At 68.1% G+C, this 57,671-nt stretch carries 46 protein-coding genes and 1 other RNA gene (2 of these 47 only partly in view); 37 read left to right on the top strand and 10 right to left on the bottom strand.

From position 1 onward, the window contains the following. The 4 genes from CDA09_RS04590 to CDA09_RS04605 form a co-directional block, all read left to right on the top strand. A protein-coding gene (locus CDA09_RS04590) for an AMP-binding protein (protein ID WP_121427537.1) crosses the window boundary here: on the top strand, positions 1–938 show its 3' portion. Its footprint begins 751 nt before the window's first position; the window shows 938 of its 1,689 coding nt (coding positions 752–1,689); its start codon lies beyond the left edge, outside the window; its stop codon occupies positions 936–938. Positions 939–1,083: 145 nt separating this feature from the next. After that, positions 1,084–1,644 carry a DUF2889 domain-containing protein gene (locus CDA09_RS04595; RefSeq protein WP_121427538.1) on the top strand — a complete coding sequence of 187 codons (561 nt, stop codon included), beginning with the start codon at positions 1,084–1,086 and terminating at the stop codon, positions 1,642–1,644. A 107-nt stretch (positions 1,645–1,751) separates the two neighbouring features. Continuing rightward, positions 1,752–1,850: signal recognition particle sRNA small type (gene ffs / locus CDA09_RS04600), an RNA gene on the top strand. A 148-nt stretch (positions 1,851–1,998) separates the two neighbouring features. Next, complete coding sequence (locus CDA09_RS04605) at positions 1,999–4,215, top strand: patatin-like phospholipase family protein (RefSeq protein WP_121427539.1); 2,217 nt, start codon at positions 1,999–2,001, stop codon at positions 4,213–4,215. Between the two features lie 13 nt (positions 4,216–4,228). Here the strand turns inward: CDA09_RS04605 and cfa are convergent, their stop codons facing one another. Then, positions 4,229–5,413: a cyclopropane fatty acyl phospholipid synthase gene (gene cfa, locus CDA09_RS04610; RefSeq protein ID WP_121427540.1), complete on the bottom strand. Its 1,185-nt coding sequence runs from the start codon at positions 5,411–5,413 to the stop codon at positions 4,229–4,231. Positions 5,414–5,619: 206 nt separating this feature from the next. On the opposite strand from cfa, the gene dnaX reads away from it, so the two are divergent. The 8 genes from dnaX to CDA09_RS04650 all read left to right on the top strand — a co-directional run bounded on the left by dnaX (position 5,620) and on the right by CDA09_RS04650 (position 12,573). Then, positions 5,620–7,653 (top strand): DNA polymerase III subunit gamma/tau, encoded by a 2,034-nt coding sequence (gene dnaX, locus CDA09_RS04615; protein ID WP_121427541.1) that lies wholly within the window; start codon positions 5,620–5,622, stop codon positions 7,651–7,653. 25 nt (positions 7,654–7,678) lie between these two features. Further along, positions 7,679–8,002 (top strand): YbaB/EbfC family nucleoid-associated protein, encoded by a 324-nt coding sequence (locus CDA09_RS04620; RefSeq protein ID WP_121427542.1) that lies wholly within the window; start codon positions 7,679–7,681, stop codon positions 8,000–8,002. Beyond that, positions 8,002–8,598 (top strand): recombination mediator RecR, encoded by a 597-nt coding sequence (recR, locus tag CDA09_RS04625; protein ID WP_121427543.1) that lies wholly within the window; start codon positions 8,002–8,004, stop codon positions 8,596–8,598. The genes CDA09_RS04620 and recR overlap by 1 nt, the downstream gene beginning before the upstream one ends. A gap of 181 nt (positions 8,599–8,779) precedes the next feature. Continuing rightward, a complete protein-coding gene (gene petA, locus CDA09_RS04630; protein WP_121427544.1) occupies positions 8,780–9,373 on the top strand; it encodes a ubiquinol-cytochrome c reductase iron-sulfur subunit in 594 nt (197 codons plus the stop codon). Positions 9,374–9,376: 3 nt separating this feature from the next. Then, positions 9,377–10,645: a cytochrome b gene (locus tag CDA09_RS04635; RefSeq protein ID WP_121427545.1), complete on the top strand. Its 1,269-nt coding sequence runs from the start codon at positions 9,377–9,379 to the stop codon at positions 10,643–10,645. Continuing rightward, the gene (locus CDA09_RS04640) at positions 10,642–11,394 is read left to right on the top strand and encodes a cytochrome c1 (RefSeq protein ID WP_121427546.1); all 753 of its coding nucleotides are present in this window, start codon (positions 10,642–10,644) and stop codon (positions 11,392–11,394) included. Before CDA09_RS04635 ends, CDA09_RS04640 begins: the two co-directional genes overlap by 4 nt. Positions 11,395–11,488: 94 nt before the next feature. Then, positions 11,489–12,088 (top strand): glutathione S-transferase N-terminal domain-containing protein, encoded by a 600-nt coding sequence (locus CDA09_RS04645; RefSeq protein ID WP_121427547.1) that lies wholly within the window; start codon positions 11,489–11,491, stop codon positions 12,086–12,088. 23 nt (positions 12,089–12,111) lie between these two features. Continuing rightward, entirely contained in the window at positions 12,112–12,573 is a 462-nt protein-coding gene (locus CDA09_RS04650) for a ClpXP protease specificity-enhancing factor (RefSeq protein ID WP_121427548.1), read from the top strand. Between the two features lie 22 nt (positions 12,574–12,595). Here the strand turns inward: CDA09_RS04650 and CDA09_RS04655 are convergent, their stop codons facing one another. Beyond that, the gene (locus CDA09_RS04655) at positions 12,596–13,792 is read right to left on the bottom strand and encodes a glycosyltransferase (protein ID WP_121427549.1); all 1,197 of its coding nucleotides are present in this window, start codon (positions 13,790–13,792) and stop codon (positions 12,596–12,598) included. A 90-nt stretch (positions 13,793–13,882) separates the two neighbouring features. Continuing rightward, complete coding sequence (locus CDA09_RS04660) at positions 13,883–15,145, bottom strand: D-amino acid dehydrogenase (protein ID WP_121430734.1); 1,263 nt, start codon at positions 15,143–15,145, stop codon at positions 13,883–13,885. Between the two features lie 190 nt (positions 15,146–15,335). Here CDA09_RS04660 and CDA09_RS04665 point away from each other — a divergent pair, with 190 nt between their 5' ends. Beyond that, positions 15,336–16,337: a class 1 fructose-bisphosphatase gene (locus CDA09_RS04665; RefSeq protein ID WP_121427550.1), complete on the top strand. Its 1,002-nt coding sequence runs from the start codon at positions 15,336–15,338 to the stop codon at positions 16,335–16,337. Between the two features lie 599 nt (positions 16,338–16,936). Here CDA09_RS04665 and CDA09_RS04670 read toward each other — a convergent pair. Beyond that, positions 16,937–17,416: an Lrp/AsnC ligand binding domain-containing protein gene (locus tag CDA09_RS04670; RefSeq protein ID WP_121427551.1), complete on the bottom strand. Its 480-nt coding sequence runs from the start codon at positions 17,414–17,416 to the stop codon at positions 16,937–16,939. 186 nt (positions 17,417–17,602) lie between these two features. On the opposite strand from CDA09_RS04670, the gene putA reads away from it, so the two are divergent. The 3 genes from putA (at position 17,603) to CDA09_RS04685 (ending at position 24,538) form a co-directional block, all read left to right on the top strand. Continuing rightward, the gene (gene putA, locus CDA09_RS04675; RefSeq protein WP_121427552.1) at positions 17,603–21,262 is read left to right on the top strand and encodes a trifunctional transcriptional regulator/proline dehydrogenase/L-glutamate gamma-semialdehyde dehydrogenase; all 3,660 of its coding nucleotides are present in this window, start codon (positions 17,603–17,605) and stop codon (positions 21,260–21,262) included. Between the two features lie 98 nt (positions 21,263–21,360). Then, complete coding sequence (locus CDA09_RS04680) at positions 21,361–23,130, top strand: autotransporter assembly complex protein TamA (RefSeq protein WP_121427553.1); 1,770 nt, start codon at positions 21,361–21,363, stop codon at positions 23,128–23,130. A gap of 85 nt (positions 23,131–23,215) precedes the next feature. Further along, entirely contained in the window at positions 23,216–24,538 is a 1,323-nt protein-coding gene (locus CDA09_RS04685) for an IS1182 family transposase (protein ID WP_121427554.1), read from the top strand. Between the two features lie 158 nt (positions 24,539–24,696). On the opposite strand, the gene CDA09_RS04690 is transcribed toward CDA09_RS04685, so the two are convergent. The 4 genes from CDA09_RS04690 to CDA09_RS23255 form a co-directional block, all read right to left on the bottom strand. Then, a complete protein-coding gene (locus CDA09_RS04690) occupies positions 24,697–26,364 on the bottom strand; it encodes a putative bifunctional diguanylate cyclase/phosphodiesterase (protein ID WP_286164380.1) in 1,668 nt (555 codons plus the stop codon). 80 nt (positions 26,365–26,444) lie between these two features. Continuing rightward, complete coding sequence (locus CDA09_RS04695; RefSeq protein ID WP_286164381.1) at positions 26,445–27,842, bottom strand: cyclic di-GMP phosphodiesterase; 1,398 nt, start codon at positions 27,840–27,842, stop codon at positions 26,445–26,447. A gap of 6 nt (positions 27,843–27,848) precedes the next feature. Continuing rightward, a complete protein-coding gene (locus CDA09_RS04700; RefSeq protein ID WP_164844366.1) occupies positions 27,849–30,431 on the bottom strand; it encodes an EAL domain-containing protein in 2,583 nt (860 codons plus the stop codon). After that, positions 30,428–30,652 carry a hypothetical protein gene (locus tag CDA09_RS23255; protein ID WP_164844367.1) on the bottom strand — a complete coding sequence of 75 codons (225 nt, stop codon included), beginning with the start codon at positions 30,650–30,652 and terminating at the stop codon, positions 30,428–30,430. Before CDA09_RS23255 ends, CDA09_RS04700 begins: the two co-directional genes overlap by 4 nt. 277 nt (positions 30,653–30,929) lie before the next feature. On the opposite strand from CDA09_RS23255, the gene CDA09_RS04705 reads away from it, so the two are divergent. The 8 genes from CDA09_RS04705 to CDA09_RS04740 all read left to right on the top strand — a co-directional run bounded on the left by CDA09_RS04705 (position 30,930) and on the right by CDA09_RS04740 (position 39,630). Then, the gene (locus CDA09_RS04705; RefSeq protein ID WP_121427556.1) at positions 30,930–32,126 is read left to right on the top strand and encodes an amino acid aminotransferase; all 1,197 of its coding nucleotides are present in this window, start codon (positions 30,930–30,932) and stop codon (positions 32,124–32,126) included. 401 nt (positions 32,127–32,527) lie between these two features. Beyond that, a complete protein-coding gene (locus tag CDA09_RS04710; RefSeq protein WP_121427557.1) occupies positions 32,528–33,556 on the top strand; it encodes a TRAP transporter substrate-binding protein in 1,029 nt (342 codons plus the stop codon). Between the two features lie 15 nt (positions 33,557–33,571). Then, positions 33,572–35,473, top strand: a complete 1,902-nt coding sequence (locus tag CDA09_RS04715; RefSeq protein WP_121427558.1) for a TRAP transporter large permease — start codon at positions 33,572–33,574, stop codon at positions 35,471–35,473. Positions 35,474–35,513: 40 nt separating this feature from the next. Then, positions 35,514–36,707 carry an acyl-CoA dehydrogenase family protein gene (locus CDA09_RS04720; protein WP_121427559.1) on the top strand — a complete coding sequence of 398 codons (1,194 nt, stop codon included), beginning with the start codon at positions 35,514–35,516 and terminating at the stop codon, positions 36,705–36,707. Beyond that, complete coding sequence (locus CDA09_RS04725) at positions 36,707–37,489, top strand: SDR family NAD(P)-dependent oxidoreductase (RefSeq protein ID WP_121427560.1); 783 nt, start codon at positions 36,707–36,709, stop codon at positions 37,487–37,489. Before CDA09_RS04720 ends, CDA09_RS04725 begins: the two co-directional genes overlap by 1 nt. 76 nt (positions 37,490–37,565) lie before the next feature. Beyond that, positions 37,566–38,582, top strand: a complete 1,017-nt coding sequence (locus tag CDA09_RS04730; RefSeq protein ID WP_121427561.1) for a phosphotransferase family protein — start codon at positions 37,566–37,568, stop codon at positions 38,580–38,582. Beyond that, positions 38,582–38,956, top strand: coding sequence for a DUF6285 domain-containing protein (locus tag CDA09_RS04735; RefSeq protein ID WP_121427562.1), 375 nt, complete (start codon positions 38,582–38,584; stop codon positions 38,954–38,956). The genes CDA09_RS04730 and CDA09_RS04735 overlap by 1 nt, the downstream gene beginning before the upstream one ends. Then, entirely contained in the window at positions 38,953–39,630 is a 678-nt protein-coding gene (locus CDA09_RS04740; protein ID WP_121427563.1) for a histidine phosphatase family protein, read from the top strand. Before CDA09_RS04735 ends, CDA09_RS04740 begins: the two co-directional genes overlap by 4 nt. A gap of 84 nt (positions 39,631–39,714) precedes the next feature. Here the strand turns inward: CDA09_RS04740 and CDA09_RS04745 are convergent, their stop codons facing one another. Continuing rightward, positions 39,715–40,404: a GntR family transcriptional regulator gene (locus CDA09_RS04745; protein ID WP_121427564.1), complete on the bottom strand. Its 690-nt coding sequence runs from the start codon at positions 40,402–40,404 to the stop codon at positions 39,715–39,717. A 57-nt stretch (positions 40,405–40,461) separates the two neighbouring features. Next, positions 40,462–42,186, bottom strand: a complete 1,725-nt coding sequence (locus CDA09_RS04750) for a 2-hydroxyacyl-CoA lyase (RefSeq protein ID WP_121427565.1) — start codon at positions 42,184–42,186, stop codon at positions 40,462–40,464. 199 nt (positions 42,187–42,385) lie between these two features. Here CDA09_RS04750 and CDA09_RS04755 point away from each other — a divergent pair, with 199 nt between their 5' ends. From CDA09_RS04755 to CDA09_RS04815, 13 genes are all read left to right on the top strand, one after another. Continuing rightward, complete coding sequence (locus tag CDA09_RS04755; protein ID WP_121427566.1) at positions 42,386–43,954, top strand: class I adenylate-forming enzyme family protein; 1,569 nt, start codon at positions 42,386–42,388, stop codon at positions 43,952–43,954. Positions 43,955–43,967: 13 nt separating this feature from the next. Further along, the gene (locus CDA09_RS04760; RefSeq protein ID WP_121427567.1) at positions 43,968–44,948 is read left to right on the top strand and encodes an AEC family transporter; all 981 of its coding nucleotides are present in this window, start codon (positions 43,968–43,970) and stop codon (positions 44,946–44,948) included. 208 nt (positions 44,949–45,156) lie between these two features. Beyond that, positions 45,157–45,768, top strand: coding sequence for a QcrA and Rieske domain-containing protein (locus tag CDA09_RS04765; protein WP_121427568.1), 612 nt, complete (start codon positions 45,157–45,159; stop codon positions 45,766–45,768). Between the two features lie 77 nt (positions 45,769–45,845). Beyond that, a complete protein-coding gene (locus tag CDA09_RS04770; RefSeq protein WP_121427569.1) occupies positions 45,846–47,582 on the top strand; it encodes a PQQ-dependent dehydrogenase, methanol/ethanol family in 1,737 nt (578 codons plus the stop codon). A gap of 110 nt (positions 47,583–47,692) precedes the next feature. After that, complete coding sequence (gene aldA / locus CDA09_RS04775; RefSeq protein ID WP_121427570.1) at positions 47,693–49,126, top strand: aldehyde dehydrogenase; 1,434 nt, start codon at positions 47,693–47,695, stop codon at positions 49,124–49,126. A gap of 132 nt (positions 49,127–49,258) precedes the next feature. Next, positions 49,259–50,125, top strand: a complete 867-nt coding sequence (locus CDA09_RS04780) for a transporter (protein ID WP_121427571.1) — start codon at positions 49,259–49,261, stop codon at positions 50,123–50,125. A gap of 120 nt (positions 50,126–50,245) precedes the next feature. After that, positions 50,246–51,247 (top strand): quinone oxidoreductase family protein, encoded by a 1,002-nt coding sequence (locus CDA09_RS04785; protein ID WP_121427572.1) that lies wholly within the window; start codon positions 50,246–50,248, stop codon positions 51,245–51,247. A gap of 28 nt (positions 51,248–51,275) precedes the next feature. Then, the gene (locus CDA09_RS04790) at positions 51,276–51,923 is read left to right on the top strand and encodes a response regulator (protein ID WP_121427573.1); all 648 of its coding nucleotides are present in this window, start codon (positions 51,276–51,278) and stop codon (positions 51,921–51,923) included. 74 nt (positions 51,924–51,997) lie between these two features. After that, entirely contained in the window at positions 51,998–53,320 is a 1,323-nt protein-coding gene (locus tag CDA09_RS04795) for an IS1182 family transposase (protein WP_121427574.1), read from the top strand. Between the two features lie 348 nt (positions 53,321–53,668). After that, positions 53,669–54,517, top strand: a complete 849-nt coding sequence (locus tag CDA09_RS04800) for a hypothetical protein (RefSeq protein WP_286164382.1) — start codon at positions 53,669–53,671, stop codon at positions 54,515–54,517. Between the two features lie 390 nt (positions 54,518–54,907). Continuing rightward, entirely contained in the window at positions 54,908–55,198 is a 291-nt protein-coding gene (groES, locus tag CDA09_RS04805; protein WP_004311482.1) for a co-chaperone GroES, read from the top strand. A 42-nt stretch (positions 55,199–55,240) separates the two neighbouring features. Further along, positions 55,241–56,905 (top strand): chaperonin GroEL, encoded by a 1,665-nt coding sequence (gene groL / locus CDA09_RS04810; RefSeq protein ID WP_121427576.1) that lies wholly within the window; start codon positions 55,241–55,243, stop codon positions 56,903–56,905. Between the two features lie 304 nt (positions 56,906–57,209). Then, on the top strand, positions 57,210–57,671 hold the 5' portion of the coding sequence (locus CDA09_RS04815) for a response regulator transcription factor (RefSeq protein WP_121427577.1). It continues 225 nt past the right edge of the window; only the first 462 of its 687 coding nucleotides appear in the window; its start codon is at positions 57,210–57,212; the stop codon falls past the right edge of the window.

Here is a 57,671-nt window from a genome sequence, read left to right on the forward strand (position 1 = left end):
GCTGCTTCTTCGCCCCGTGGAACGCCGGCGCCTGCGTCTTCCTGTACAACTACAACCGCTTCAACGCCAAGGCGCTGCTCGACGTGCTGGTGAAGTACGAGATCACCACCATGTGCGCGCCCCCGACCGTGTGGCGCATGCTGATCCAGCAGGACCTCGCGTCCGTGAAGACCAATCTGCGCGAGCTCATCGGCGCCGGCGAGCCGCTCAACCCCGAAGTCATCGAACAGGTGAAGAAAGCCTGGGGCATCACGATCCGCGACGGCTTCGGCCAGACCGAAACGACCTGCCAGATCGGCAATCCGCCGGGTCAGAAGCTCAAGCCCGGCTCGATGGGCCGCCCGCTGCCGGGCTACACCATCGCGCTCCTCGACGCCGACAGCAAGCCGGTGCAGGAAGGCGAGATCAGCCTGGTGCTCGCGAAGCGTCCGGCCGGTCTGATGCTCGGCTACGCCGGCGACGAGGCGAAGACCGCCGAAGTCATGCGTGACGGCCACTATCGCACCGGCGACGTCGCCAGCATCGACGAGGAAGGCTACATCACCTACGTCGGCCGCGCTGACGACGTGTTCAAGGCGTCCGACTATCGCATCAGCCCGTTCGAGCTCGAATCGATCCTGATCGAGCACCCGGCCGTCGCCGAAGCCGCTGTCGTGCCCAGCCCGGACCCGGTGCGCCTGGCCGTGCCGAAGGCCTACGTGATCCTCGCTGCCGGCTTCGAGCCGTCGAAGGAACTCGCGAAGGACATCTTCGCCTTCACGCGCGACAAGCTCGCCCCGTACAAGCGTATCCGCCGCCTGGAATTCTCGGATCTGCCGAAGACGATTTCGGGCAAAATCCGCCGCGTCGAGCTGAGGAAGAGCGAGGAGGGCAAGGATGCCGCCGCCCGCGGCGCGCTCGAGTTCTTCGAGGAAGACTTCCCCGAACTGAAGGGCTGATGCACCGGCCCACGGCGCAGTGATCGGAAGACGGCGGGGCGACCCGCCGTTTTCTTTGATTCGCGTACCCGCGTCGCAGTTACCATTGGGCCGTTTGGCATCGCGAACGACGATCGCGCGATTGCCGGTTCAGGAAGGGGCGCAAATGTTCGGAGAATGCGAGCGCGAGCTCACGCACACGCGGCAGATCACCTGCCGCGCCTATCGCCGCAAGGACGGGCTGTGGGAAATCGAGGCGACGGTGGTGGACGAGAAGGGCGAGGAGGTCGGCTTTCGTTCGCGCGATCCGGTACGCCGCGGCGAGTTCATGCACCACATGGGCATCAACTTCCTGATCGATGACGATTTCACGATCCGCGACGTGCAGGCCGCCATGCAGGTCACGCCCTGGTCGGTGTGTCGGGAAGCGACGGACGTATACCGCCGCCTGATCGGGCTGCAGATCGGGCCGGGGTTCGGGCGCCAGGTTCGTGAGCGAATCGGCAGCGAGCAGGGCTGCGTGCATCTGAGCGACCTGATCACGCAGGTCGGCAACACCTATACCCAGGCTTCGTGGCCCGACCGAGTGAAACGCCAGATGGCGATCGATCCCGATCCGCGACGCTGGCCGGACGCGCGTGCCGTGGCCTTCGTCGGCGAATGCCTGGCGTGGAAGCGCGGCGGCGATACGCTCCGGCAGGAATACCCGGAGCTGTCCGGCGAGTGAGGCGCGTCGCAGCGCCGGCCCTGCCGGGGCAGGGGGCTCCCCGGATAGCCCGAAGCCATGTCATTCTGTCCGGCCGCCGCCGCATTAGCTGCTACAATGTCGCCCGTGGCGGGTCTCCCCGCATTGCAGCGCGGTGAACCTGGTCAGGGCCGGAAGGCAGCAGCCACAGCCGTTCCCTGCAAGTGCCGGGGGTCGGGCTCGCCACCCTCATCCGCAAACGGGTGCCTCCGAAAAGGGGCGCCCGTTTCATTTTGTGCCGCGTTTGCGGACTTCCGTTACCCGCACGGCGCGCGCGTGCGGTATCTTCGTCCTGTCTCCCCCACGATTCTCACCGAGCCTTCCACGAGTCCGCGCTTGAAGCTGCGTCACATCGTCCTCGCTCTCCTTTGCCTTGCCTGCACGGCCGCAGCCGCCCCGTCCCGCGCGGCGACGGCCGAACCGCCGCACAGGGGCGTCGCGCTGGTGCTGTCGGGTGGCGGCGCGCGCGGCGTCGCCCACGTCGGCGTGCTCAAGGTGCTCGAGGATATGCGCATTCCGGTCGACTGCATCGTGGGCACTTCGATGGGCGCGATCGTCGGCGGCGCATACGCGGCGGGCATGGAACTGGGCGAGATGGTGCGCGAGATCAACGCCGTCGACTGGATCAACCTGTTCGCGAGCAGCGTGCCGCGCGAGAACCAGCCCTTCCGCGACAAGCAGGACGCCGCGCGCAACCGCTCCGCGATCACGCTCGGCGCCAGCCTCGACGGCCTGCGGTTGCCGCAGAGCGCGATCTCCGGGCAGGGGATGGATACCTTCCTGACCCGCCTCGCGGGCGACGCCGAAGTCCTCGACACATTCGACAGTCTCGCGCTGCCTTACCGCGCGGTCGCGACCGACCTCGAGACCGGCGAACTCGTGCTGCTCGACAAGGGGCCGCTGTGGCGCGCGATGCGCGCGAGCATGGCGGTGCCCGGGGTGTTCCTGCCGATCGAGAACGACAAGCGCCTGCTCGTCGATGGCGGCCTCGTGATGAACCTGCCGGTCGACATCGGCCGCGAGCTGTGCGGCGACCGTGTCATCGCCGTGAACCTGGGTACGCCGCCATACGCCCGCGAACGCCTGCGCTCGGCCACCGACATCGCGCTGCAGGCGATCAACCTCGCGCTCGAACAGAACGTGCGCCAGCAGATCAGCCACCTCGGCCCCGACGACGCCCTCATCCAGGTCGAGCTCCCCGGCATCACCTCGCGCGACTTCGAGCGCGCGCTCGAGACCATCCCGTACGGCACCGAGGCCGCGCTGCGCCAGTCGGCCTCGCTCGCGCGCTTCAGCGTGGACGAGGACACCTACGCCAAATGGCAGGCGCTGCGCCAGTTCCGCTGGCACAAGCGCGCCCCCGTGGTCGCCGACATCAAGGTGGAAGGGCTCAAGTTCGTGCCCGAACGCCTCTTCGGCGCGACGCTCACGCAGAAGATCGGCGAGCCGCTCGACTTCAAGAAGCTGGAACAGGACATCGCCCGCATCTACGAGCGTGGCGATTTCGACCGCCTGCGCTACAGCGTGCTGCACGACGGCGCGCGCGCCACGGTCCAGCTCGATGCCGACGAAAAGGCCTCCGGCCCCAACCTGCTGCGCTTTGGCGGCGGCCTCGCGGCCGATTTCGAAGGTGGCTCGCAGGTCGGCCTCTACGCCGGGCTGTCGCGCCGCTGGCTCAACACCCGCGGCGGGCGCTGGGACACCGACCTCCAGCTCGGCACCACGAACCGCATCCGCACCGAGCTTTTCCAGCCGCTCGATCTCGATAGCGGCTGGTTCGTCGCGCCCTCCGTCGAACTCTTCAACCGCGTGCTGCCGGTCTTCGTGGACGAACGCAAGGTGTCGGAGAACAAGGAGAAGGGGGGGCTGATCGGCCTCGATGCGGGCTACGAGGTCGGCATGTGGGGCGAACTGCGTGCCGGCTGGCGCCGCGGGCGGCGCACCTCGCAGGTGGTTTCCGGGGCCGCGCTCGTTCCGGAGCAGACGATCGAGGACGGCTGGGTGCACGCCGACGCCGTCCTGGACCGGCTCGACAGTCCTTTCTTCCCGCGCCGCGGCTATGCGGCTCGCGTGCGCGCGGAGCTGCATTCGCCGACGTTCGGCGCGGATCGGCGCTATTTGTTCACCGAACTCGACGGCGATGTGGCGACTTCGCTCGGCGACAACGTGTTCCGCCTGCACACGCTGTTCGCCGGCAGTCCGGACCGCGACCTCCCGGAGATCGGCCGCACGCTCCTGGGCGGCCCGTTCCGCCTGTCCGGCTACCGCTACGGCGAACTCGCGGCCGACCGGGTCGCACTCGCGAGCGCGTCCTATTACCGGCAGATCACGCGCCTGCCGGATGCGCTCGGACGCGGCGTGTATGCCGGCGCCTCGGCCGAATGGGCGACGCTGCGCAACCGCGGCACTTCGCCCATCCCCGACCCGGGCCGGCGCCGCGCGTGGTCGCTCTTCCTCGGTGCCGACACCACGATCGGCCCGATCTACGTCGGCGCGAGCTACCTGCCCGAAGTCGGCGAAGTGCGCTACTACCTGCAGCTGGGCCAGCCCTGAGGCTATTCGCCGCTCACGACGGCCGCCGGTAGCCGCCGGGCACGCCTTCGGGCGACAGCACGATCTGCCACAGCTGCATGTCGCGCGCGCGGAAGGCGCCCGCGCAACTGCGCAGGTAGTACGACCACATGCGGTGGAAGCGCTCGCCGTAGCGCTCGGCGAAGCGCGGCCACGCAGCCTCGAAGCGCGCATGCCAGGCCATCAGCGTGCGGTCGTAGTCGGCGCCGAAGTTGTGCACGTCCTCGATCACGAAGCGTTGCTCGACCGCGCGCGCGATCTGCTGTAGCGAGGGCAGGTCGCCGTTCGGGAAGATGTAGCGGTCGATCCACGGATCGGTGTGGGCGCTGCGGTAGTTGTTGCCGATCGTGTGCAGCAGGAACAGCCCGCCGGGCCGCAGGCAGCGGCGCGCGACCTCGAAGTAGGTGCGCTGGTTGTGGCGGCCGACATGCTCGAACATGCCGAGGCTGGCAATACGGTCGAAGGGCTCGTCGATGTCGCGGAAGTCCATCAGGCGGAACTCCACGGGCAGCCCGGCGCAATGCTCGCGCCCGTACCCGGCCTGCGCCGCCGAGATCGTCAGGCCCACGCAATGCACGCCGTAACGTTCGGCGGCGAACTTCATCAGGCTGCCCCAGCCGCAGCCGATGTCGAGCAGGCGCATCCCCGGCTGCAGGCCGAGCTTGCGGCACACGAGATCGAGCTTCGCCTCCTGCGCCGCAGCGAGGTCCCGCGCGTTCGCCCAGTAGCCGCAGGTGTAGGCCATGCGCGGATCGAGCATGGCCTCGAAGAAATCGTTGCCGAGGTCGTAATGCACCTCGCCGACGACCTTCGCCCGGCGCGGGCTCTGCAGATTCACCAGATGCGTGCGCAGCACGTGCCACACGAACTTCGGCGAACGCACCCTGCGGTCCAGGCGCGCACGCACGATGCGAAGGATCATCTCGTCCACCTGCGGCGCATCCCAGTCGCCGTCCATGTAGCTCTCGCCCAGCCCCAGGCTGCCGTGCAGCAGGATGCGGTAGGCGGCCTCGGCGCGATGCAGGCGCATGTCCCACGGGCGTTCGCCATTGAGCCGGATGTCGGCCTCGCCCAACAGATCCGCCAGGAGTTCGACGCTCTCCGTGCGCGCCAGCGCGCGCGACGCCCCCCTGTCGCCGCCGACGGTCCATTCCGCTGGATTTCGATACCCCGCAGCCATACGCTCCTCCTCCGTTCCTCCTCTTCGCCCGCGCGCCGGCTCCCTTGTCCGATCCCGGGAGCCTTGCGTGCCCATTCGAGAAACTTCGACCATCGAAGGATCGGCCGCGTTCGCGCACGTACCGCGCTCGCCGGTTGCGTGCCGGCGACGCAATGCCGAGCAATCACCCCGGAGCCCGCTCCGGCGCTCTGCTAGAATCCCGCGCCATGAGCTATCAAGTCCTCGCACGCAAGTGGCGGCCGAAGTCCTTCGCCACGCTGGTCGGTCAGGAGCACGTCGTCCGCGCGCTCAGCCATGCGCTCGCGACCGGGCGGCTGCACCACGCCTGGCTGTTCACCGGCACGCGCGGCGTGGGCAAGACGACGATTTCGCGCATCCTCGCCAAGGCGCTCAACTGCGAGACCGGCGTCACCGCCGAGCCGTGCAACCGGTGCGCCGCCTGCCAGGCGATCGACGCCGACCGCTTCCCCGACTACGTCGAGATGGACGCGGCCTCGAACCGCGGCGTCGAGGACATGGCCGCGCTGCTCGACAAGGCCGTGTATGCGCCGGTGCAGGGGCGCTACAAGGTCTACATGATCGACGAAGTGCACATGCTCACCGGGCACGCCTTCAACGCGATGTTGAAGACCCTCGAGGAGCCGCCCGAGCACGTGAAGTTCATCCTCGCGACGACCGATCCGCAGAAGATCCCGGTCACCGTGCTGTCGCGCTGCCTGCAGTTCAACCTCAAGCAGATGCCGCCGGGCCACATCGTCGACCACCTGTCGCGCATCCTCGAGGCCGAGGCGATCCCCTTCGAGGCCCCCGCGCTGCGCCATCTCGCGAAGGCCGCGAGCGGCTCGATGCGCGACGCGCTGTCGCTGCTCGACCAGGCGATCGCCCACGGCTCGGGCAAGGTCGAGGAGGAGCAGGTCACGCACATGCTCGGCACGGTCGGCGACGACCATCTCTACGCGGTGCTCGACGCGCTCGCCGCGGGCGACGTCCCGGCGCTGCTGGCGGTCGCCGACCGCATGGAAACGCGCAGCCTCTCCTTCGATGCCGCGCTGCAGGCGCTCGCGTCGCTGCTCAACCGCATCGCGCTCGCCCAGTTTGCGCCCGCCGCGATCGCCGACGAGGCCGAGCGCCAGCGCGTGCTGCCTTACACCGAAGCCTTCGACGCCGAATTCCTGCAGCTCGCTTACCAGATCGCGATCCACGGCCGCGACGAGCTGCCGCTGGCGCCGGACGACTACGCCGGCTTCACGATGACGCTGCTGCGCCTGCACGCGTTCCGCCCCGACCAGCCCCCGGCCCTCGGCAGCCCCGCGGCCGACGGCGGCGGGGGCGGCGTGATGCGCGGCCTGCCGGCGGCGCCGTCGCGCGCCGTGCCGCCGTCCCGTCCCGTCACGCAGCCCGCTGCGCCCGCGCAACCGCCGTCCGCCGTCGCCACCCCCGCTGCCGTCGCCACCCCCGCTGCCGCGGCAGCGCCCGCGCCGGCTACACCGCGCGAAACCGCCGCGACGCCGGCCGGCAAGCCCCCCGTTCCGCCCGTGCCCGCCGCGGCGCCCGCGGAAACCGTCCCGCAGGCGTCCGCACAAGCTCCCGCAGCCGCCCCGTCGTCTGCGGAAAATCGCGCGGAACCGTCGAACTCGGTGCCGCCATGGGAAGACCTGCCGCCCGAGGCCTACGCGGACCAGGGCGCCGAACCTTCGGGGCAATCAGCGGTGTCGAAGTCCGTACCGGATTCGGCCCCGGCCTCGGTTGCTGCCGCGCCCGCTCCCGCCCCGACCCACATCGCGGACGCCTCGCCTGCAACGCCGCCGCCCGCATCTGCGCCCGCCGCGGCTGACGAGGGGGCCGCGGCCGACATCTCGTCCGGTAACTGGCACGGCCTCATCCGCCGGCTCGGCCTTGGCGGCATGGTGCGCGAGTTCGCCCAGCACTGCGAGTGGCTGGGCTTTGCCGACGGCGTGATCGAGTTGCGCCTGTCGAATGCCCATCGCCATCTGCTCGACATGAACCCGGGCGTCGTCGAGCGCATCCAGGACCAGCTCGCGTCCCTCTACGGCACGCCGCTCCGGCTGCGCGCCACGGTGGGTGCGATCGCGGGCGAAACGCCCGCCCAACGCGACGAAGCCGACCGCCGCGCACGCCATGCCGAAGCGGTCGCCGCCCTCGAGAGCGATCCTTTTGTGCGCGAACTGATCGAACGATTCGACGCGTCCCTCGTGGAAGCGTCGGTGAAACCACTTTGAATCCCCAATTGCGGAGAATCGCACCATGATGAAAGGCGGAATCGCCGGCCTGATGAAGCAGGCCCAGCAGATGCAGGAAAACATGAAGAAGATGCAGGACCAGCTCGCCCTCGTCGAAGTCGAGGGCCAGGCGGGCGCCGGCATGGTGAAGATCCTCATGACCTGCAAGCATGACGTTCGCCGCGTCACGATCGATCCCTCGGTCATGGACGACAAGGAAATGCTCGAAGACCTCGTCGCCGCCGCGATGAACGACGCCGTGCGCCGCGCCGAGGCGACCACGCAGGAGAAGATGGCGGGCTTCACGGCCGGCCTCAACCTGCCGCCCGGGATGAAACTCCCGTTCTGATGAGCTCCCCCTCCAGTCTCGACGAACTGATCGAAGCCCTGCGCGCGCTGCCCGGCGTCGGCCCGAAGTCGGCGCAGCGCATGGCCTATCACCTGCTGCAACGGGACCAGCGCGGCGCCGGCCGCCTCGCGCGGGCGCTCGCGCACGCGCTCGAAGTGCTGCGCCACTGCGAGCGCTGCAACACCTTCTCCGAGACCGACGTCTGCCAGCGCTGCGCCAATCCGCAGCGCGACCATTCGCTGCTGTGCGTCGTCGAGATGCCGGCGGACCTCGCGATGATGGAGCAGACCCAGGTCTACAACGGCCTGTACTACGTGCTGATGGGGCGCCTGTCGCCGCTCGACGGCATCGGCCCGCGCGAGCTGCGGCTCGACAAGCTCCTCGCGCGCGCGGCCGACGGCGCGGTGGGCGAGGTCATCCTCGCGACCAACTTCACCAACGAAGGCGAGGCCACCGCCCATGTCATCGCCGAACTGCTCGCTGCGCGCGGCGTGAAGGTGAGCCGCCTGTCGCGCGGCGTGCCCGTCGGCGGCGAACTCGAGCACACCGATACGGGCACGATCGCGCAGGCCCTCGTGGAGCGGCGTGCCCTGTAGCCCGTATGCTGCGGCGCACGAACTGCGCCGCAGCATACGCCCTTCGTTGTATCCGCCCGATGCGCCCGAATCCAATGTCATTGGCATGATATTGGCATTCCCTCTTTTTTTGTAACGCGATTTTTGCTAGACTTCCGCAGTTTTTTTACCCGGAAACGGGTTTCTTTTCAGGGATGAGGTCATGAGCGTGGATCAGAAGATGGACAGTGGCCGCAGGCAACTGCTTGTCGCGACGTCGGCCGCCGGTGGCGTGGCTGCCGTGGCGACGGCTGTGCCGTTCGTCGCCAGTCTGACGCCGTCCGAGCGTGCGAAGGCGGCAGGCGCGCCGGTCGAGGCGGACATCGGCAAGCTGGCGCCGGGCGAGATGATGACGGTTGAGTGGCGTGGCAAACCGGTGTGGATTCTGCGCCGGACCCCCGAAATGCTGGCGTCGCTCGACCAGACCGAGAGCGCCGTGAGCGACCCGGAATCCAGCAAGCAGATGCAGCCGGAGTACGCCAAGAACAAGTTCCGCTCGATCAAGCCCGAGTACCTCGTTGCCGTCGGCATCTGCACGCACCTGGGCTGCTCGCCGAGCGAGAAGTTCAAGGTCGGCGCCGAAAGCGGCATGGGCGATAACTGGCACGGCGGCTTCCTGTGCCCCTGTCACGGTTCGCGCTTCGACCTGTCGGGGCGCGTGTACAAGAGCATGCCGGCGCCAGACAACCTCGAGGTGCCGCCGCACAAGTACCTTTCCGACACGAAGATCCTCATCGGTGACGACTCAAAGGCCTAAGCGATGACCACAAAATCCCAACAACTGCTGAACTGGGTCGATGAGCGTTTCCCGCTGACGTCGACCTGGAAGGCGCACCTGTCCGAATACTACGCGCCCAAGAACTTCAACTTCTGGTACTTCTTCGGCTCGCTGGCGCTGCTCGTGCTGGTGATCCAGATCCTGACCGGCATCTTCCTGGTCATGCACTACAAGCCCGACGCCTCGGTCAACGCCTCGGGCATCCCCGTCGCGTTCGCCAGCGTCGAGTACATCATGCGCGAAGTGCCGGGCGGCTGGCTGATCCGCTACCTGCACTCGACCGGCGCGTCGGCCTTCTTCATCGTCGTGTATCTGCACATGTTCCGCGGCCTGCTCTACGGTTCCTACCGCAAGCCGCGCGAACTGATCTGGATCTTCGGCACCCTGATCTTCCTCGCGCTGATGGCCGAAGCCTTCATGGGCTACCTGCTGCCGTGGGGCCAGATGTCCTTCTGGGGCGCGCAGGTCATCGTGAACCTGTTCTCGGCGATCCCGGTCATCGGCCCGGACCTGTCGCTCGTCATCCGCGGCGACTACGTCGTGTCGGACGCCACGCTCAACCGCTTTTTCTCGTTCCACGTCATCGCCGTGCCGCTGGTGCTGATCGGCCTGGTGCTCGCGCACATCGTCGCGCTGCACGAAGTCGGCTCGAACAACCCCGACGGCGTCGAGATCAAGAAGAAGAAGGACGCCAACGGTATCCCGCTCGACGGCATCCCCTTCCATCCGTACTACACGGTGAAGGACATCGTCGGCGTGGTCGGCTTCCTGATCTTCTTCTCGGCGATCGTGTTCTTCGCGCCCGAGGGCGGCGGCTACTTCCTCGAGTACAACAACTTCATCCCGGCCGACCCGCTGAAGACCCCGCCGCACATCGCGCCGGTCTGGTACTTCACGCCCTTCTACTCGGTCCTGCGCGCGATCACGTATCCGCTGTTCGGCATCGACGCGAAGTTCTGGGGTGTGGTCGGCATGGGTGCCGCGGTCGTCATCATCGCCTTCCTGCCGTGGCTCGACCGCAGCCCGGTGAAGTCGATCCGCTACAAGGGCGGCCTGTTCAAGGGCATCCTGGCGGTGTGGCTGGTCGCCTTCTTCATCCTCGGCTACCTCGGCGTCCTGCCGCCGACCGCCGGCCGTACGATCGTGGCGCAGATCTGCTCGGTGATCTACTTCGCCTTCTTCCTGGCGATGCCCTGGTACAGCAAAATCGACAAGTGCAAACCCGAACCGGATAGGGTGACTTCCAAATGACTATGAGCGTAATCAAGACCCTCAAGCGCCTCGCGGCGGCCGCGCTGTTCGCGCCGGCGCTGGCGCTGGCTTCGGGCGCGGTGCTGCACCTCGACAAGGCGCCGGTGAGCAAGGATCCGGCCGCGCTGCAGGCCGGCGCCAAGACCTTCGTCAACTACTGCATGAACTGTCATGGCGCGAGCTTCGTCCGCTACAACACGCTGACGCAGATCGGTCTGACCGAGCAGGAGATCCGTGACAACCTGATGTTCACGGGCGAGCGCATCGGCGACCTGATGAAGATTTCCGCCAACCCGAAGGAGCAGAAGGCGTGGTTCGGTGCGGCCCCGCCCGACCTGACCCTGATCGCGCGCCAGCGCGCGTCGGAGTTCGGCAGCGGTGCCGACTGGCTGTACACCTACCTGCGCCAGTTCTACCGCGACCCGAACCGCCCGACGGGCTGGAACAACAAGGTCTTCGAGAACGTCGGCATGCCGCACGTGCTGTGGGAACTGCAGGGCGAGCAGGTCGCCAAGATCAGCGAGCACGATGGCGTCAAGTCGATCGAGCTCGAACTGGCGAAGCCCGGCAAGCTGTCGGCGCAGGAATATGACAAGACCGTCGCCGACCTGGTCTCCTTCCTCGTGTGGATGGGCGAGCCGGTGGCCGAGAAGCGCAAGACGATCGGTGTCGTCGTGCTGATCTTCCTCGCTGGCCTGTTCGCACTCAGCTTCGCGCTGAAGAAGAACTACTGGAAGGACGTTCATTGAACGTCGGCGCGAACTGATTCGCTGCCTTGAAGTCTGACGCACCACGCGAGTCCCGCGTGGTGCGCTTTGTTTTTGTATCGGGAGCTGCAACACCATGATGAACCTGTATTCCGGCACCACCGATCCGTTCAGCCATCGCTGCCGGATCGTGCTGTTCGAAAAGGGGATGGACTTCGAGGTCATCGATGTCGATCTCTACAACAAACCGGAAGATATTGCCGTCATCAATCCGTACAACCGGGTGCCGGTGCTGGTCGACCGCGACCTCGTGCTGTACGAGTCGAACATCATCAACGAGTATATCGACGAGCGTTTCCCGCATCCCCAGCTGATGCCGCCCGACCCGATCATGCGTGCCCGCGCGCGCCAGCTGCTGCACACCTTCGAGCACGAGCTGTTCTCGCACATCGATGTGCTGGAGAAGAACCAGAAGGGGACGGTCGACAAGAGCCGTGCCCACGTGCGCGACCAGCTGGTCCAGCTCGCGCCGATCTTCGTCAAGCAGAAGTTCATGCTCGGCGACGAGTTCTCGATGCTCGACGTCGCGATCGCGCCACTGCTGTGGCGCCTCGAGCACTACGGCATCGAACTGCCAAAGGCCGCGGCGAACCTGATGAAGTATGCGGAACGCATTTTCAGCCGCCAGGGCTTCATCGACGCCCTGACGCCGTCCGAAAAGGTCATGCGTCGCTGACGTAGGCGGGGCCCGCATAATCCATGAGCAAGGTATCCACCAAACCCTACCTGGTCCGGGCCATCTACGACTGGTGCCTGGATCAGGGCTTCACGCCCTACGTCGCGGTGGCGGTCGATGAGCGTACCGTCGTGCCGCCGGGCTATGCGCGCGACGGCCAGATCGTGCTCAATCTCGCGCCGGATGCGACCAACCATCTGGTGATGGGCAACGACCTGATCACCTTCCAGGCGCGCTTCGGCGGCGTGGCGCATGCGCTGTCGCTGCCGGTGGCCAACGTGCTCGCAATTTATGCACGCGAGAACGGGCACGGCATGGCGTTCGAACCCGAGATTGCCGAGGCCGATGCGCAGCCCGACGCGGCCGAGCCGGCAGAGGGGGTTCCCGACGCCGGCGGCGCGGGAGATGCGGAAGGCGATGGCGGGGATACGCCTCCTGCCGCGGGGCGGGGCGCGTCTCGCAGCCACCTGAAAGTCATCAAGTAATCTGCGCCCGGTAGTCCTGGCGTCAAGGCAGCTGCGCGGCCGGTGAGCCTCCGGTCTGCGCCGCTGCGTTCGCGTGCCGGCGGTACAGGCGCGCGAGTCGCGCGGCCATCTCGTCGGCACTCCAGCGCCGCGCGTAGTCGCACGCGTCCTTCCCCATCCGGTCGAGACCGGCGCGGTCGTCCAGTACGCCGCGAACCACGGCCGCGAACCCCGGGGTGTCGTCCGGGGCGATGCGTGCGCCGCATTGCGGGTCGAGGATGTCGTGCGTGCCCATGGCCGCGATCGCGACCACGGGGGTGCCCAGCGCCATCGCCTCCAGCAGCACGAGGCCCTGCGTTTCCGTGCGGGACGCGAACACGAAGAGGTCGGCGGCGCGGTAGCAGTCGTGGAGCTCGGTGCCGCGATCGAGGTATCCGAGGAAGCACACATGCCGTTCGAGGCGTCGTCGCTGCACTGCGGCACGCAGCGCGCCGATTGCGGGGCCTTCGCCGGTGATCAGCAGCAGCGCTAAAGGGTGGGACTCGCGCAGTTCGTCGACCATCCCGATCAGCAGGCCGATGTTCTTCTCGTGTGCGACGCGTCCGACGTACAGCAGCACCCGCCTGTCGGGCGCGATGCCGTGGCGCTGGCGGAAGGCGACGCCGTCTCCGCCGACGAACTGTTCCGCGGGCAGGCCGGTCGGCAGGATTTCGCGCGGCCGGGTGACGCCGTAGCCGGCGAGGACGCGTTCCATCGCGCTGGACGGCACGACGACGGCGTCCATGTCGTTGCACTGGCTGCGCGTGAAGTGGCGCGCGAGCAGGCGCAGCGCGGCGCGCGGCAGGAAGCGCACGTAGTGGAAGAGATATTCCTCGAAGAAGGTGTGATAGGTCGAGATGCAGGGCAGCCCGAGTTCGCGCGCGAGGGCGCGCCCGGCGTAGTGGGCGACGAAGGGCGTGTGGATGTGTACGAGGTCGTAGTCGCGCGCGCGCAGGCGCTCGGTCAGCGCGCGGACCGCCCCCGCGCGCATGACGCGGTCCTCGGGATCGAAGGGCAGGTAGCGCGACGGCACGCGCACGATGTCGAGCGCCGCGGCGTCGGGCGGCGCGCCGGGATAGTCGGGTGCGATCAGCGTGCTGGCGACGCCCTGGGCCGCCAGCGCGCGGCGGAAGGTCTGGATCGACGTGCTCACGCCGTTGATGCGTGGGAAATACACGTCCGAGATCATCAGGATGTTCATGGGCCGGGTCCGGGGTGAGCCAGGCCCCCAATCTAGGTCATCGGCGTGACCGTTTCGTTGCAGCGAGTGGCCGGCGCGGGGCCGGCGGGATCACCGCCCCGCGAGGAAGGGGAAGTGCTCGACCGGCGGGCGGCGGCCGGACATGAGATCCGCGAGTGCGCTCGCCGAGCCGCAGGCCAGCGTCCACCCCAGCGTGCCGTGACCGGTGTTGTACCAGAGGCGCGAAATGCGGCTGCGCCCGATCAGCGGGATGTTGCCGGGCGTGGCCGGGCGCAGGCCGGTCCAGGGCTCGGCGCACGCGAGGTCAATCGCGCCGGGGAAGCGCGCCTGGACCCAGTCCAGGATGGCTTGGCAGCGCGTCGCGTTGATGCGGGTGTCGAAGCCGTTGAGCTCCGCGGTGCCGGCCACGCGCAGGCGGTCGCCGAGGCGCGAACAGACGATGCGGCGCGATTCGTCGGTGATGCTGACGCTGGGCGCGCGCGCGGGATCGGCCACGGGCGCAGTGATCGAGTAGCCCTTGACCGGGTAGATCGGCAGTTTTTCGCCCAGCGGCGCGACGAGGGCGCGGCCGTAGCTGCCGAGGCAGACGACGTAGGCGTCGGCGGTGAGGGCCCCGGCGCGGCCCTGTGCGTCGCGCACGTCGACCGCGTCGATGGTGCCGCGCGTGCACGACAGGCCGGTGATCGTCGTGTCGTAATGAAAGCGCACGCCGGCTTCTTCCGCGCGTCGCGCGAGTGCCTGGGTGAAGCGGCAGGCGTCGCCGGATTCGTCGCCGGGGGCATACAGTCCGCCGGCAATCTGCTGCCGTACCCCGGCGAGTGCCGGTTCGACGACGGTGCATTCGTCGGCATCGCAGGCGCGCGCGAGAATGCCGTAATCGGCGAGCTCACCGACGCGTCCGCGGGCGTGCGCGAACTCGGCCGGCGTGAAGAAGAGGTGCAGGATGCCCCGTTCGAGGTGGTCGTAGACGAGGCCGGCGTCGGCGCGCAGCGCCCGCAGCATCCGCCCGCTATGCACAGCGAGGCTGGCGATCGCCGCCGTGTTGCGCCGGGTGCGCCCGGGCAGGCATTCGCGCAGGAAGGCGAACGCCCAGCACCACTGGGCGCTGTCGGCGTGCGGGCGGAAGAGGAGCGGGGCGTCCTCGCGGCCGAGCCAGCGCAGCGCGGTGAGCGGTGCACCAGGGTTCGCCCACGGTTCGGGGTGGCTGATGGAGATCTGGCCGCCGTTGGCGCGGCTGGTCTCCAGCGCCGCCTGGGGCTCGCGATCGACGACACTGACTTCGAATCCCGCCTTGGCGAGGTACCAGGCGGTGGTGACGCCGGTGACGCCGGCGCCGAGAACCAGAACGTGCATAGGTGTGATGGACTTTTGCGGGCGCCGCCGCTGCGGGGCGGCCCGCCGAACGATGATCATAACCCCCTTCGCGCGGGCCGGGGCGCGGATCTTGATGCGCTCGGCGGCGGTACGCGGGATAATCCGTCCTTTCCGCTTTTGCACCACCATCTGCAATCCGGCCCGGCCGGAGCCAAAAGGAGTCAAATTCATGCGACGCGTCACGCTAACCCAGTTCCTGATCGAGCAGCAGCGCGCGGGCCGGACCACGCCCGAGCTGCGCCTCTTGATCGAGGTCGTCGCCCGGGCGGTGAAGGCGATCAGCGTCAGTGTGTCGAAGGGCGCGCTGGCCGGGGTGCTGGGCGAGGCCGGTACCGACAATGTGCAGGGCGAGGCCCAGAAGAAGCTGGACGTGATCGCGAACGAGATCCTGCTGCAGGCCAACGAGTGGGGTGGCCACCTGGCAGCGATGGCGTCCGAGGAGGTGGAGGAGGTGCACCAGATCCCCTTCGACTATCCGAAGGGCGGCTACCTGCTGCTGTTCGATCCGCTCGACGGTTCGTCGAACATCGACGTGAACATTTCGGTCGGCACGATCTTCTCGGTGCTGCGCAATCCAGAGGGAGACGGCGAGCCGACGGAGCAGAACTTCCTGCAGCCGGGCCGCGAGCAGGTCGCCGCGGGGTATGCGCTGTACGGGCCGTCGACGCTGCTGATCCTGACCGTGGGCAACGGCGTGCATGGGTTCACGCTGGACCGCGAGATGGGCAGCTTCATCTACACGCATCCGTTCATGACGGTGCCGAGCGAGACGCAGGAGTTTGCGATCAACGCGTCGAATGTGCGCTTCTGGGAGCCGCCGGTGCAGCGTTACGTCGCCGAGCTGCAGGCCGGCAAGACCGGGCCGCGCGGCAAGGATTTCAACATGCGCTGGGTGGCGTCGATGGTCGCGGACGTGCATCGCATCCTGACCCGCGGCGGCGTCTTCATGTACCCGCTGGACGAGAAGTGCCGCGACAAGGGCGGCAAGCTGCGCCTTATGTACGAGGCGAACCCGATGGCGATGCTCATCGAGCAGGCGGGCGGCGCGGCGACGACGGGGCGTGAGCGGATCCTCGACGTTCAGCCCCGCAAGCTGCACCAGCGCGTGCCGGTGATTCTCGGCTCGGCGGCGGAAGTGGAGCGGGTGACGAAGTATCACCTCGAAGGTTGAGGTAGGCGCCCCGGTCGGGGCGCCCGCCCGAGCGCGGTCCGGGTTCTGGCCCGGGCAGGCGCTCGTGGCCTTCGGCTTCCCGGCGCTGCGTGCATTGCGGGAGAGGCGACGCAAACTCGCCGGCTGCGCCGGCTCAGACATGCGTCGCCTTTTTTCTCCCGCAATGCACGCAACTCCGGCACTCGCGGACAGCCCGGGCCAGAACCCGGACCGCGCTCGGGCGGAAAATCGTCCGTCCCCCCGTCCCTTTGCGGCAGTTCAACATCTCCGGGCTTCGATAGCTCAGCCCGAACGGGGCACTCACGTCCTCCGACCGATCACCTCACCCTTCGACGCGGCGACATCCCATTCACATGCCAGGCGGTCCGGCGTCCTCTGACGGGCTGTCCGTGAGCGCCGGGTCGGGATGGTCTGCGGGGGGAACAAGGCGACGCATGTTTGAGGGCGCGCCGCGCCCGAGTTTGCGTCGCCGCCCCCGCGGGCCATTCCGGCCCGGGAAGCCGAAGGCCGCGAGCGCCTGCCCGGCAGAGGGCGCCGGACCGCGGGGTGGTTCACGCAGGCACGAACCAAACTCTCAATCGGCGCCCCGCAAAGAATCCTTACCCCGACCGTCGCCCCTCGCCGGTCCGGATCTCGATCGTCTTCTCGTCCTTCACCACTTCCATCACCACGTAGGTGTGCGTCTGCTTGACGCACGGCAGCTCGGAGATCTTCTCGCCGAGCACGCCGCGGTAGGTCTGGATGTCGCGCGTGCGCACCGTCAGCAGGTAGTCGAAGTCGCCCGCGATCATCTGGCAGGTCTGGATCTCGGGGATGCGCTGGACTGCCTCGTTGAAGAGCTTCAGCTCGTGCGCGGTCGTGCCGCTCAGGAGCACCTGCACGATCACGACGTGCGAGCGGTCCATCGCGACGGGATCGAGGTCCGCGTGGTAGCCGCGGATGACGCCGCTTTCCTCCAGCTTGCGCACACGCTCGGCGCACGGCGTCTTGCTCAGGCCGACGCGGCGTGCGAGTTCGACGTATGACAAACGGGCATCCTTCTGGAGTTCGGCGAGAATCTTGAGATCTATGCGGTCCATTCCGTTCGGGTGAAGATGAATCGTCTAAAAATGATGCAGTTCGTAGGAATTATGGCTTATTGGGGGCGAATTTCGGAGCCATAAACTAGGATGTCGGGTGAAGAATCGGGTTTTCGACGGGCGAGGTCGCCTGTCCGGGCCGGCGGCGGGAGATCCGCCGGCAATCCTTTGCGGAGTCTTGCGTCCATGAGCACCCAGAATAATCCCACCGTTCTTGCCGCACTGCCTGTCGAACCGCGCCCGGCGCTGCGTCAGCGCATCTTCGAAGCCTACCGCAGCCCCGAACCGGAATGCGTCCCGCCGCTCGTCGAGGCTGCGCGCGTGGACGCGACGTTGCAGCGGCGCATCCACGACCTCGCGCGCCAGCTCGTCGTCGGCCTGCGCTCCAAGCGCGCCCGGTCGAGCGGCGTCGATGCGCTGATGAAGGAGTTTTCGCTGTCGAGCCAGGAGGGCGTCGCGCTGATGTGCCTCGCCGAGGCGCTGCTGCGCGTGCCGGACAAGGCGACCGCCGATCGCCTGATCCGTGACAAGCTCGCGCGCGGCGACTGGCGCGCCCACCTCGGCCAGAGCCCGTCGCTGTTCGTGAATGCGGCAACCTGGGGGCTGCTGATCACCGGGCGGCTGGTCGCGACGCGCAGCGAGGAAGGACTGGCGAGCGCGCTGTCGAAGCTGCTGACGCGCGGCGGCGAGCCGCTGATCCGCAAGGGCATGGATCTGGCGATGCGCCTGTTGGGCGAGCAGTTCGTGACCGGGCGGACCATCGACGAGGCGCTCGAGCGCGGCGCCGAGCGCGAGACGCGCGGCTACCGCTACTCCTTCGACATGCTGGGCGAGGCCGCGATGACCGCGGCGGACGCCGAGCGCTACTACGAGGACTACGAGCACGCGATCCATGCGATCGGCAACGGCTCGGCCAAGCGCGGCGTGGTCGACGGCAACGGCATCTCGGTGAAGCTCTCGGCGCTGCATCCGCGCTACCACTGGGCGCAGCGCGAGCGCGTGATGGGTGAGTTGCTGCCCCGGCTCAAGCAGCTGTGCGAGCTCGCGCGCGGCTACGACATCGGTCTCAACATCGACGCCGAGGAGGCCGACCGGCTGGATATCTCGCTGGATCTCCTCGAGGCGCTGGTCGCGGACCCGGATCTCGCGGGCTGGGACGGCATCGGCTTCGTCGTGCAGGCCTACCAGAAGCGCGCGCCTTTCGTGATCGACTGGATCGCCGATCTCGCCCGCCGCGAGGAGCGCCGCCTGATGGTGCGCCTGGTGAAGGGCGCGTACTGGGACGCCGAGATCAAGCGCGCGCAGATCGACGGGCTGGAGGGCTATCCGGTCTATACGCGCAAGGTGTACACGGACGTGTCCTATCTCGCGTGCGCGAAGAAGCTCCTGGCTGCGCGCGACGTGATCTACCCGCAGTTCGCGACGCACAACGCGCACTCGATGGCCTCGATCATGCACATGGCCGAGGGCGATTATCGCAAGGGTGACTACGAGTTCCAGTGCCTGCACGGCATGGGCGAGCCGCTGTACGACCAGATCGTCGCCGACCCGGCGCTGAGCCGCCTGGTGCGCATCTACGCGCCGGTGGGCAGCCACGAGACGCTGCTTGCGTACCTCGTGCGCCGCCTGCTGGAGAACGGCGCGAACACCAGCTTCGTGAACCTGATCGTGGATGAGAACGTGCCGGTCGAGGAGCTCGTGCGCGATCCGGTGGCGCTGGCCGAGCCGCTCGCCGGCTCGCCGCATCCGCGCATCCCGCTGCCGAAGGACCTGTACGGTCAGGGGCGGCGCAATTCGCGGGGCTTCGACCTGTCGAGCGAGCCGGTACGCGCGGCCATCGCCGGAGCGCTGGCGGCAAGCCGCAAGGCGCGCCATGCGGCCGGGCCGCTCGTGGCCGGTGTCGTCGTCGCGGGCTCGCCGCAGCCGGTGCGCAATCCGGCCGATCTCGAGGACATCGTCGGCGAGGTGGTCGAAGCCGATCTGGCGGAGGTCGAGGCCGCGCTGCGTGCCGCCGAGGCGGGGGCGCACGACTGGGCAGTGCGTTCACCCGTGCAGCGCGCCGAGTGCCTGGAGCGCACGGCGGATCTCCTCGAACGCGATGCGCTGGCGCTGATCGCACTGGCGGTGCGCGAGGCGGGCAAGTCGTGGTCGAACGCGATCGCCGAGTTGCGTGAAGCCGTGGATTTCTGCCACTACTATGCGCAGCAGGCGCGCGAACTGGACAACGGACTGCACCAGCCGCTGGGGCCGGTGCTGTGCATCAGCCCGTGGAACTTCCCGCTCGCGATCTTCACCGGGCAGGTGGCTGCGGCGCTCGTCGCGGGCAACCCGGTGCTGGCGAAGCCGGCCGAGCAGACGCCGCTGATCGCCGCGTGGGCGGTGCGCCTGTTCTGCGAGGCGGGCGTGCCGGAGGCTGCGGTGCAGCTGCTGCCGGGCCGCGGCGAGATCGTCGGGGCGGCGCTGGTGCGCGACGCACGCGTGCGCGGCGTGATGTTCACGGGCTCGACCGAGGTCGCGATGATCATCAACCGCACGCTCGCGGAGCGCGGCGGCGACGTGCCGCTGATCGCCGAGACCGGCGGCCAGAACGCAATGATCGTCGATTCGACGGCGCTGCCCGAACAGGTCGTCGGCGACGTGCTCGCGTCGAGCTTCGACTCGGCCGGCCAGCGCTGCTCCGCGCTGCGCGTGCTGTGCCTGCAGGAGGACATCGCCGATCGCGTGATCGAGATGATCGAAGGCGCGACGCGCGAGCTGAAGGTCGGCAACACCGCGGACGTGCGGGTGGACATCGGCCCGGTGATCGATGCCGAGGCGCAGGCGGGGCTGGCGCGCCACATCGAGGCGATGCGCAGCGGCGGCGCGAAGCTGACCCAGCTGCCGGTGCCGGAGGCCTGCGCGAAGGGCACCTTCATTCCGCCGACGATGATCGAGATCGATTCGCTCGCGCAGCTGCAGCGCGAAGTGTTCGGCCCGGTGCTGCATGTGCTGCGGTTTGCCGCGCGCGATCTGCCGCGGGTGGTCGACGAGATCAACGCGAGCGGTTACGGCCTCACGCTGGGCATCCACTCGCGCATCGACGAGACGATCAACGACATCGTCGCGCGCGCCCATGTCGGCAACATCTACGTGAACCGCAACATGATCGGCGCGGTCGTCGGCGTGCAGCCTTTCGGCGGCGAGGGGCGTTCCGGCACCGGGCCGAAGGCGGGCGGCCCCTTGTACCTGCACCGCCTGCTGCGCCGCAGCCCGGGGGCGGAGTTTACGGCATCGGTTGCAGTGCCCAACCTCTTCGAACGCTTCGCCGGCTGGGTCGATGAAGCGGGGCGCGCGCTGGTCGAGGGCGACGACACGATGGCGCTGCGCGTGCGCGCCGAAGCCTATCGCAGCCATCACCTCGTCGACCTGCGCCTCGCGCTGCCCGGGCCGACCGGCGAGGACAACAGCCTGAGCTTCAAGCCGCGCGGCGTCGTCGCGGCGGTCGCGGGCTCGATGGCGGGGTACTTCCATCAGCTGATGGCGGCGCTGGCGACGGGCAACCGCGTGGTGCTCGGCGACGCTGCGCTCGCCCGCAAGCTCGTCGCGGCGCTTCCCGCGGACGTGGCGCAGCGCGTGAGCACCGATGCGAAGTGGTTCGACGGCGACTTCGGTGCCTTGCTCTTCGACGGCAGCGACGCGCAGGCCGACGCGTGGCGCGTGCGCCTCGCGCGCCGCGACGGCCCCATCCTGCCGCTGGTGCGCCCGCAGCCCGAGTACGACCTCGGCCGCCTCGTGGCCGAGCGCACCGTGAGCATCAACACCGCGGCCGCGGGCGGCAATGCCAGCCTGATGGCGATGGGTAACTGAGGCAACCGAGGGCAACCGGGGGCAAGGGACGGGAACGGCGCGCAACACCGGCGCCGGCGGCCCCCCGGCGGGCGGTCGCGGGCCGGTACAATCCGGCCATGACTGCCTACCGCGCCCGTGCCTTCGGCGAGGGCCTGCTCCTCGCGCTGTGCCTTGCGCTGCTCGCCCCCGTGGCCGCGGCGCAGCAGCCGCTGCGCGTGGAGCTGGACGCCCCCGACAGCGTGCGCCCGCTGCTCGAACGTCATCTGCGCATCCTCCACCGTTCCGACCAGATCCTGTCCGAAGCGCGTGCGGATCGCCTCGCGCTCGCGCGCCGCACGCGCCGCGAGGTGGCCGACCTGCTGGCGACCGAAGGCTATTTCTCGCCGGAGGTGCGCCTCGATCGCGAGGACGCCGAGGACTGGAAGCTCACCGTCGTGCCCGGCACGCCCGCGAAGATTGCCGCCGTCGACGTGCAGTTCGAGGGCGCGCTGGGCGGCGACGGCGAGGCACTCGCGGCGCGGCGCGCGGAGCTGAGGAAGGCCTGGGCACTGGAGGCCGGACAGGTGTTTCGCCAGTCGGCGTGGGACGACGCCAAGCGGCACCTCCTCGACGAAGTTGCCGCGCGCGACTACGCGGCGGCGCGCATCGCCGACAGCCGGGCCGAGGTCGACCCTGAATCGGCGACCGTGCGGCTCTCGGTGACCGTCGACTCCGGCCCGCCCTTCTTTCTTGGCCCGATCGAGGTGTCGGGGCTGAAGAACCTGCCCCCGGACCTGGTGCAGCGCTTCAGCACGCTGGCGCCGGGGCGCCCCTTCAACCAGGACGAGCTGCTGGCCTTGCAGAGCACGCTGCAAAACGTGCCGCAGCTGGCCTCGGTGGTCGTCGACGTCGAGCGCGACCCGGCACTCGCCGCGGCGGTGCCGGTGCGCGTGCAGGTGACCGAGGCGCGTTCGCGGCAGCTCGGTTTCGGCGCCGGCTATTCGAGCAACACCGGGTTTCGCGGCGAGATCAGCTGGCGCGACGTGAACCTGTTCGGCCGCGGCTGGGAGCTCGCCAGCGCGCTGCGCGTCGAGCAGTTGCGCCAGACCGTGTTCGCCGACGTGTTCCTGCCGCCGACGGGCGGGACCCATCGCGACAGCGTCGGCGCCGCGGCCGAGCGCAGCACGGTCGAGGGGCTCACACTGTCGACCCAGGCGGTGGGTGTCGCGCGCACGAACAAGCGCAGCATCACCGGCGGCTCGATCGATACCCGCCTCGCGCTGCGCCTGCAGCAGGAGGAGCGCAAGCCCGACGGCGGCGAGACGACCCGGCGCAAGGCGCTGACGCTGAACTGGTCGTGGACGCGCCGCGCCATCGATGATGCGCTCGATCCGCGGCGCGGTGACGTGCTGCAGCTGGAGATCGGCGGCGGTGCGCGGGCGCTGCTGTCGGACCAAAACTTCCTGCGCCTGTATGGCCGTTACGTGCGCTACGTGCCGATGGCGACGCGCGACGTGCTGATCCTGCGCGCCGAGGGCGGCGCGACGCTGGCGAAGAGCCGCGACGGGGTGCCGCAGGATTTCCTCTTCCGCACCGGGGGCACGCAGACGGTGCGCGGCTATGCGTACCAGAGCCTGGGAGTGCGGGAGGCCGATGCGACGGTGGGCGGGCGCTATCTCGCGACGGCGAGCGCGGAATATGTGCGTTGGTTCCGTCCGCAATGGGGGGCCGCGGCCTTCGTCGACATGGGCAACGCGGCCGACGATCGCGACACCTTCGAGCTCAAGCAGGGCTATGGCGTCGGCGCGCGCTGGAAGAGTCCGGCCGGGCCGATCGCGCTGGACGTGGCCTGGGGGCAGGCCGACCAGCGCCTGCGCCTGCACTTCGGCATCGCGGTCGCGTTCTGAGTTGCGGCTAGGAGTCTGCGCGGCAGAAGCCAAGCGTCGGTGAGGTAAGCCCTCCCTGGCGTGTCGGGGCCGGTAGACTGTTGAGATGACGAGCTATCTGCCCTATTGCCCGCAGCAGCAGATGCTGCTGCCCCAGGCGCTGCAGGAGTGGCTACCCGAAGGCCACCTGGCGTACTTCATTAGCGACGCGGTCGACGGATTGGACCTGAGCGCGTTCCACACCCGGTATGCCGGGGGCGGACCGCGCAACCAGCCGTTTCATCCGGCCATGATGGTCAAGGTGCTGCTGTATGCGTACGCCACGGGCGTGTTCAGCTCGCGCAAGATCGCGCGCAAGCTGCACGAGGATGTGGCGTTCCGGGTGCTGGCGGCAGGCAACTTCCCGGCCCACCGCACGCTCAGCGACTTTCGCGCTGTCCACTTGAAGGAGCTGAGCGAGTTGTTCGTGCAGGTGGTGCGACTGGCTCGCGAGATGGGGCTGGTGAAGCTCGGGACGGTGGCCATCGACGGCACCAAGGTCAAGGCGAACGCCAGCCGCCACAAGGCGATGAGTTACGGCCACATGGTGAAGGCGGAGGCCGAATTGAAACGGCAGATCGAGGCGCTGCTCAATCGGGCCAAGGCCGCCGACGACGCCGAGAGGAACGAGCCCGAGCTGGATGTGCCGGCCGAGATCGCGCGGCGCGAGGCGCGGCTGACGGCGATTGCCGAAGCCCGGGCGCGGCTCGAGCAGCGCCAGCGCGAGGCCGATCAGGCGCGCGGGCGCAGCGACGATGACGACCGCCGTCCGCGCGGCGGTGACGGCAAACCGAAGGGTGGGCGCTACAAGCGCGACTTCGGGGTGCCCGAGGACAAGGCACAGGAGAACTTCACGGATCCAGACAGCCGCATCATGAAGCGCGCCGGCGGCGGGTTCGATCCGGGCTACAACGCCCAGACGGCGGTCGACGAGACCGCCCACATCATCGTGGCGGCCGAACTGACCAACAACGCCAGCGACGCCGGGCTACTGCCGGGGATGTTGCAGGTCGTGCGCGACACCCTCGCGCAGCGCCCGCGCCAGGCGCTGGCCGACACCGGCTACCGCTCGGAGCAGACGTTCCGGGAGCTCGACGGCTGCGGGACCGAACTGGTGGTGGCGCTGGGCCGGGAAGGCAAGCGCCGACTCGGTTTCGACCGTGAACGCAGTCCGCACACCGCGCAGATGGCCGACAAGCTCGATAGCGAGGCGGGCAAGACGGCTTACCGAAAACGGAAATGGATCGCCGAACCGCCCAACGGCTGGATCAAGAACGTATTGGGATTCCGGCAGTTCAGCCTGCGGGGCCTGGAGCGCGTCAAAGCGGAGTGGAAGCTCGTCTGTATGGCCCTGAACCTGCGCAGGATGAGCACACTGAGGACGGCATAACGGGAAAAAGGGGCGCAAATCTGTCCCCGTTCCCGTCCGGCACGGGCGCAGCACCGTCGCGAAGCAATTCAACCACGGCCGCAGTCTCTTCCCGCACCTCTCGCTTCGCCGATCCTTCTGCTAAAACCCCACTCTCTGGAGTTCTGCCGCGCAGACTCCTAGTCCGCGTTGCGCGCCTTCACCCAGGGCACGAAGTCGCGCTGCGGCATCGCCCGCGCATACAGGAAGCCCTGCGCGAAGTCGCAGCCGATGCGCTGGAGCTCGTCGGCCGTGGCCTGATCCTCGACCCCTTCGGCGACGACGCGCATGCCGAAGCCGTGGGCGAGCGCCTGCACCGTCGTGACGATGGCGTGGTCGCGGCTCGAACGCAGCATGTCGCGCACGAAGAGCTGGTCGATCTTCAGCTCGCTCACCGGCAGGTCGCGCATGTAGGCGAACGACGAGAAGCCCGTGCCGAAATCGTCCAGCGACACCCCGCAGCCGAGCGCGCGCAAGCGCTGGATGACGCGCCCGGCGCGGTCGCGGTCGCCGATCAGCGCGCTTTCCGTGACCTCCAGCACCAGGCGGGAGGGCGCTACCTTCCAGGTCGACAGCGCCTGGGCGACCAGCTCGGGAAGATCCTCGTCATGCAGGTCCTGCGCGACGAGGTTGAGCGATATCGGCACCTCGACGCCTTCGGCGCCGAGTTCGCCGATCATGCGTGCCGCCTGGCCGAGCAGCCAGCGCGACAGGCCGGGCATCAGGCCGAGGCGGCTGGCAGTCTCGATGATCTGCGGCGGAGGCACCCATTCGCCGTCGTCGCGCTGCCAGCGCAGCAGGGCTTCGGCGCCCGCGCAGCGGCCGCTGCCGAGCTGGATCTGCGGTTGCAGCCACAGCTGGAACGGCGGATGCGCGATCGTGCGGGCGATTTCGCGTTCGATGTCGATCTCGTGTTCCATGCGCGCGATCATGTCGGCGTGGAAGCACACCACCGGCACGTCGGCGCGGATCGCGCGATGCAGCGCGGCGCGCGCGGCGTGCTCCAGGTCGTGAGCGGTGAGGCCGTCGTCGGGCGCACAGGCGGTGCCCGCGTGGATCGAGCCGCGCAGCTGCGGCACGCCGTGCTCGGGCGAGCGCTCGCAGATCTCGATCAGGCGCCGCGCGGCCAGCTGAACCTGGCCGATGCTGCGCAGCTCCGGCATGATCAGCGCCCATTCCTGGTCGGCGATCGAGTACAGCACGTCGCCCGGCCGCAGCACGCGGCCCATCGCATCGCTCAGCGCCCGGCGCAGGCGGTCGCGCTGGGCGCTGAGTTGTTCCGGCGCGCTCGGGCCCCAGGCGACGTGCAGGAGCAGCAGGCCGAGCGGCTGCTGCAGCGGGGGGCTCATCAGGCGTTCGATCGCATGCAGGAAGCGCGTGCGCGTCGGCAGGCCGGTGACCGGATCCACGCCTTCCCCCGCTGCCACGCGCAGGTCCAGGCGGTCGAGCGAGGCGCACGCGAGCATGGCCTGCACGGCCTGCGCGAGCTTCGCCGTTGCCACGAGGATGTCGCATTCGGCGCGTCCGGGCGCCGGGCCCGTGGCATGCAGCGCGGCATGCACCGCTTCGATGAGACAGGCGCACGCGGTGGTCGGCAGCGTTCGCGGGGCGCCCTGCTGCTGGCAGTCGAGCCATGCCGCGGCGAGTGATTCGAGCCACTCCGGCGTGCCCCACAGGGGCCGTTCCAGCAGCTGCGCGAAGAGCACTGTCTGGCTGGCCGCGATCGGCTGCGTGCAGCGCCGCTCCACCCCGTTGGCAAAGGCGGCGTCGAAGGTTTCCGCAGGAACGGCGAGCGTGAACGCCCGCAAGGCCGCCGCATCGGTCGCGGAATAGCCGACCGCCGCGAGTACCGCGTCCGTGCTGCCCGGGGGAATGTTCAGGCTCGTGTTCAGGATAGGTAGAACTCCGAGGGATCGATGCCGTAGGCCCCCACGGGCAGCGCGCGCAGAATCCTGTACGGTTCGCCGGCGGGGGTCTGCGGCGAATAGAGCAGGTCCAGGGTGGGCGGATGGCGGTTCGGCGACTTGTCCGCGCACAGCAGCACCAGCACGCGCGGCTGCATCCGCCGCACGCGGTTCTGCGCGATGACGACGGCGACTTCGCCGGTGTTGAGTTCGACCAGCGTGCCGGCCGGGTACAGGCCGATGCACTGGATGAATCCATCCACGACGTTGGCCGAGAACTTGACGTCGCGCATCTGCACCAGCGCTTCCAGCGCGCGCTGCGTGCTCCGCGGCTCCTCGTAGGTGCGCTTGCTGGTCATCGCGCAGAAGGTGTCGACCAGGCCGGACATCTCGGCGCGCAGTCCGATCGCGCCGTTGCGCAGCCCGGCGGGATAGCCCGTGCCGTCGATGCGTTCATGGTGGCGGCTGACGATCTCGACCAGCCCCGGCATCGGCTTCGGGGTCTGCAGGATGATGCGCGTCGAGAACTCGACGTGCGACTTCGCGATCTCCATCTCGAGCCGGCTCAGCCGCCCGGCTTTCTGCAGCACGCGCTCGGGCAGGCGGAGCTTGCCGACGTCCTGCATCATGCCGGCGACCCCCATCACCGTCGCGCCGTCCTCGGAAAAGCCCAGGCTGTGCGCAAACACCATCAGGTGCACGGTGACATCGAGCGCGTGCCGGTAGCTGTAGAGGTCGTACTTCTTGAGCCGGATCAGCCACAGCAGCGCATCCGGGTTGCGCTTCACGCTCTGGAGCATGTCGTCGACGCATCCCGTCACCTGGCCGATGTCCGGGTTGCGGTTCTCGCGCACGTCGGCGATGACCTGGTCGAAGACTGCTTCGGTCTGCGTCACCACCGGGGAGACGCGGATGAGTTCGCGCTCGACGGAGCGGGTTTCGGGCCGGTCCGCGACGGCGTCGCCCGCAAGCCGGCGTGCCGCCGTCGCGTCGAGGCTGCCCTTGCGCACCAGCGCGAGCGCCTCGAGAAAGCTCAGCGGGCCGGCTCCGGAAGGCGCGGCGGCCTCCACCAGCGGCCGGGGCGGGGCCGTCCGGCCGACGCTCGAGGCCGGGGTGGCGCTGCCGGGCGCCGCGTAGTGTTCGCCGACCGAGCGGCTGCGGTCGATGTAGAGGAAGCGGCAGCAGTCGCGCAACTGGTCGAGCGTCTCGTCGTCCTCGATCAGGAAGCCTTGCAGCAGGAAAGGCGTGCCGACCCACGGGCGATCGAGCTCCACGACGAACATGCCGATGCTCGCGTCGGTCGCCGCGATCAGCTCCCGCCGCCCGTCCTGCCTGCCTTCAGTGCCAGGAGAACCCGTCCGCCTGTCGTCGCCCGCGTGCATGTCCCGTCATGATGAAAATGCTCCACGGGTGGGATTTTGCACCCAATCGACCGCAAAATCCTCTGCCGGGACCGGCGGGCCGAAAAGATAACCCTGCAGGACATCCGATTCCTGGCGCGCGAGGAAGCGCGACTGGACCTCGGTTTCGACCCCCTCGGCGACCACGCGCAGCCCCAATGCCCGCGCCATGCGGATCGCCGCGACGACGAGCGCGCAGTCTTCGGCGTCCTCGGAGAGGTCGCGGATGAAGCTGCGGTCGATCTTGATCGTGTGGAACGGGAAGGCGCGCAGGTAGCTCAGTGACGAGTAGCCGGTGCCGAAATCGTCGAGCGCGACGGTCACGCCGGCGGCTTCCAGGGCGAGCATGGCCTCGCGCACTTCGCCCGGGTTGCGGATCAGCAGCCCTTCGGTGACTTCGATCTCGAGCTGTTTGCGCGGGATCGCGTAGCGCTCCACGCAGGCCTTGATCGTGTCGACCAGCCCGGCGTTGGCGAACTGGCGCGGCGACACGTTGACCGCCATCACGAATTCGCCGCCGCAGGCCTCGCGCCACTGCGCCGCGTGCGAACAGGCCTGGTCCAGCACCCAGTTGCCGATGCTGACGATCAGTCCGCTCTGTTCCGCGATCGGGATGAAGCGGTCCGGCGGGACGCGACCGAGCACGGGGTGTGTCCAGCGCAGCAGGGCCTCGGCGCCCACGAGGCGGCCGTCGCGCGCTGCGACCAGGGGCTGGAAATAGACCTGCAGTTCGCCGCGCTCGAGCGCGCCGCGCAGTTCGCGCTCCATCTCCATGCGCGCGACGGAGTCGTCGTGGATCTGCTGGTTGAAGAAGCGGAAGGTGTTGCGGCCGGCGTCCTTCGCCTCGTACATCGCAAGATCGGCGTTGCGCAGCAGCACGGCCGGTTCGCTGCCGTCGTTGGGGTAGAGCGAGACGCCGATGCTCGGCGAGGCGATGAACTCGCGGCCTTCGATCTGGAAGGGCGGCGTGAAGGTCTGGATGATCTTGCTCGCCGCCGCGTCGGCGTCGCTCGCCTTCGCGATGCCGAGGATGATGAGGAATTCGTCGCCGCCCAGCCGTGCGACCGTGTCTTCCGCGCGGATCACCGAGCGCAGCCGTGCGGCCGCCTGGCACAGGAGTTCGTCGCCGGCGACGTGGCCGAGGGTGTCGTTGATCTGCTTGAAGTTGTCCAGGTCGATGAACATCACCGCGCACATCGTGCCGTCGCGGCTCGCGCGGCCCGTCGCCTGCTGCAGGCGGTCGAGCGCGAGCGTGCGGTTGGGCAGCGCCGTGAGGTTGTCGTAGTACGCCTGGTAGGCGACCTTTTCTTCCTGGGAGCGGCGTTCCGAGATGTCCTCGCGCATCAGCAGCATGTGCGCCGGCGCCCCGTGCTCGTTGCGCATCGTGACCAGGCGCAGGTGTTCCCAGTACTCGCTGCCGTCGGGGCGGCGGCTGCGGCGCTCGCCATCCCAGTCCCCGCCGGTCTGCAGTGCGGCACGGAATTCCGCATCGACTGCCCGGCTCTGTTCCCTGTCGGCCGGCTCCGGCAGCGCACTGGCGAGGAGCGTGTCCGCCGGGCGGCCGGTGACGCGCACGTAGGCGGCATTCGCGTACTCCACGCGCCGGTCGGCATTCGCGATCAGCACGCCGATGGGATTCTGTTCGACGGCCTGCGACAGCATCCACAGGCGCGCGTTGGCCGTGGCCAGGGCGCGTGTGCGCTGCGTGACGCGATCCTCGAGTTCTTCCTGCGCGGTCCGCAGGCTGCGCTCGCGCGACACCACCATGTCCTGCATGGTGTTGAACGCCCGCCCGAGGTCGCTGATCTCGTCGTCGCCGGAGATCGCGATCGGTTCGCGGTCTTCGCCGGCCGCCAGGCGGGACGCCGCATCCCGCAGGGCGCGCAGCCGGCGCGACAGGGAGCGTGCGAACACGACCAGGACCGCCGCGAGGAACAGGAAGCCGCCCAGCGACAGGGTTACGAAGAAGCGCTGCTGCTGCTGCTGCTCTTCGCGCGCCTGAACGTAGGCTTCGGTCGCGGCGTGTTCGGTGGTGCTCACCAGTTCGCGCAGGATCGACGATATCGCCGCATGCGCGGTGCGCGTGCGCGTGCGCGTGCTCGTGATCGACTTCACGGCCGCGAGGTTCATCGTTGCCGCGAGGCTGATGATTTCCTCCACGTCCTCGCGGTAATTGAGCCAGTGCTTTTCCAGGCGCCGGGCGTCGTCCGGGCGGGTGGCGGCGAGCGTGGTGAGGAACGGGGCCAGTTCCGCCGTCATCGCCTCGATCCCGGAGCGCATCCGTTCGGCGTACTGCGACAGCGCGAACACGTCGTGCGCGGAGGGCAGTTCGAGTTCCAGCGCGCGCAGCTCGTTGCTGAGCGCCTGCAGGCGGTGCGTTGCCGCCAGGGGCTGCACCTGCCGGACGACCGTATCCTCGAGCCGCAGCTTGGCGTCATCGAGGACGCGGTTGCCGATCAGGAGGATCGTCGCCACCAGCAGGCCGCCCAGCGCGAACATGGTCGACAGCCGCACCAGCAGCGACTGGCGGAACAGGCTCCGTCTGGCGGGAAGGGGAGGCATCGGAATCATTGGCGGCCACCGAACCGGCGGCGGAACGCCTGCCGCGGCCGCATCTGCCCGGCGAACGACTCCGCGAGTGCAGCCCCCGAAGACGGGACGCGCGGCATCCGGTGCATCCACGTGCCTTCCCCGTCGTCGCGTTCGTCGACCACGCCGTAAGGCTGCAGGGTGGCTGCAGCGGCGCACAGGGTTGCGGCGGGCAGCGGGGCGAGATATCTGCGTGACGACATCGGCAGGCGGGTCCGGTCGTATATCCTTAGAGTTAGTGGCGCTATTGTCACATAAAGTTACGCTATTCATGTCGCCCGGATGATTGGGAGGGGGAGTCGCCCTCTTGTTGCCGTCGGCCCCGGAAATTTCGGCCCGGGCACCCGCGGCGGCGCTCGCCGACGGCTGCCGCGAGGAGCCGATCGGATACACTCCCGCAAGCGCTGTCCGCGTGCGCCGTGTCACTTCGTCCGCGCCGCCAGCGACCGTTCAACCCGACCATTGCGGAGCCGCTTGCCCATGTTCGAACATGTCGACGCCTACCCCGGCGATCCCATCCTCACCCTCGTCGAAACCTTCATGCAGGATCCGCGTACGCAGAAGGTCAACCTCGGCATCGGCCTGTACTACGACGAGGAAGGCCGCATCCCGCTGCTCGGCTCGGTGCGCAAGGCCGAAGTGGCGCTCGCCGCGACGCCGTTGCCGCGCTCCTACCTGCCGATGGAAGGTGCCGCCGACTACCGCGCCGCCGTGCAGCGCCTGCTCTTCGGCCCGGACCATGCGGCGCTCAAGGCCGGGCGCATCGCCACGATCCAGACCATCGGCGGTTCGGGCGCACTCAAGGTCGGCGCCGACCTGCTGAAGCGCTACTTCCCCGCGAGCGAGGTGTGGGTCAGCGACCCGACCTGGGACAACCATCGCTCGATCTTCGAGGGTGCCGGCATCGCCGTGCATGACTACCCCTATTACGACGCGGCGACCGGCGGCGTGCGCTTCGACGCCATGCTCGCGACGCTCGACACGCTGCCGGCCCGCAGCATCGTGCTGCTTCACCCGTGCTGCCACAACCCGACCGGCGTCGACCTGTCGCAGGACCAGTGGCGCGCGGTCATCGCCGTCGCGAAGGAACGCAAGCTCATCCCCTTCCTCGACATCGCCTACCAGGGCTTCGGCGACAGCCTCGACGACGACGCCTTCGCGATCCGCGCGCTCGCCGACGCCGGCGTGAGCTTCCTCGTCAGCAACTCCTTCTCCAAGAACCTCTCGTTCTACGGCGAGCGCTGCGGCGGCCTCTCCATCGTGTGCAAGGACGCCGACGAAGCCGCGCGCGTGCTCGGCCAGATGAAGTTCACCGTGCGCCGCAATTACTCCAGCCCGCCGTTCCACGGCGGTCGCGTCACCGCGATGGTGATGGACGACCCGGAACTGTACGGCGAATGGACCGGCGAGGTCGAGGCGATGCGCACCCGCATCCGCGCGATGCGCCAGAAGCTCCACGACGTCATCACCGCGCGCGTGCCGGGGCGCGACTTCGGCTACTTCGTCAAGCAGCGCGGCATGTTCAGCTACACCGGCCTGAGCCCCGAACAGGTCGACCGCCTGCGCGAGGAATTCGCCGTGTATCTGGTGCGCTCCGGCCGCATGTGCGTTGCCGGCCTCAACAGCCGCAACGTCGACTACGTTGCCGAAGCGATGGCGGCCGTCCTCAAGGACTGAGCCCGCGCCGCCTCCCCGGTGCGCTGGCGGAGGCGCGGGCCCTGTATCGGGGCGCCGGACGTCCCTTTCTGTCCGGCCGTCGTTTCCGACGCGCGGAAACGCTCCACCCCCTGACTATCGACCCGATAACCACATACCGTTCGGGCTGATCCATTACATTGCCGCGTGAATAGGGTGCCTGCAGGCACCCTCGCGCGATCTTCGCGGCAGCCGCCCCCCCCTCCTGCGTGGTCTTCGCGCCGTCCTCCCGCCCGGTTCTTGACATTGTTTGAATTCAGAATACACTAGGTCGGGCGTAAGCGAATTCCGAATTCAATAAATCAGGTGCAGAAGGAATCGCCTGCGACTCGCGCCGGCCCTCGGCGCTTGCTGGACATCGATACCCAACGGAGGAGACGACGATGACAAGCATTTCCCGCAGACAATTCCTGACGGTCGCCGCGCTTGCCGGTGCAGGCGTGTTGAGCCGCACGGCTTTCGCTCAGTCAGGCGCGGGCAAGCCGGCGGAGTTCAAGCTGAAGCTCGGGACCGACCTGCCGGTGACCCACTCGGTCAACGTCCGCCTGAAGGAGGCCATCGATGCGATCGCCGCCGAAACCAATGGCCGCGTGGCGATCCAGTTGTTTCCGAACAACCAGCTCGGCAGCGACTCGGACATGATGTCGCAGGTCCGCGCCGGTGCCCTGGAGCTGGCGACCTTCCCGGGCACGGTGCTGTCGACGCTGATCCCGGCGACGTCGATTACCGGCGTGGGCTTCGCGTTCGGCGCCTATGACAAGGTGTGGGCGGCGATGGATGGCGAGGTCGGCAACCACATCCGGCGCGCGATCGAGAAAGTCAATCTCGTGCCGTTCGATACCGTGTGGGACAACGGCTTTCGCCAGATCACCAGCAGCACGCGCCCGATCCGCACGCCGGAAGACCTGCGCAACTTCAAGATCCGCGTGCCGGTCGTGCCGCTGTGGGTGTCGATGTTCAAGGCGATCGACGCCGCGCCGGTGAGCCTGCCGTTGAGCGAGGCCTACCAGGCGCTGCAGACGAAGGTGGCCGACGGCCAGGAGAACCCGCTCGCGCTGATCGATTCGGCCAAGTTCTTCGAGGTGCAGAAGTACTGCTCGCTGACGAACCACTCGTGGGACGGGTTCTGGTTCATCGCCAATGCGCGCGCGTGGAAGTCGCTGCCGCCCGACGTGCAGCAGGTGATGACGAAGCACATCAACGCGGCCGCGCGCAAGCAGCGCGAGGATATCGCGCGGGCGAACGTCGACCTGCAAAAGACCCTCGAAGCCAAGGGCCTGGCCTTCAATCAGGTCGATGGCGCGGCCTTCCGCCAGCTGCTGAGCAAGAACGGCTTCTATGCGCAATGGCGCGAGAAGTTCGGCGCCGAGGCGTGGGGCCTGCTGCAGAAATACGCCGGCGATATCGCCTGATCGCGCGGGGCCGACATGAACACGATCGCCCATTCGCTGGGCGCGGCCGAGACCGCGCCCGGGACCGGACACGTCAGTGCGAAGCGCTTCGGGAGGCAATTCGCGCACGCGGCCGACCGGATCTTCGCCGTGCTCGTCGAGGCTGCGGCCGCGGCGCTCATCGTGGCCGAGATCTGCATCCTCTTCGCCGGGGTGGTGTCGCGCTACGTCCTGGATTCGCCGCTGGTGTGGACCGACGAGGCCGCGTCGATCCTGTTTCTCTGGCTCGCGAGCCTCGGCGCGGTCGTGGCGTTCCGCCGCGGCGGGCACATGCGCATGACCGCGCTGGTGTCGAAGGCGGCTCCGCACCAGCAGGCGTTTCTCGACACGATCGCGGTCGCGGCGGCCCTCGCGTTCCTGCTGCTCGTCCTCGGTCCGGCATACGAGTACGCGGCGGAAGAGGCGTACGTCACGACGCCGGCGCTGGAGCTGTCCAACGCGTGGCGGGCTGCGGCGCTGCCCGTGGGGCTTGCGCTGATGTGCGCGATGGGGGGCATCCGCCTGTTGCGCCTGGGCAACTGGCGCCTCGTCGCGTCCGCGGTCGCGACGGTCGGGGCGATCTGTGGCGTGTTCTACGCGCTCGGGCCGGTGTTGCGCGACCTCGGCAATCTCAACCTGCTGATCTTCTTCGTCGGCGTGACGGCGGCGACGGTGCTGATCGGCGTGCCGATCGCGGTGTCCTTCGGGCTGGCGACTTTCGGCTTCCTCGCGCTGACCACGCACATGCCGCTGATGGTGCTGGTGGGACGCATGGACGAAGGCATGTCGCACCTGATCCTGCTGGCGGTGCCGCTGTTCGTGTTCCTCGGCCTGCTGATCGAGATGACCGGCATGGCGCGCGCGATGGTCGCCTTCCTCGCGAGCCTGCTCGGGCATGTGCGCGGCGGGCTGTCCTACGTGCTGTTGGGCGCGATGTACCTCGTGTCGGGCATCTCCGGTTCGAAGGTCGCGGACATGGCGGCGGTGGCGCCGGTACTGTTCCCGGAGATGAAGGAGCGCGGCGCGAAGCCGGGTGACCTGATCGCGCTGCTGGCCACCACCGGTGCGCAGACGGAGACGATTCCGCCCAGCCTGGTGCTGATCACGATCGGCTCGGTGACCGGCGTGTCGATCGCGGCGTTATTCACCGGCGGCCTGCTGCCGGGCGTGGTGCTGGGGACGGCGCTGTGCTTCGTCGTGTGGCTGCGCTACCGCAACGAGGATCTGTCGAAGGTGCGCAGGGCGAGCCGCGGCGAAATCTGGCGCGCGTTCCGCTTCGCGCTGCCGGCCCTGGCGCTGCCCTTCGTGATCCGTGCGGCGGTGGTCGAAGGGGTCGCGACCGCGACCGAAGTATCGACGCTGGGCATCGCCTACTCGCTGATCGTCGGGCTGCTGCTGCACCGCGACGCGAAGTGGTCGCGGCTCTTTCCGATGCTGGTGGAAACGGCGGCGCTGTCGGGGGCGATCCTGCTGATCATCGGCACCGCGACCGGCATGGCGTGGTCGCTGACGCAGTCGGGTTTCTCGACGAGCCTCGCCCAGGCGATGGCTGCGCTGCCGGGCGGCGCGCCGATGTTCCTCGCGGTGTCGATTGCCGCGTTCATCATCCTCGGCAGCGTGCTCGAGGGCATCCCGGCGATCGTGTTGTTCGGGCCGCTGCTGTTCCCGATCGCGCGCGCGATGGGCGTGCACGAAGTGCATTACGCGATGGTCGTGGTGCTGTCGATGGGCGTGGGCCTCTTCGCGCCGCCCTTCGGCGTCGGCTACTACGCGGCCTGCGCGATCGGCAAGGTCAAGCCCGAGGAAGGCGTGCGGCCGATCGTCGGCTACGTGCTCGCGCTCCTTACGGGTCTCGCGATCGTTGCCGCCGTGCCGTGGATTTCCACGGGCTTGCTGTAGTTGCGGCCCGAAACAGTCAAACAAACGCAAAGGAGCAGGTATGGATTTCTCCCTTAGCCCGGCGCTGCAGGAACTGCAGCAGCGCGTGCGCCGATTCATCGCGGACGAGGTCATTCCGCTCGAGAAGGATCCGCGCCAGACCCTGCACGGCCCGAACGAGGACCTGCGCAACGAGCTCGTCGCGAAGGCACGCGCCGCCGGCCTGCTGACGCCGCATGCGTCGCGCGAGATGGGAGGGCTGGGCCTGTCGCATGTCGAGAAGGCGGTCGTGTTCGAGGAGGCCGGCTATTCGACGCTCGGCCCGACGGCGCTGAACATCCACGCGCCCGACGAGGGCAACATCCACCTGATGGAAGTCGTCGCGTCCGAGGCGCAGAAGGACCGCTGGCTGCGTCCGCTGGTACAGGGGAAGACGCGCTCGGCCTTCGCGATGACCGAGCCACCGCCGGGCGCCGGGGCGGACCCGTCGATGCTCGCGACGACCGCCGTGCGCGACGGCGACGAGTACGTCATCAACGGCGTGAAGTGGTTCATCACCGGCGCGGAAGGGGCGTCCTTCGCGATCATCATGGCGAAGATGGAGGACGGCTCGGCGACGATGTTCCTGTCCGACATGGACCGCCCCGGCATCGAGCACGTGCGCACGATGGACGCGCTCGACAGCTGCTTCACCGGCGGCCATGGCGTGCTGCGCTTCAAGAACCTGCGCGTGCCCGCGAGCGACGTGCTGGGCGAGCTGGGCAAGGGCTTCCGCTACGCGCAGGTGCGGCTCGCGCCGGCGCGGCTGACGCACTGCATGCGCTGGCTGGGCCAGGCAAGGCGCGCGCACGACGTCGCGCTCGCGCACGCCCGCAGCCGCCAGGCCTTCGGCCGCACGCTGGGCGAACACGAGGGCGTGAGTTTCATGCTCGCCGACAACGAGATCGACCTGCAGACCGCGCGCCTGCACATCTGGCACACCGCGTGGCTGCTCGACCAGGGCGAGCGCGGCAACTTCGAGTCGAGCCGCGCGAAGGTCGCGTGCTCGGAAGCCGAATGGCGCATCGTCGATCGCAGCGTGCAGATCCTCGGCGGGCAGGGCGTGACGCACGAGACCATCGTCGCGCGCATCTTCTCCGACATGCGGGCCTTCCGCGTCTATGACGGTCCGAGCGAGGTGCACCGCTTCAGCATGGGCAAGAAGATCGTTGCCGGCCGCGCCGATGCGAGCGTGAAACCGCAGGAGCCGCGCTGATGGACAAGGACTATCTCGGCGGGCTGTTCGCGCTCGAGGGCAAGGTGGCGTTGGTCACCGGCGCTTCCAGCGGGCTCGGGCGGCACTTCGCGGCGCTGCTCGCGCGCGCCGGCGCGCAGGTCGTCGTCACCGCACGGCGCGCCGACAAGCTGCAGGAACTCGTCGGCGAAATCGAGGCCGCGGGCGGCCGCGCGCAGGCCGTCGCGATGGACGTGACCGACGCGGCGAGCGTCGGCGCCGCCTTCGACGCGGCGGGGGTCGGGGCCGGCGTGCCCGACATCGTCATCAACAATGCCGGCCAGACGATTACCAAGCCCCTGCTGCAGCAGACCGGGGCCGACTGGGACAACGTCATCGATCCCAATCTCAAGGGCTGCTTCCTCGTCGCGACCGAGGCCGCGCGGCGCATGGTGGGCGCGGGCAAGGGCGGCAGCATCGTCAATATCGCGTCGATCCTCGGCGAACGGGTCGGCGGCGGCGTCGCGCCCTACACGATCTCCAAGGCGGGCGTGCTGCAGGCGACCAAGGCGATGGCGCTGGAACTCGCGCGGCATGGCATCCGCGTCAATGCGCTGATGCCCGGCTACGTGGTCACGGACCTGAACCGCGATTTTCTCACCAGCGAGGCCGGCGACAAGCTTCGCCTGCGTATCCCGAGCCGGCGCTTCTGCGAGCTCGCCGACCTCGACGGACCGCTGTTGCTGCTCGCGTCGGACGCCGGCGCGGCGATGTCGGGGGCCTGCGTCGCGGTCGATCGCGCACATCTGGTAAGCGGACTTTGAGCAGTATTGCCCGGCAACTGACTACCGTCCGGGCTGAACGGCGGTATGTGAGTCCCGCCTGAATAAGGAAACGGAAATGGATCAGACTTCACGCGCGGCAGTCGAGCGCTTCGTCCGCGCCGCGGCGGGGGCCTCTTCGGTCGCGATCACTGAAGCGAAGCTGCTCTCGGGCGGCGCGGTGCAGGAAAACTGGCTCGTTGATCTGGAAATCGGAGGCGGTCCGCGCGCCGGGCGGCTGGAATGCGTGCTGCGCTGCGACTCCCCGACCGCGGGGGTGGCGATCAGCCACGGGCGCTCGCACGAATTCGCGCTGCTGAAGACGGTTTTCGATGCCGGAGTGAGAGTCCCCGAGCCCCTGTGGCTGTGCGAGGACAGGGAAGTGTTCGGGCGCCCCTTCTTCCTGATGCGGCGTATCGGCGGCACGGCGGCCGCGCACGTCCTGGTCAAGGATCGCCGCCTCGGCGGGGACCGGGTACGGCTGGCCGAACAGCTCGGCCGCGAGCTCGCGCGCATCCATTCGGTGCGTCCGCCGCAGCCGACGCTCGATTTTCTGCCGCAATACGACGGCTCGCCCGCGCTGCACCGCGTTGCCCAGCATCGGGCCTTCCTCGATGCCCACCATACGGCTTACCCCGCGCTGGAATGGGGCCTGCGCTGGCTCGAGCGCCACGCGCCGGCGCGCGGGCTCGTCACGCTGTGTCATGGCGACTACCGCACGGGCAACTACATGGTCGACGAACACGGTCTCACCGGCATCCTGGACTGGGAATTCGCCAGCTGGAGCGACCCGCACGAGGATCTTGGCTGGCTGTGCGCCAAATGCTGGCGCTTCGGCAATGCCGCGGAGGAAGCCGGGGGCGTCGGCGCCCGTGAAGACTTTTATCGCGGCTACGAAATCGAGTCCGGGCGACGCGTCGACCGCGACGCGGTGCGATACTGGGAAGTCATGGCGCATACCGGCTGGGCCGTGATCGCGGTCCAGCAGGCGGAGCGCCATTGCTCCGGCGAGGAGAACTCGCTGATGCTGGCGCTGACCGGCCACATCGTGCCCGAGCTGGAATGGGAAATCCTCAACATGACGGAGAACGACTGATGCGCGAGCAACCGAAGGGCGACGCGCTGCTGGCCTGTGCGCGCCAGCTACTGCGGGACGAAGTGCTGCCGGCGCTGCCCGCCGAGCGCAAGTACGCGCTGCTGATGGCGATGAATGCGATGTCGATCGCCGAGCGCCAGTTGCGCAACGGCGACGCGCCCGAAGCGCAGGAGCTGGCCGAGCTACGCGCGCTGCTCGACGATCCGAAGGCGGGGCCGGGCGAAGGCAACCGGCGGCTCGCGCGGCGGCTGCGCGCGGGCGCGGGCGACCCGGGCACGCCGCAGCGCGCCGCACTGTTCGCCCATCTGCGGGCGGCAGGCCGCAGGCGGCTGGCGGAAAGCAACCCCAAGGTGCTGCCGGTGGAGCCGCGATGAGCGCGCTGGTCCTGATGCGGCACGGCCAGGCGGCGTTCGGTGCGTCGCGCTACGACGTGCTGTCCGAGGTCGGTGTGGCACAGGCGCAGGCCACCGGCGCCTGGCTGCGTGATCGCGGCGACACGCCGACGGTCGTCTGGCACGGGCCGCGGCAACGCCATGCGGAGACCGCGGCGCAGGTGCTCGCCAAGGCGGGGGACTGGCCCGGCGCGCAGCTCGTGCCGGGCCTGGACGAATTTGCCGAAGGCGAGGAAGTGCTCGTTGCGGCCTCGACGCTGTATGGCCGCCCGTTGAGCGGGCCCGAGGCCCCCGCCCGCCGCGAGCAGTTGCGCTGCTACGAGGGGGCGTACGAGGCGTGGTCCCGGGGCGAGCTCGGTATCCCCGGGCGGGCCTCGTACCGCGACTTCCGTCTGGCCGTGCGCCAATGGATGCGCGACGTCGTCGCGGCGCCCGGCGCCCCCTCGGGGCAGCGGATCCTGGCGGTGACTTCAGGGGGCGTCATCGCCGCGGCCGTCTGCGACTTGCTCGGCGTTTCCGACGAGCAGTGGTGCGCGCTCGTCCGCGTGATCCACAACGCGTCGATCACCGAGATCGTGTTTTCGCAAGGGCGTGCCAGCCTGCGCTCCTTCAACAGCGCCGCCCATCTTGCGCGCGAGCTGACGTCACCCATCTGACGCAGCGCTCGACGGTTCCGGCTGCAGGGGCGAAAAAGGGGCAGGCCGTCAATGTGACCTGCCCCCGCGCGGCCGGATGGACAATCAGATCGTGATTTCCTCGACTTCAACTGCGGGGCCGTTTTCCTGGAGCCGCTGGATCATGAAGTCGGCCGCCTGCGAGATGTGCTGCCGTCCGAGTTCTTCCGCCTTCTGCGCATCGCCGGCCGCGATCGCCTCCAGCATCGCCTCGTGCTGGCCCCAGACGTTGCGCGGCTGCTCCTCGTTGACCAGGACGCCGCCCATGACACGTTGGGTGTTTGTCCAGTGCGCCTCCATCGCGGGCGCAATGAACGGGTTCTCGGACAACAGGTAGATGAAGTGATGGAAGGCCATGTCGGCCGAGATCATCGCGTTGTACGCGCCCGCCGCGACGGCCTTGCGTCCGGCGCGGATCAGCGCGGGACCCTTGGTCTTTGCCTGCTTGGCGTTGAGCTCCGCGGCCCGGCGGCACGCGAGGCCCTCGATGACGGCACGCATGTCGTACATGTTGCGCACGTACTTGACGTCGAGCGGCGCCACGAGAAGGCCGCGCCCCGGGGCGTCGCGCAGCACGCCCTGGTTGCGGAGCAAGGCGAGTGCCTGCTGGACGGGCTGGCGCGACACGCCCAGTTCCTTGGCGATCTGCTCCTGGATGATCCGCGATCCGGGGCGCAGCTTGCCGCCCGAGATTTCCTCGAGAATCGCCCTGTGGACCTGCTCGACGAGTTTGGGTTGGGTTTCAAGGATTTTCATGGAGCATTACTCTATCGCGTCAAAGGGAGATCCAGCTAGACCCCGGTGGCATCAGCCCTATTCCGGGCGGCTGCCGTCGCGCCAGCGGCGTTCGGCCTCGTCCCAGGCGGCGAGCGGCTGCAGGTCGGGGACCCACGCGAGGCCGGACTTGGCGTCCGAGGACGCCGCCTCCGGTGTCACGAGAACGTCGAGCAGCGCTGGCCGGTTGGCCAGCGCCCGTTCGATGGCTGCAGGCAGATCTTCCGCCTTTTCGACCCGCTCTGCGTGCATTCCGAATGCACGCGCCATCGCAGCATGGTCCGAGAACTGCAGCCGGGTTCCGCACACCTTGCCGTGCGTTTCCTGCTGGTCGCGCACCTCGATGGCCCACGCCCCGTTGTTGGCTACGACAACCAGGACCGGCGCTTTGTGCCGCACGGCCGAGTCGAGCTCCATCGCGTTGAAGCCGAAGGCGCCGTCGCCGGTGGCGACCACGACGGTCTGGTCCGGGCGGGCGAGGCTCGCCGCGACGCCGAAGGGGGTGCCGACGCCGATGCAGCCGAGCGAACCGGGATCGAGGTAGGTCGTCGCGGGCAGGCCGACGCGCGCGAAGCTGAGGAAATCGCCACCGTCGGCGACGACGACGGCGTCGTCGGGCAACGCGTCGCGCAGCGCGGCGACGAGACGGTTCGGATGCATCAGGCCGTCGCTGCCCGGCGCCGCAGTGCGCATCGAATGCGCGAGCTTGTCGGCCCGCTCGCAGTGCTTCGCGCGCAGCGAGCGGATCCAGTCGAGATCGGTCGCGGGTGCGCGGTCCCCGGCGGCTTCCAGGATCGCTTCGAGCGCGAGCGCCGGGGTCGCCATCAGCTCCACCGCGCCGCGGCGGTTGTCGCGCAGCTCGGCCGCGCAATCGGCGATGCGCAGGAAGCGGGCGTCGCCGAACACTGCAGGAGAACCGTAGGCGAGCTGAAAGTCCAGGCGTCGGCCGACGGTGATCACGAGGTCGGCCTGCCCCATCACCGAGCCGCGCATCGCGGCGACCACCGACGGATGCTCTTCGGGCACGAGGCCGCGGCTTTCGCCCGTATCGAGATAGGCCGCGTTCAAGCGGCTCAGGAGCCGGCACAGGGTCGGGCCGGCGCCCTGCGCCCCTCGCCCGGAGATCACGAGCGGGCGCCTGGCGGACCATAGCAGCTCGACCGCGGCCTCTACCGCGGCGCGATCCGGGGACAAGGTCGGCGCGGCCTTCGGTGCGAAATGTTCCGGCAGTTGCACCGCCTGCGGAATCTCGCCGCGCAGCGTGTCGACGGGGAAGTCGAGATACACCGGGCCCGGCTCGCCGCCTTGCCCCATCGCGCGCGACACCGCCTCGTCGAGCTCCTGCAGCACGAGTTCGGGTTGGCGCACCGTGCGCGCGTAGCGGGTGATCGAGCGCACGAGGTCGGTGTGCACGACGTCCTGCAGCGCGCCGCGGTTCTCCTGCGGGCGCGGCGGCAGTCCCGACAGCACCAGCACCGGCACACGGGCGACGTGCGCATTGGCGATGCCGGTCATCGCGTTGGTGACGCCGGGGCCGGCGGTGACCATCGCGACGCCGAAGCCGCCGTTGAGCTGGGCTTCGGCGTGGGCCATGTACACCGCCGCGCGTTCGTCGCGCACGTCCACGATCCGGATGCCTTCGGCGTCGAGACGCATCCAGATCGGCATGATGTGCCCGCCGCACAGGCTGTAGACGCGCTTGACGCCGCGCGCCTTGAGAAAGCGTGCGATGACCGCCGCCGACGACTGTTCCGAAATTGCCATGCTGCTCACGGTGTCTCCTCCTGTTGTTCGTGCCTGCGCCGCCCGGGGATTCGGGGGATCGGGTCCGGGGTGTCGCGAGGCAGTGTTGCAAATGGCCTCGTTTCGCTTAGAATCCTATCGCATTCTGAATTCAGAAGTCCATAAATTCTTCGGTGTTCAGAACTCAGAGAGCCCGACGACACCCCAAGGAGACAACCCCATGAGCCATCTGCTGACCATTTCCGATGCCGTTGCCACCCACGCCAGATTGACGCCGCAGAAACTCGGCACGCGCGACTCGCGGCGATCGCTGACCTACGCGCAATGGGACGAACGCGCGAACCGGCTCGGTTCGGGGATGCTCGGCCTGGGCCTGAAAAGGGGCGACCGCGTGGCGGTGCTCGCCTACAACTGCGTCGAGTGGATGGAGATTTACGTGGCGCTCGCGCGCGCCGGCCTCGTCGCGGTGCCGCTCAACTTCCGGCTCACTGCGCCGGAGATCGCCTACATCCTCGGCAATTGCGAAGCCGGTGCGCTCATCGCAGGCACGGAGTTCGTCGACACGGTGGATACGATCGGCAGCGAACTCGGGGCGGTGCAGGGGCGCTGCGTCGTCCTCGGCGATCAGGCCGGTTCCGGCTGGGTCGCATACGAGGACCTCATCGCGGGAGCGAGCGCGGATGCCGGTTTCCCACGCGTCAATGCGGACGAGACCTGCGCGCTGCTGTATACCTCGGGCACCACGGGGCGCCCGAAAGGGGCGATCCGCGGCCACGCCGGCAGCACGCTGATCGCGCTGGCGACGGCGCTGGAGATGGGCTTCACGCGCGACGACACGGCGCTGCTGGTGATGCCGATGTGCCACGCCAATTCCCTCTACTTCGGCACCACCTTCATCCACATGGGGGCAACCTGCATCATCGACGACCGGCGCAGCTTCGATCCGGAGGGGTTCATCGCGACGCTCGCGCAGGACCGGGTCACCTTCACGTCGCTGGTGCCGACGCACTACATCATGATCCTGGCGCTGCCCGACGCGGTGAAGCAGCGCTACGACATGGGCAGCGTGGGGAAGCTGATGATCTCGTCGGCGCCCGCGCGCAAGGACACCAAGCTCGCGATCGTCGAATACTTCCGCAACGGCAGGCTGTACGAACTGTACGGCTCGACCGAGGCGGGCTGGGTCACGCTGCTGCGCCCGGACGAGCAGATCGTCAAGCTCGGCTCGGTCGGACGCGAGTGGGCCGGCAGCGGGGCGATCCGCCTGCTCGACGAGAACGGCCAGGAGGTGGCGGACGGCGAAGTGGGCGAACTCTTCTCGCGCACCTCCTACGTGTTCGACGGCTACTGGAAGAACCCCGAGAAGACCGCCGAAGCCTTCCGCGGCGAGTGGTGCTCGGTGGGCGACATGGCGCGCCGCGACGCCGACGGCTACATCTGGCTCGTCGATCGCAAGAGCAACATGATCATCAGCGGGGGCGAGAACATCTACCCGTCCGAAGTCGAAGGCGTGCTCGGCGGCCATCCCAAGATCAAGGACGTGGCGGTGATCGGTATCCCGCACGACAAGTGGGGCGAGACGGTGCAGGCCGTGATCGTGCTGCACGACGGCCAGAGCGCCGGCGCCGAGGAAATGCAGGCGTGGTGCCGGCAGCGTCTCGCGGCGTTCAAGTGTCCGCGTTCGGTGGTCTTCATCGCCGATTCGGAGATGCCGCGCACGGCGACCGGAAAGATCCTGCACCGCGTGCTGCGCCAGCGGCTTGCCCCTCCCGAGTCTGTCAACGCATGAGAGAGGCTTTCGCATGCAACAGATCCTGCTGGTGACCTTTCCCTTTTTCGCGCTGGTGCTGTGCGGCTATCTCGCCGCGCGGTACCGGATGCTGCCGCTGGAAGCCATCCCGGGGCTGAACACCTTCGTGCTGTTCTTCGCGCTGCCGTGCATGCTTTTCCGCTTCAGTGCGGGGACGCCGATCGCCAGGCTCCTCGACCTCGGCGCCTTCGCGATCTACGTGCTGTGTGCGCTGGCGATGGTGGCGCTGACCGTGGTGACGACGCGCAAGGGGGCCATCGGCTGGAACGACGCCTCGTTCGGCGCGCTGGTGGCGGCCTTCCCCAACTCCGGTTTCATGGGCATGCCGCTGCTCGTGTCGCTGCTGGGCGCGCGCGCGGCCGGTCCCGTGATGGTGCCCCTCACGGTGGACATGGTGATCACCTCGTCGCTATGCATTGCGCTCTCGCGCCTGAGCACGGCGGAGGCGGGCGGCGCGCGGCAGGCGGCGATGAAGGCGCTCACGAGCGTGCTGGTGAATCCCCTGCCGTGGGCGATCATGCTCGGCGGCCTGTCTTCGGTCACCGGGTTCACGCCGTATCAGCCCCTGATGCGCGTCATCGAGATGCTTGCCGATGCCGGTTCGCCGACGGCCCTGTTCACGATCGGCGCAGTGCTCGCGCGCTCCCGCTTCGCGGCAACGGCGCAGCCGGCCGGGAGCGGCCGGGCCGGCGACGTGCCGCAAGTGGTGTTCTTCAAGCTGATCGTCCATCCCGCCCTGGTGCTCGGTGTCGGGACGCTCGCCATCGCGGTCGGATTGCCGCTCGATCCATTCGCGCTGACCGTGCTCGTGCTGGTGGCCGCCTTGCCGAGCGCGAGCAACGTCCCGATGCTCACCGAGCGTTTCGGCGCCGATACCGAGCGTGTGGCCCGTGTCGTCCTCGTCACCACGGCCTGCGCCTTCCTCACCTTCTCGGCCGCGGTTGCAATGCTGGCGGGGCAAAGCGGTGCATAGCGCCGCTGCCCGCCCTGGCGGGTTGCGCGTGCCGCTCGGCACCGAATAACTGCGGCCTGCATATGGGAATTCTGAATTCAAAAAATCTGCGAAAATCTATTGCACTCTGAATTCAGAGTTTGTACAGTGTGGAACATACGTAGGGACCACAAGAATTCCCGCCGCCAAGTGCCGGGCAGGGAATCGAAACAGGATGGAGACGATTCAAATGGAACAGAGAGAAACGTGCGCCCGCACCGCGCAAGCGCCCATCGACGCGAGCCGGCGCAAGATCTTCAGGATCGCGGCGCTCGGCCTGGCGGCCGGAGTCGGGTTGCACGGGCGTTCCGCCCTCGCCATCGAAGCGGTGCCCGAAGCGCTCAGGCCCGTGGTCGGCGACCGCCTCGTCGAGGAGGATGCGGAGGGCGAACCCGTCCCGCTCAAGCTTGCCGACCTGCGCGTTGGCAAGCCGCTCCTGGCTTTCCCCTTCGATACCGCCTCGAAGAAAATCCGCTCCGAGACGCGCATGAACAAGGTCGTGCTGCTGCGCCTTCCCGAAGCCGAACTCGATGCCGAGACCAAGGCCGTGTCCGCGGGCGGCGTGCTCGCGTTCTCCGGGGTCTGCACACACATGGGGTGCGACATCAAGACCTGGATGGTGAGTGAAAAGGTCTTCGCGTGCTTCTGCCACGGCTCCAAGTTCCGTCCGCTCGATCACGGATCGGTGGCCGGAGGCCCGGCGCCGCGTCCGCTCCCCGTGCTCCCCATCAAGCTCGAAGGCGACCAGCTGGTCATCGCCGGCCCGTTCACCGCGCCCCCCGGATTCACGCCGCAGGCGTGACACGCATCCCCGTTTTGCCACTGTCCGCGGCGCCCACCCTGCCGCGGCTTCCAACACAAGAGAGAGGAGACAAGAAGATGAAGGGTCTGATGAAGGGCATCGCCGTTTGTGCCGTCGCAGTGCTGCCGGCGGCCGTGTCCGCCGCGCTCGGCGACTATGCGCCCGTGACCGACGCGCGGCTCAAGAACCCTGAAGCGGCGAACTGGCTGCAGTATCGCGGCAACTACTCGGGTTGGGGCTACAGCCCGCTGTCGCAGATCACCGACCAGAACGTCGGCAAGCTGCAGCTCGCCTGGGCCTTCGCAACCGGCCAGAAGGAAGGTCACCAGTCGCCGCCGATCGTGAACAACGGCTACATGTTCGTCACGACGCCGGGTGCGCAGGTCATCGCGCTCGAGGCCAAGACCGGCAAGGAGCTGTGGCGCTACAAGAAGGAGCTGCCCGGCGAGATGCTGCAGCTGCATCCGACCAATCGCGGCGTCGCCCTCTATGGCGACAAGGTGTACGTGGCGACCATCGATGCCCACCTCGTCGCGCTGGATGCCAAGACCGGCAAGGAAGTGTGGATCAAGCAGGTCGGTGACTGGAAGGCCCTGCAGTACATCACGCTCGCGCCGCTCGCGGCCAAGGGCAAGATCATGGTCGGCTCCTCCGGCGGCGAGACCGGCGTGCGCGGGTTCGTCGCGGCCTTCGACGCCGAAACCGGCAACGAGGCGTGGCGCACCTACACGACGGCAGCCCCCGGCGAGCCGGGCGGCGACACCTGGCCGGGCGAGACCTACAAGAACGGCGGCGGCAGCATCTGGATCACCGGCAGCTACGATCCGGACACCAACCTCGCCTACTGGGGCACCGGCAACCCGGCGCCGTGGCCGACCGAAGGGCGCAAGGGCGACAACCTGTACACCGGCGCGACGATCGCGCTCGACGTGGATACCGGTGCGCTGAAGACCTACTTCCAGTACAACCCGAACGACGCGTGGGACTGGGACGAAGTGTCGGCGCCGCTGCTGATCGACACCGAAGTCAAGGGCAAGAAGGTGAAGGCTGCCGTGCATGCGGGGCGCAACGGCTACCTGTGGGTGCTGGACCGCACTGGCCAGAAGCTGAACTTCGTCGACGCCTATCCCTTCGTCAACAACAACACGATCAAGTCCATCGATCCCAAGACCGGCCGCCCGACCTTCGCCGATGAGCACCGCCCCGGCCTGGGCAAGGGCGACGTGCATTTCTGCCCGTCCCTGTGGGGCGGCAAGGACTGGTTCCCGGAGGCGTACAACCCGAAGACGGGCCTGCTGTACGTGCCGGCCAACAACAACCTGTGCGCCGAGCTGCCCGAGCCCGAGCCGACCAAGTACAAGAAGGGCGACCTGTACATCGGCTATCCGATCGAGGCGATCCTGACCGGCCTGCGCTGGGCCAAGGGCGCGAAGGATGCGCCGAAGACGATGGGCGAGGTGCAGGCCTGGGACCTGAAGACCGGCAAGCAGGTGTGGACGCACAAGTACCCGACCTTCAACTGGGGCCCGCTGCTCACGACCGGCGGCAACCTCGTGTTCGGCGGCGGCACCAATGACCGCATGTTCCGCGCCTTCAACGCATCAACCGGCAAGGTGCTGTGGGAGACGGCGACGCCCTCGGGCGTGACCGGTGTGCCGACCTCCTTCGAGGTCGACGGCGAGCAGTACATCGCCGTCCAGTCCGGTTGGGGCGTGGATGCGCAGCGCATGCAGGGCGGCGTCGACCGGCTGCTGGGCTATCAGACCGTGGTGCCGCAGGGTGGCACCGTGATGGTCTACAAGCTCACGAAGTGATCCCGGACGGGCCGTTCCCGCGGCTCGGTTTTTTTGTCCCGGTTCGATGAATTTCCGAATTCGAACCGTGGGGCCGCGGCAGTCGCGGCGGAGCAAATGAGGACAGGCAAATGAACAAGTCGTACCGCAACTTCATCGGCAACCAGTTCGTGGATTCGGAAGGGGGCGCCACCCTCGAGGTGCGCAACCCGGCGAACAACGAGCTCCTCGGCGTCGTGCCCGCTTCCACCCCGGCGGACGTCGACCGTGCCGTCGAAGCCGCCCGTCGCGCCCAGCCGGCGTGGGAAAGGCTGCCGGCGATCGAGCGCGCCAACCACCTGCGGCGGATCGCGAACAAGATCCGCGACAACAAGGAGCGCCTGGCGCGCACGATCACGCTGGAGCAGGGCAAGATCCTCGACCTCGCGCGTGTGGAAGTCGACTTTACGGCCAACTACATGGACTACATGGCCGAATGGGCGCGCCGCATTGAAGGCGAGATCATCCCCAGCGACCGTCCCGGCGAGACCATCTTCCTGCATCGCAAGCCGATCGGCGTCACGGCGGGCGTGCTGCCGTGGAACTTCCCGTTCTTCCTGATCGCCCGCAAGATGGCGCCGGCGCTCGTCACCGGCAACACCATCGTCATCAAGTCGAGCGAGGAGACGCCGCTCAACGCGGTCGAGTTCGCCGAGATCGTCGCCGAGTGCGGCCTGCCGACGGGCGTATTCAACCTCGTCAGTGGCGCCGGTGCCACGGGCGCGGCGCTGTGCGCGCACAAGGACGTCGGCCTCATCAGCTTCACCGGCAGCGTCGACACCGGCATCCGCATCATGGAGACCGCCTCGCGCAACCTGACGCGCGTGAACCTGGAACTGGGCGGCAAGGCGCCGGCCATCGTGCTCGACGACGCCGACCTCGAACTCACCGCGCGCGCCCTGCATGCCTCGCGCGTGCTCAACACGGGGCAGGTGTGCAACGCCGCCGAGCGCGTGTATGTGCAGCGCGGGGTCGCGTCGGCGCTGGCGGAGAAGGTCACCGCGCTGATGGCCGAAACGCGTTACGGCAACCCGATCGCGGAGCAGGGCCTGCACATGGGCCCGCTGGTGAACCGGATGGGCCTCGACAAGGTCGCCGCGCTGGTCGACAGCGCGCGCCGCCAGGGTGCGGAAGTGCTCACCGGCGGCAAGGTCGCGAGCCGCGAAGGCTTCCACTTCGAGCCGACCGTGCTGATGGGCTGCCGCGCCGACATGGACGTGATGCGGAAGGAAATCTTCGGCCCGGTGCTGCCGCTGCAGATCGTCGAAGATCTCGACGAAGCCCTCGCGCTCGCCAATGACTCCGAGTACGGCCTGACCTCGTCGATCTTCACGCGCGACCTCAACGCGGCGATGAAGGCCACGCGTGAGCTGCGTTTTGGCGAAACCTACATCAACCGCGAGCACTTCGAGGCGATGCAGGGCTTCCATGCCGGCCGGCGCAAGTCCGGCATCGGCGGGGCCGACGGCAAGCACGGCCTGTACGAGTACACCGAGACGCACGTGGTCTATCTCCAGACCACCTGATTACCGCATTCGTTTGAAGGGAGAAGGTCTGGGATCGCCTCGCGCGGTCCCGGCGGGACGACTCACGCCCGCGCAATCGAAGAAAAGCGGCGCCTGCGGGCGCCATCCATCAGAAGAAGCAGGAGACCGAAAGTGAAAGACCGGAAGAGCGTCAACAAGTCGTGTGTCAGGAAGGTGGTCCAGGGGGCCGTCGTCGCGGCCTTGTGTGCGGGAGCGACTGTCGCGAATGCGCAGATCACCCGCGGCTTCATCGCGCCGCATGAATACTCGCTTCCCGACCCCAACGGCATGGCACCGTGGAACGTGTTCGTGGAATATGCCACCCTGCAGAAGACCAACGACAACTGGAACGCCAAGGGCGACAAGAAGAAGTCGGACGACGTCGAGCAGTTCGTCGGACTCTCCAAGTATGTTCACTTCTGGAGCCTGACGCCGACGGTAGGCATGGGGTGGGAACTCATCGTTCCCGAGGTCAGCGTCCGCAACAGGACCGCGGACGCTTCGGTGAGCGGGATCGGGGACCCGATCACCGGTCCCGCGCTGTGGATCAAACCCAACGCGAACTGGACGCTCGGCCTCGACTTCTTCGTCCAGTTGCCGGTCGGCGACCAGAGTCTCCGCACGACGCGCTGGAATACGATCGGCTCGGTGTTCTGGGACGCGCAGTACGACAAGTTCAACTACACGGGAAACCTCGGCTACCAGTTCCCCGGGCCGACGGACAAGGCGACAACAGCGCGGCCCGCGCAGAACTGGTATTTCAACAACCGCTTCGGATATCGTGTTTCCGAACTGGTCGAGCCGTATGTCGGGGTCGACTACGAGTGGCAGGACAGCAAATCGGGCAATCCGCGCAACCACGAGCTGGGCGGAGCGGCCGGGGTGATGTTCCACATGATGAAGACCTCGACGCTGGCTGTTCATTACCAGTGGGGCATCGAGGGCGAAAACCGGCCCAGGTCCAACAACCTGAACCTGCGCTGGGTGTACGTCTTCTAAGGTGCGACGGGGGCCCGCAAGGGCTCCCGCGCCGGCGGGGGCTTGTTCGCAGGCCCCGCCGCATTGCCGTTTCGCGCAGTTCCAGACTGTTCCGATCGATCCTTCCATCCGATCTTCGTCATGCCAAACACGTTTCCGACAACCGAAAGTGTGATCCGCATCCATGCGCCAGGCGGGGCGGAGGCGCTGCAACTCGATGAAATTGAGGTCGGATGGCCGGGGCCCGGCGAGATCCGTATCCGGCACCGTGCATGCGGCCTCAATTTCATCGATGTGTATTACCGGAGCGGACTCTATCCCCTGGACATGCCTGCCGGGATCGGCATGGAAGGTGCCGGCATCGTGGAGGCCGTGGGGGAGGGGGTGACCCACCTTCAGCCCGGCGATCGCGCGGCCTACGCCTGTCAGCCGCCCGGTGCGTACTGCACGGCCCGCGTGATGCCGGCGAAGAACGTCGTGCGGCTGCCCGACGGGATCGACTTCGAGACCGGCGCGGCGATGATGCTCAAGGGCCTCACCGTGCAATATCTGCTGCGCAAGACGCAGCCGCAGGGCGGGCTGCAGCCGGGCGACTTCGTGCTCTTCCACGCCGCGGCGGGCGGGGTCGGACTGATCGCCTGCCAGTGGGCGCGCGCGATGGGCCTGCAACTCATCGGTACCGCGGGGGCGCCGGAAAAATGCGAACTCGCGCTGCGCCACGGTGCGGCCCACGCCATCGATTACCGCCGCGAGGACTTCGTCGCACGCGTCGCCGAGATCACCGGGGGGCGCGGCGTGAAGGTCGTGTACGACTCGGTCGGCCAGGACACTTTCGCCGGCTCGCTGCAGTGCCTGCGCCCCTTCGGGCTGCTCGCGGTGTTCGGTTCGTCGTCCGGGCCCGTGCCGTCCTTCGGTCTGCAACTGCTCGCCGCGAAGTCGCTCTACGTCAGCCGCCCGACTCTCTTCACGCATCTCGCGACTCGCGAGGCCACGCAGGAAATGGCCGACGACCTGTTCGGCATGGTCGCGCGCGGCGACGTCAGGATTCCGGTCGAGCGCCGCTACGCGCTCACCGAAGCGGTGCAGGCCCACCGGGACCTGGAGGCGCGCCGCACGACAGGTTGCAGCGTGCTGCTGCCGTAGCGGCCACCGGATCACGAGGAAATTGCACATGGCAGCCACGCTCGAAGGTCTGCGCCTCGTCCTTGCCGACGATCATGCCGTCGTGCGCATGGGATTTCGCATGCTGCTCGAAGGGGCGGGTGCCGAAGTCGTTGCCGAAGCCGCGTCCGGCGAGGCCGCGCTCGCGGCCTTCGCCAGGCACCGTCCGGACGTGCTGGTCATGGACGTGACGATGCCGGGCCTCGGCGGCCTGGGCGCACTGGAGCGCCTGCTGGCGCATCACGAGGAGGCCCGCGTGCTGATGCTGTCCGCGCACGACGACACGCAGGTGCCGGCGCGTGCGCTGAAGGCAGGGGCGGCCGGCTACCTCTCCAAGCGTGCCCAGCCGGCCGAGCTGGTGCGCGCAGTGGCCCAGGTGGCGCGCGGGCGGCGCTACGTCGATCCGGACATCGCCGCGCAACTGGCGCTCGCCCGGTTCGGCGACGCTGCCGACCCCGTCGCCGCCCTCACCGACAAGGAGTTCGCGGTGTTCCTGCAACTCGCGAAGGGCCGCGACGTCCGCCAGGTCGCGGACTCGCATGGCGTCAGCGCGAGCACCGTGGGCACGCATCTCTACCACATCAAGCAGAAGCTGCAGGCGGGGAATGCGGCGCAGCTCGCGCTGATCGCCGTGCGTGCGGGACTCATCGAGGCCTAGGAGTCTGCGCGGCAGAAGCCAAGCGTCGGTGAGGTAAGCCCTCCCTGGCGTGTCGGGGCCGGTAGACTGTCGAGATGACGAGCTATCTGCCCTATTGCCCGCAGCAGCAGATGCTGCTGCCCCAGGCGCTGCAGGAGTGGCTACCCGAAGGCCACCTGGCGTACTTCATTAGCGACGCGGTCGACGGATTGGACCTGAGCGCGTTCCACACCCGGTATGCCGGGGGCGGACCGCGCAACCAGCCGTTTCATCCGGCCATGATGGTCAAGGTGCTGCTGTATGCGTACGCCACGGGCGTGTTCAGCTCGCGCAAGATCGCGCGCAAGCTGCACGAGGATGTGGCGTTCCGGGTGCTGGCGGCAGGCAACTTCCCGGCCCACCGCACGCTCAGCGACTTTCGCGCTGTCCACTTGAAGGAGCTGAGCGAGTTGTTCGTGCAGGTGGTGCGACTGGCTCGCGAGATGGGGCTGGTGAAGCTCGGGACGGTGGCCATCGACGGCACCAAGGTCAAGGCGAACGCCAGCCGCCACAAGGCGATGAGTTACGGCCACATGGTGAAGGCGGAGGCCGAATTGAAACGGCAGATCGAGGCGCTGCTCAATCGGGCCAAGGCCGCCGACGACGCCGAGAGGAACGAGCCCGAGCTGGATGTGCCGGCCGAGATCGCGCGGCGCGAGGCGCGGCTGACGGCGATTGCCGAAGCCCGGGCGCGGCTCGAGCAGCGCCAGCGCGAGGCCGATCAGGCGCGCGGGCGCAGCGACGATGACGACCGCCGTCCGCGCGGCGGTGACGGCAAACCGAAGGGTGGGCGCTACAAGCGCGACTTCGGGGTGCCCGAGGACAAGGCACAGGAGAACTTCACGGATCCAGACAGCCGCACCATGAAGCGCGCCGGCGGCGGGTTCGATCCGGGCTACAACGCCCAGACGGCGGTCGACGAGACCGCCCACATCATCGTGGCGGCCGAACTGAGCAACAACGCCAGCGACGCCGGGCTACTGCCGGGGATGTTGCAGGTCGTGCGCGACACCCTCGCGCAGCGCCCGCGCCAGGCGCTGGCCGACACCGGCTACCGCTCGGAGCAGACGTTCCGGGAGCTCGACGGCTGCGGGACCGAACTGGTGGTGGCGCTGGGCCGGGAAGGCAAGCGCCGACTCGGTTTCGACCGTGAACGCAGTCCGCACACCGCGCAGATGGCCGACAAGCTCGATAGCGAGGCGGGCAAGACGGCTTACCGAAAACGGAAATGGATCGCCGAACCGCCCAACGGCTGGATCAAGAACGTATTGGGATTCCGGCAGTTCAGCCTGCGGGGCCTGGAGCGCGTCAAAGCGGAGTGGAAGCTCGTCTGTATGGCCCTGAACCTGCGCAGGATGAGCACACTGAGGACGGCATAACGGGAAAAAGGGGCGCAAATCTGTCCCCGTTCCCGTCCGGCACGGGCGCAGCACCGTCGCGAAGCAATTCAACCACGGCCGCAGTCTCTTCCCGCACCTCTCGCTTCGCCGATCCTTCTGCTAAAACCCCACTCTCTGGAGTTCTGCCGCGCAGACTCCTAGCCGCGATGCCGGACGCAGCCGCCCCGTCGGTCGGCCCCCGCGGGCCGGGCCGGATACGGTGCTTTCCGCGATGGAGGTGTTCTATAACGGTTTCAGGGATCACGAATCCCGGCCGACCCCGCTGCTCACGGCGGGAGCGGGCGGGCTTGCCAGGGGGAGGAGCGGCCGCGGCTTCCCGCGTGACGCATGACCGACGGTTTTCATGCAGAAAGGTGCCTTGCCGTCACGCTCGAATGGTGGACTCCTACTCTCCCCTGCCTTCTTGCTGGCACCTTTCTCCTTTTTATTCTCAAGCAGTGGATGGCGCCGTTGCATGACTCGTTGAGCGAGACCGCGAGGGTACGTTTCGATAATGAGGTGACAAAAATGAAGAAAATCCCGGCTTTTTCCCCAATTCTTTCCGTCCGTGACCCGGGCGTCCGTCAAGGTCTGAAGACGATCTTCAGGTCGGTGGGCGCTGTGCTCCTGCTGAGTGTCGCCGTCAGCGGCGGACACGACGCGCAAGCGCAGGAGATGACGATCACCGATAGTTCGTTCAAGTGCCTGAACGACATGGTCAAGGTGCGTCATTTCTACGTGGACAACCTCCTGGGCAACCGCAAGGCCACGATCGCGGTTGCCGAGAAGGGAACCGGAACGTATCCCCCGGGTTCCGTGGTGCAGCTGGTGCCCGGCGAGGTCATGGTGAAGCACCCGGAAGGGTTCAACTCCGCGACCCGGGACTGGGAATTCTTCGAACTGGATGTCTCCAAGGAGGGAACCAGGATTCGCAAGCGCGGCTTTGCAGAAGTGGTCAACCGCTTCGGCGGAAACTGCTTTGCCTGCCACGTGAAGGCGAAACCCGAGTTCGACATGGTCTGCGAGATCGACCACGGCTGCGACCCCATCCCCATCACTCGCCGGATGCTGGCCGCACTGCAAAAGACCGACCCCCGGTGTGCGGCGCCGGCTGCCCTGACCGAGGATGATCAGCACGCGCTGAAGGAACTGGACGAGGTGATGAAGACGATGAGGGCCCCGGCGGCGCCGAAGTGAGTATCGGCGATGGGCGGAACACCTCGGGCGAGGCATCGTTCGAGGTGACCGCGGGGGCGCGCATGCCGAAGAAACAACCGTGAAGCAGCCCCGGTAGTGCGTTGCATACGCTCGCGCGGCACGGACGTCCCGTGCGGGCGGAGCCGCCCGCACGGCCACCCCCTCGACAGCGCATCAGGCCCCTCTCGCCCCTCCCGCGAGCGGCATGCTTCGCCTGTGCGCCGCGGCGGGAACATTTCTCACATCCTCGCACTTGAAATCCCGAAAGTGCGTCCCTATTATTAGCACTCGTTGGCAATGAGTGCTAACGGCCCGGATTTGTCCCGCGGCCACAGCGAATTTTCCAGGCGGACCCTGTCCGTTCTCGACGCAATAGAAAGGAGTGAGTCAATGAAAATCCGTCCCTTGCATGATCGCGTGATCGTCAAGCGCCTCGAAGCCGAACGCAAGACCGCCAGCGGCATCGTCATCCCCGACTCGGCCGGCGAGAAGCCCGACCAGGGCGAAGTGCTGGCCGTGGGCAACGGCAAGATCCTCGACGACGGCAAGGTCCGCCCGATGGCCGTCAAGGTCGGCGACAAGGTCCTGTTCGGCAAGTACGCCGGCCAGACCGTCAAGGTCGAAGGCGACGAACTGCTCGTCATGCGCGAAGAAGACATCATGGGCGTGGTCGAGGCCTGAGCCTCCCTCGTTTCCCCACTCGAATCCTAGGAGCAATCAACAATGGCAGCTAAAGAAGTCAAGTTCGGTGATTCCGCCCGTGCCCGCATGGTCGAAGGCGTCAACATCCTGGCCGACGCGGTCAAGGTGACCCTGGGCCCGAAGGGCCGCAACGTCGTGCTCGAGCGCTCGTTCGGCGCCCCGACGGTGACCAAGGACGGCGTCTCGGTCGCCAAGGAAATCGAACTGAAGGACAAGTTCGCCAACATGGGCGCACAGATGGTCAAGGAAGTCGCTTCCAAGACCTCCGACATCGCCGGTGACGGCACCACCACCGCCACCGTGCTGGCCCAGTCGATCGTGCGCGAAGGCATGAAGTACGTCGCCGCCGGCATGAACCCGATGGACCTGAAGCGCGGCATCGACAAGGCCGTCGTCGCCACCATCGAAGAGCTGAAGAAGCTGTCGAAGCCCTGCTCGACCAACAAGGAAATCGCCCAGGTCGGCTCGATCTCGGCGAACTCCGACGCCGACATCGGCGACATCATCGCCCGTGCGATGGACAAGGTCGGCAAGGAAGGCGTCATCACCGTCGAGGACGGCAAGTCGCTGAACAACGAACTCGACGTCGTCGAGGGCATGCAGTTCGACCGCGGCTACCTGTCGCCGTACTTCATCAACAACCCGGACAAGCAGGTCGCGATCCTCGAGAACCCGTTCGTCCTGCTGTTCGACAAGAAGATCTCGAACATCCGTGACCTCCTGCCGGTGCTCGAGCAGGTCGCCAAGGCCGGCCGTCCGCTGCTGATCATCGCCGAAGACGTCGAAGGCGAAGCGCTGGCGACCCTGGTCGTCAACAACATCCGCGGCATCCTCAAGACCTGCGCCGTCAAGGCCCCGGGCTTCGGAGACCGCCGCAAGGCCATGCTCGAAGACATCGCCATCCTCACGGGCGGCCAGGTCATCGCCGAAGAAGTCGGCCTGACCCTCGAGAAGGCCACCCTGGCCGACCTCGGCCAGGCCAAGCGCATCGAGATCGGCAAGGAAAACACCATCCTCATCGACGGCGCCGGCGAAGCCGAGCGCATCGAAGGCCGTGTCAAGCAGATCCGCGTGCAGATCGAGGAAGCCACCTCCGACTATGACCGCGAGAAGCTGCAGGAGCGCGTCGCCAAGCTCGCCGGCGGCGTTGCGGTGATCAAGGTCGGTGCCGCCACCGAAGTCGAGATGAAGGAAAAGAAGGCCCGCGTCGAAGACGCGCTGCACGCCACCCGCGCTGCCGTTGAAGAAGGCATCGTCCCCGGCGGCGGCGTCGCGCTGCTGCGTGCCCGTGCCAATCTGGGCAGCCTCAAGGGCGACAACCACGACCAGGACGCCGGCATCAAGATCGTGCTGCGCGCGATGGAGCAGCCCCTGCGCGAGATCGTCGCCAACGCCGGCGACGAGCCCTCGGTGGTGGTCAACAAGGTCAACGAAGGTTCGGGCAACTTCGGCTACAACGCCGCCACTGGCGAGTACGGCGACATGGTCGAGATGGGCGTGCTGGACCCGACCAAGGTTGAGCGTACCGCGTTGCAGAACGCCGCTTCGGTCGCCGGCCTGATGCTCACCACCGACTGCATGGTCGGCGAGCTGGTCGAAGACAAGCCCGCGATGGGCGGCGGCATGGGTGGCATGGGTGGCATGGGCGGCATGGGTGGCATGGGCGGCATGGATATGGGCATGTGATCCCCGCCTGACCGTCCGGTCATCTTCCGGGCCTTCGGGCCCGGTGCAAAACGGCTCCGCCTCGGCGGGGCCGTTGTGCTTTCCGGCGGGCGACGCGCGCAAGCGGCGCGACGCGCGGCCGCGCTCGAAGCGTGGGATAATCGAAGGGAAGGAAAAAAGGCGGTCGGGAGTTTCCGCACGGTTTCGTCGGAAGCTCCCGGGAGCGGGCGCGCGGGCGGCGCGGCCATTCCTCTGACCGGGTAAAGGAGAACAGCGGGTGTAAATCTAGGCGTGCCCGCTTACATACAACTTACATCCTGATTCCATGCGGATCCTGCTTGCGGAAGATGATACCGTCATTGCCGACGGTCTGTGCCGTGCGCTCAGGCGTGGCGGTTTTGCGGTCGATCACGTGGCTTCGGGCATCGAGGCCGATACCGCGTTGGCATCGCAACCCTACGATCTCGTGATCCTCGACCTGGGCCTGCCGCGGCTCCCTGGCATCGAAGTCCTCAAGCGCCTGAGGGCGCGCAAGTCGACGCTTCCGGTCCTGATCCTGACGGCCCAGGACGGCGTCGAGGATCGCGTGCGCGGCCTGGATGCGGGTGCCGACGACTACCTTTCCAAGCCCTTCGCGCTGCCGGAGCTCGAAGCGCGCGTGCGTGCGCTCACGCGCCGCGGCACGGGACAGCCGCGCTGCATCGAGGTCGGCAGCCTCTTGTACGACCAGGCCGATCGCGTCGTCAAGATCAACGGCCAGGTGGTCGAGTTCTCCGCGCGCGAGATC

It is taken from the genome of Azoarcus sp. DN11 (assembly GCF_003628555.1).
In the GTDB taxonomy this organism is placed as follows: Bacteria; Pseudomonadota; Gammaproteobacteria; order Burkholderiales; family Rhodocyclaceae; genus Aromatoleum.

Coding starts and splice junctions, on each gene's coding strand:
- CDA09_RS04595 (WP_121427538.1), top strand. CDS start 1,084: ATGTTCGGAGAATGCGAGCGCGAGCTCACGCACACGCGGCAGATCACC.
- cfa (WP_121427540.1), bottom strand. CDS start 5,413: ATGGCTGCGGGGTATCGAAATCCAGCGGAATGGACCGTCGGCGGCGAC.
- dnaX (WP_121427541.1), top strand. CDS start 5,620: ATGAGCTATCAAGTCCTCGCACGCAAGTGGCGGCCGAAGTCCTTCGCC.
- CDA09_RS04620 (WP_121427542.1), top strand. CDS start 7,679: ATGATGAAAGGCGGAATCGCCGGCCTGATGAAGCAGGCCCAGCAGATG.
- recR (WP_121427543.1), top strand. CDS start 8,002: ATGAGCTCCCCCTCCAGTCTCGACGAACTGATCGAAGCCCTGCGCGCG.
- petA (WP_121427544.1), top strand. CDS start 8,780: ATGAGCGTGGATCAGAAGATGGACAGTGGCCGCAGGCAACTGCTTGTC.
- CDA09_RS04635 (WP_121427545.1), top strand. CDS start 9,377: ATGACCACAAAATCCCAACAACTGCTGAACTGGGTCGATGAGCGTTTC.
- CDA09_RS04640 (WP_121427546.1), top strand. CDS start 10,642: ATGACTATGAGCGTAATCAAGACCCTCAAGCGCCTCGCGGCGGCCGCG.
- CDA09_RS04645 (WP_121427547.1), top strand. CDS start 11,489: ATGATGAACCTGTATTCCGGCACCACCGATCCGTTCAGCCATCGCTGC.
- CDA09_RS04650 (WP_121427548.1), top strand. CDS start 12,112: ATGAGCAAGGTATCCACCAAACCCTACCTGGTCCGGGCCATCTACGAC.
- CDA09_RS04655 (WP_121427549.1), bottom strand. CDS start 13,792: ATGAACATCCTGATGATCTCGGACGTGTATTTCCCACGCATCAACGGC.
- CDA09_RS04660 (WP_121430734.1), bottom strand. CDS start 15,145: ATGCACGTTCTGGTTCTCGGCGCCGGCGTCACCGGCGTCACCACCGCC.
- CDA09_RS04665 (WP_121427550.1), top strand. CDS start 15,336: ATGCGACGCGTCACGCTAACCCAGTTCCTGATCGAGCAGCAGCGCGCG.
- CDA09_RS04670 (WP_121427551.1), bottom strand. CDS start 17,416: ATGGACCGCATAGATCTCAAGATTCTCGCCGAACTCCAGAAGGATGCC.
- putA (WP_121427552.1), top strand. CDS start 17,603: ATGAGCACCCAGAATAATCCCACCGTTCTTGCCGCACTGCCTGTCGAA.
- CDA09_RS04680 (WP_121427553.1), top strand. CDS start 21,361: ATGACTGCCTACCGCGCCCGTGCCTTCGGCGAGGGCCTGCTCCTCGCG.
- CDA09_RS04685 (WP_121427554.1), top strand. CDS start 23,216: ATGACGAGCTATCTGCCCTATTGCCCGCAGCAGCAGATGCTGCTGCCC.
- CDA09_RS04695 (WP_286164381.1), bottom strand. CDS start 27,842: ATGCACGCGGGCGACGACAGGCGGACGGGTTCTCCTGGCACTGAAGGC.
- CDA09_RS04700 (WP_164844366.1), bottom strand. CDS start 30,431: ATGATTCCGATGCCTCCCCTTCCCGCCAGACGGAGCCTGTTCCGCCAG.
- CDA09_RS23255 (WP_164844367.1), bottom strand. CDS start 30,652: ATGTCGTCACGCAGATATCTCGCCCCGCTGCCCGCCGCAACCCTGTGC.
- CDA09_RS04705 (WP_121427556.1), top strand. CDS start 30,930: ATGTTCGAACATGTCGACGCCTACCCCGGCGATCCCATCCTCACCCTC.
- CDA09_RS04710 (WP_121427557.1), top strand. CDS start 32,528: ATGACAAGCATTTCCCGCAGACAATTCCTGACGGTCGCCGCGCTTGCC.
- CDA09_RS04715 (WP_121427558.1), top strand. CDS start 33,572: ATGAACACGATCGCCCATTCGCTGGGCGCGGCCGAGACCGCGCCCGGG.
- CDA09_RS04720 (WP_121427559.1), top strand. CDS start 35,514: ATGGATTTCTCCCTTAGCCCGGCGCTGCAGGAACTGCAGCAGCGCGTG.
- CDA09_RS04725 (WP_121427560.1), top strand. CDS start 36,707: ATGGACAAGGACTATCTCGGCGGGCTGTTCGCGCTCGAGGGCAAGGTG.
- CDA09_RS04730 (WP_121427561.1), top strand. CDS start 37,566: ATGGATCAGACTTCACGCGCGGCAGTCGAGCGCTTCGTCCGCGCCGCG.
- CDA09_RS04735 (WP_121427562.1), top strand. CDS start 38,582: ATGCGCGAGCAACCGAAGGGCGACGCGCTGCTGGCCTGTGCGCGCCAG.
- CDA09_RS04740 (WP_121427563.1), top strand. CDS start 38,953: ATGAGCGCGCTGGTCCTGATGCGGCACGGCCAGGCGGCGTTCGGTGCG.
- CDA09_RS04745 (WP_121427564.1), bottom strand. CDS start 40,404: ATGAAAATCCTTGAAACCCAACCCAAACTCGTCGAGCAGGTCCACAGG.
- CDA09_RS04750 (WP_121427565.1), bottom strand. CDS start 42,186: ATGGCAATTTCGGAACAGTCGTCGGCGGCGGTCATCGCACGCTTTCTC.
- CDA09_RS04755 (WP_121427566.1), top strand. CDS start 42,386: ATGAGCCATCTGCTGACCATTTCCGATGCCGTTGCCACCCACGCCAGA.
- CDA09_RS04760 (WP_121427567.1), top strand. CDS start 43,968: ATGCAACAGATCCTGCTGGTGACCTTTCCCTTTTTCGCGCTGGTGCTG.
- CDA09_RS04765 (WP_121427568.1), top strand. CDS start 45,157: ATGGAACAGAGAGAAACGTGCGCCCGCACCGCGCAAGCGCCCATCGAC.
- CDA09_RS04770 (WP_121427569.1), top strand. CDS start 45,846: ATGAAGGGTCTGATGAAGGGCATCGCCGTTTGTGCCGTCGCAGTGCTG.
- aldA (WP_121427570.1), top strand. CDS start 47,693: ATGAACAAGTCGTACCGCAACTTCATCGGCAACCAGTTCGTGGATTCG.
- CDA09_RS04785 (WP_121427572.1), top strand. CDS start 50,246: ATGCCAAACACGTTTCCGACAACCGAAAGTGTGATCCGCATCCATGCG.
- CDA09_RS04790 (WP_121427573.1), top strand. CDS start 51,276: ATGGCAGCCACGCTCGAAGGTCTGCGCCTCGTCCTTGCCGACGATCAT.
- CDA09_RS04795 (WP_121427574.1), top strand. CDS start 51,998: ATGACGAGCTATCTGCCCTATTGCCCGCAGCAGCAGATGCTGCTGCCC.
- CDA09_RS04800 (WP_286164382.1), top strand. CDS start 53,669: ATGACCGACGGTTTTCATGCAGAAAGGTGCCTTGCCGTCACGCTCGAA.
- groES (WP_004311482.1), top strand. CDS start 54,908: ATGAAAATCCGTCCCTTGCATGATCGCGTGATCGTCAAGCGCCTCGAA.
- groL (WP_121427576.1), top strand. CDS start 55,241: ATGGCAGCTAAAGAAGTCAAGTTCGGTGATTCCGCCCGTGCCCGCATG.